The 51,738-nt window shown below is 65.5% G+C and carries 52 protein-coding genes and 2 pseudogenes; 44 read left to right on the top strand and 10 right to left on the bottom strand.

Annotated features, from left to right (window positions below; translation table 11 throughout):
* Positions 1-363: 363 nt before the first annotated feature.
* The 10 genes from secY (at position 364) to rplQ (ending at position 7,641) form a co-directional block, all read left to right on the top strand.
* Complete coding sequence (gene secY / locus HMPREF0307_RS02290) at positions 364-1,689, top strand: preprotein translocase subunit SecY (RefSeq protein ID WP_066486322.1); 1,326 nt, start codon at positions 364-366, stop codon at positions 1,687-1,689.
* Positions 1,689-2,234, top strand: a complete 546-nt coding sequence (locus tag HMPREF0307_RS02285; protein WP_066486318.1) for an adenylate kinase — start codon at positions 1,689-1,691, stop codon at positions 2,232-2,234. The genes secY and HMPREF0307_RS02285 overlap by 1 nt, the downstream gene beginning before the upstream one ends.
* An 84-nt stretch (positions 2,235-2,318) precedes the next feature.
* Positions 2,319-3,107 carry a type I methionyl aminopeptidase gene (gene map, locus HMPREF0307_RS02280; RefSeq protein WP_066486315.1) on the top strand — a complete coding sequence of 263 codons (789 nt, stop codon included), beginning with the start codon at positions 2,319-2,321 and terminating at the stop codon, positions 3,105-3,107.
* Positions 3,108-3,224: 117 nt separating this feature from the next.
* A complete protein-coding gene (locus HMPREF0307_RS02275) occupies positions 3,225-4,016 on the top strand; it encodes a L,D-transpeptidase (protein ID WP_066486305.1) in 792 nt (263 codons plus the stop codon).
* A gap of 198 nt (positions 4,017-4,214) precedes the next feature.
* Positions 4,215-4,433 carry a translation initiation factor IF-1 gene (gene infA / locus HMPREF0307_RS02270; protein WP_004566852.1) on the top strand — a complete coding sequence of 73 codons (219 nt, stop codon included), beginning with the start codon at positions 4,215-4,217 and terminating at the stop codon, positions 4,431-4,433.
* A gap of 211 nt (positions 4,434-4,644) precedes the next feature.
* Positions 4,645-5,013 (top strand): 30S ribosomal protein S13, encoded by a 369-nt coding sequence (gene rpsM, locus HMPREF0307_RS02265; protein WP_066486295.1) that lies wholly within the window; start codon positions 4,645-4,647, stop codon positions 5,011-5,013.
* Between the two features lie 3 nt (positions 5,014-5,016).
* Positions 5,017-5,421 carry a 30S ribosomal protein S11 gene (gene rpsK / locus HMPREF0307_RS02260; protein WP_066486287.1) on the top strand — a complete coding sequence of 135 codons (405 nt, stop codon included), beginning with the start codon at positions 5,017-5,019 and terminating at the stop codon, positions 5,419-5,421.
* 29 nt (positions 5,422-5,450) lie between these two features.
* Positions 5,451-6,056: a 30S ribosomal protein S4 gene (gene rpsD / locus HMPREF0307_RS02255; protein WP_066486284.1), complete on the top strand. Its 606-nt coding sequence runs from the start codon at positions 5,451-5,453 to the stop codon at positions 6,054-6,056.
* 69 nt (positions 6,057-6,125) lie between these two features.
* Positions 6,126-7,136, top strand: a complete 1,011-nt coding sequence (locus tag HMPREF0307_RS02250; protein ID WP_066486281.1) for a DNA-directed RNA polymerase subunit alpha — start codon at positions 6,126-6,128, stop codon at positions 7,134-7,136.
* 49 nt (positions 7,137-7,185) lie between these two features.
* On the top strand, positions 7,186-7,641 hold the full coding sequence (gene rplQ, locus HMPREF0307_RS02245; protein WP_066486273.1) for a 50S ribosomal protein L17: 456 nt from the start codon (positions 7,186-7,188) through the stop codon (positions 7,639-7,641).
* 113 nt (positions 7,642-7,754) lie between these two features.
* Here rplQ and HMPREF0307_RS02240 read toward each other — a convergent pair whose 3' ends face one another.
* Positions 7,755-8,102 carry a hypothetical protein gene (locus tag HMPREF0307_RS02240; protein ID WP_066486268.1) on the bottom strand — a complete coding sequence of 116 codons (348 nt, stop codon included), beginning with the start codon at positions 8,100-8,102 and terminating at the stop codon, positions 7,755-7,757.
* A 189-nt stretch (positions 8,103-8,291) separates the two neighbouring features.
* On the opposite strand from HMPREF0307_RS02240, the gene truA reads away from it, so the two are divergent.
* Positions 8,292-9,149 carry a tRNA pseudouridine(38-40) synthase TruA gene (truA, locus tag HMPREF0307_RS02235; protein ID WP_141759231.1) on the top strand — a complete coding sequence of 286 codons (858 nt, stop codon included), beginning with the start codon at positions 8,292-8,294 and terminating at the stop codon, positions 9,147-9,149.
* 62 nt (positions 9,150-9,211) lie between these two features.
* Positions 9,212-10,510 carry a type VII secretion protein EccB gene (gene eccB / locus HMPREF0307_RS02230; RefSeq protein WP_066486262.1) on the top strand — a complete coding sequence of 433 codons (1,299 nt, stop codon included), beginning with the start codon at positions 9,212-9,214 and terminating at the stop codon, positions 10,508-10,510.
* A gap of 213 nt (positions 10,511-10,723) precedes the next feature.
* On the opposite strand, the gene HMPREF0307_RS02225 is transcribed toward eccB, so the two are convergent.
* A complete protein-coding gene (locus HMPREF0307_RS02225; protein ID WP_082723183.1) occupies positions 10,724-11,926 on the bottom strand; it encodes a S8 family serine peptidase in 1,203 nt (400 codons plus the stop codon).
* Positions 11,927-11,928: 2 nt separating this feature from the next.
* Entirely contained in the window at positions 11,929-13,323 is a 1,395-nt protein-coding gene (eccD, locus tag HMPREF0307_RS02220) for a type VII secretion integral membrane protein EccD (protein WP_066486259.1), read from the bottom strand.
* Positions 13,324-13,543: 220 nt separating this feature from the next.
* Here eccD and eccCa point away from each other — a divergent pair, with 220 nt between their 5' ends.
* From eccCa to HMPREF0307_RS02170, 10 genes are all read left to right on the top strand, one after another.
* Positions 13,544-17,224: a type VII secretion protein EccCa gene (eccCa, locus tag HMPREF0307_RS02215; protein ID WP_066486359.1), complete on the top strand. Its 3,681-nt coding sequence runs from the start codon at positions 13,544-13,546 to the stop codon at positions 17,222-17,224.
* A 1-nt stretch (position 17,225) separates the two neighbouring features.
* Positions 17,226-18,263, top strand: coding sequence for a type VII secretion-associated protein (locus tag HMPREF0307_RS02210; RefSeq protein ID WP_066486255.1), 1,038 nt, complete (start codon positions 17,226-17,228; stop codon positions 18,261-18,263).
* A 189-nt stretch (positions 18,264-18,452) separates the two neighbouring features.
* Positions 18,453-18,770 (top strand): WXG100 family type VII secretion target, encoded by a 318-nt coding sequence (locus HMPREF0307_RS02205; protein ID WP_066486252.1) that lies wholly within the window; start codon positions 18,453-18,455, stop codon positions 18,768-18,770.
* Between the two features lie 94 nt (positions 18,771-18,864).
* Positions 18,865-19,152 carry a WXG100 family type VII secretion target gene (locus tag HMPREF0307_RS02200; protein ID WP_066486245.1) on the top strand — a complete coding sequence of 96 codons (288 nt, stop codon included), beginning with the start codon at positions 18,865-18,867 and terminating at the stop codon, positions 19,150-19,152.
* Between the two features lie 440 nt (positions 19,153-19,592).
* The gene (gene rplM / locus HMPREF0307_RS02195; protein ID WP_066486240.1) at positions 19,593-20,036 is read left to right on the top strand and encodes a 50S ribosomal protein L13; all 444 of its coding nucleotides are present in this window, start codon (positions 19,593-19,595) and stop codon (positions 20,034-20,036) included.
* Positions 20,036-20,569: a 30S ribosomal protein S9 gene (rpsI, locus tag HMPREF0307_RS02190; protein ID WP_066486232.1), complete on the top strand. Its 534-nt coding sequence runs from the start codon at positions 20,036-20,038 to the stop codon at positions 20,567-20,569. Before rplM ends, rpsI begins: the two co-directional genes overlap by 1 nt.
* Positions 20,570-21,202: 633 nt before the next feature.
* Entirely contained in the window at positions 21,203-22,546 is a 1,344-nt protein-coding gene (glmM, locus tag HMPREF0307_RS02185) for a phosphoglucosamine mutase (protein ID WP_066486221.1), read from the top strand.
* A 200-nt stretch (positions 22,547-22,746) separates the two neighbouring features.
* Entirely contained in the window at positions 22,747-23,055 is a 309-nt protein-coding gene (locus HMPREF0307_RS02180; RefSeq protein ID WP_066486210.1) for a hypothetical protein, read from the top strand.
* Complete coding sequence (locus HMPREF0307_RS02175) at positions 23,052-24,818, top strand: hypothetical protein (RefSeq protein WP_066486203.1); 1,767 nt, start codon at positions 23,052-23,054, stop codon at positions 24,816-24,818. Before HMPREF0307_RS02180 ends, HMPREF0307_RS02175 begins: the two co-directional genes overlap by 4 nt.
* Positions 24,818-25,093, top strand: a complete 276-nt coding sequence (locus HMPREF0307_RS02170) for a hypothetical protein (RefSeq protein WP_066486200.1) — start codon at positions 24,818-24,820, stop codon at positions 25,091-25,093. The genes HMPREF0307_RS02175 and HMPREF0307_RS02170 overlap by 1 nt, the downstream gene beginning before the upstream one ends.
* A gap of 105 nt (positions 25,094-25,198) precedes the next feature.
* On the opposite strand, the gene HMPREF0307_RS02165 is transcribed toward HMPREF0307_RS02170, so the two are convergent.
* Entirely contained in the window at positions 25,199-26,026 is an 828-nt protein-coding gene (locus HMPREF0307_RS02165) for a poly(ethylene terephthalate) hydrolase family protein (protein ID WP_066486345.1), read from the bottom strand.
* A gap of 161 nt (positions 26,027-26,187) precedes the next feature.
* Here HMPREF0307_RS02165 and glmS point away from each other — a divergent pair, with 161 nt between their 5' ends.
* The 12 genes and pseudogenes from glmS to HMPREF0307_RS02105 all read left to right on the top strand — a co-directional run.
* Complete coding sequence (gene glmS / locus HMPREF0307_RS02160; protein ID WP_066486196.1) at positions 26,188-28,059, top strand: glutamine--fructose-6-phosphate transaminase (isomerizing); 1,872 nt, start codon at positions 26,188-26,190, stop codon at positions 28,057-28,059.
* A gap of 129 nt (positions 28,060-28,188) precedes the next feature.
* On the top strand, positions 28,189-29,301 hold the full coding sequence (gene alr / locus HMPREF0307_RS02155; RefSeq protein ID WP_066486194.1) for an alanine racemase: 1,113 nt from the start codon (positions 28,189-28,191) through the stop codon (positions 29,299-29,301).
* Positions 29,294-29,797, top strand: a complete 504-nt coding sequence (gene tsaE, locus HMPREF0307_RS02150; protein ID WP_066486192.1) for a tRNA (adenosine(37)-N6)-threonylcarbamoyltransferase complex ATPase subunit type 1 TsaE — start codon at positions 29,294-29,296, stop codon at positions 29,795-29,797. The genes alr and tsaE overlap by 8 nt, the downstream gene beginning before the upstream one ends.
* 99 nt (positions 29,798-29,896) lie before the next feature.
* Positions 29,897-31,486 (top strand): aspartate:alanine exchanger family transporter, encoded by a 1,590-nt coding sequence (locus HMPREF0307_RS02145; protein ID WP_066486341.1) that lies wholly within the window; start codon positions 29,897-29,899, stop codon positions 31,484-31,486.
* Positions 31,487-31,617: 131 nt separating this feature from the next.
* Complete coding sequence (locus HMPREF0307_RS02140; RefSeq protein WP_066486190.1) at positions 31,618-32,088, top strand: hypothetical protein; 471 nt, start codon at positions 31,618-31,620, stop codon at positions 32,086-32,088.
* Positions 32,088-32,840 (top strand): tRNA (adenosine(37)-N6)-threonylcarbamoyltransferase complex dimerization subunit type 1 TsaB, encoded by a 753-nt coding sequence (tsaB, locus tag HMPREF0307_RS02135; protein ID WP_066486183.1) that lies wholly within the window; start codon positions 32,088-32,090, stop codon positions 32,838-32,840. Before HMPREF0307_RS02140 ends, tsaB begins: the two co-directional genes overlap by 1 nt.
* Complete coding sequence (rimI, locus tag HMPREF0307_RS02130; RefSeq protein WP_066486181.1) at positions 32,841-33,344, top strand: ribosomal protein S18-alanine N-acetyltransferase; 504 nt, start codon at positions 32,841-32,843, stop codon at positions 33,342-33,344. It begins immediately after the preceding gene.
* A 2-nt stretch (positions 33,345-33,346) separates the two neighbouring features.
* Positions 33,347-34,399 (top strand): tRNA (adenosine(37)-N6)-threonylcarbamoyltransferase complex transferase subunit TsaD, encoded by a 1,053-nt coding sequence (gene tsaD, locus HMPREF0307_RS02125; RefSeq protein WP_066486174.1) that lies wholly within the window; start codon positions 33,347-33,349, stop codon positions 34,397-34,399.
* 322 nt (positions 34,400-34,721) lie between these two features.
* Positions 34,722-35,150 (top strand): hypothetical protein, encoded by a 429-nt coding sequence (locus HMPREF0307_RS02120; protein WP_066486172.1) that lies wholly within the window; start codon positions 34,722-34,724, stop codon positions 35,148-35,150.
* A gap of 239 nt (positions 35,151-35,389) precedes the next feature.
* A complete protein-coding gene (groES, locus tag HMPREF0307_RS02115) occupies positions 35,390-35,689 on the top strand; it encodes a co-chaperone GroES (protein ID WP_181734627.1) in 300 nt (99 codons plus the stop codon).
* A 6-nt stretch (positions 35,690-35,695) separates the two neighbouring features.
* A complete protein-coding gene (gene groL, locus HMPREF0307_RS02110; RefSeq protein WP_066486163.1) occupies positions 35,696-37,309 on the top strand; it encodes a chaperonin GroEL in 1,614 nt (537 codons plus the stop codon).
* A 78-nt stretch (positions 37,310-37,387) separates the two neighbouring features.
* Positions 37,388-38,332 (top strand): annotated as a pseudogene (locus HMPREF0307_RS02105) (excinuclease ABC subunit UvrA); the annotation flags it as partial.
* Here the strand turns inward: HMPREF0307_RS02105 and HMPREF0307_RS02100 are convergent.
* Complete coding sequence (locus tag HMPREF0307_RS02100; protein ID WP_066486158.1) at positions 38,329-38,628, bottom strand: WhiB family transcriptional regulator; 300 nt, start codon at positions 38,626-38,628, stop codon at positions 38,329-38,331. The pseudogene HMPREF0307_RS02105 and the gene HMPREF0307_RS02100 overlap by 4 nt on opposite strands.
* Before the next feature lie 287 nt (positions 38,629-38,915).
* Between HMPREF0307_RS02100 and HMPREF0307_RS02095 the strand changes: the two genes are divergently transcribed.
* Both HMPREF0307_RS02095 and HMPREF0307_RS02090 read left to right on the top strand, forming a co-directional pair.
* Positions 38,916-39,488: a sigma-70 family RNA polymerase sigma factor gene (locus tag HMPREF0307_RS02095; RefSeq protein WP_066486156.1), complete on the top strand. Its 573-nt coding sequence runs from the start codon at positions 38,916-38,918 to the stop codon at positions 39,486-39,488.
* Between the two features lie 39 nt (positions 39,489-39,527).
* Positions 39,528-40,430, top strand: a complete 903-nt coding sequence (locus HMPREF0307_RS02090) for a hypothetical protein (protein WP_070539389.1) — start codon at positions 39,528-39,530, stop codon at positions 40,428-40,430.
* A gap of 93 nt (positions 40,431-40,523) precedes the next feature.
* Here the strand turns inward: HMPREF0307_RS02090 and HMPREF0307_RS02085 are convergent, their stop codons facing one another.
* Positions 40,524-40,895 (bottom strand): DUF5319 domain-containing protein, encoded by a 372-nt coding sequence (locus HMPREF0307_RS02085; RefSeq protein ID WP_066486154.1) that lies wholly within the window; start codon positions 40,893-40,895, stop codon positions 40,524-40,526.
* 119 nt (positions 40,896-41,014) lie between these two features.
* Here HMPREF0307_RS02085 and guaB point away from each other — a divergent pair, with 119 nt between their 5' ends.
* From guaB to HMPREF0307_RS02070, 3 genes are read left to right on the top strand one after another with little or no spacing between them, the layout of a single operon-like run.
* Entirely contained in the window at positions 41,015-42,535 is a 1,521-nt protein-coding gene (gene guaB / locus HMPREF0307_RS02080; RefSeq protein WP_066486152.1) for an IMP dehydrogenase, read from the top strand.
* Between the two features lie 9 nt (positions 42,536-42,544).
* A complete protein-coding gene (locus HMPREF0307_RS02075) occupies positions 42,545-43,681 on the top strand; it encodes a GuaB3 family IMP dehydrogenase-related protein (RefSeq protein ID WP_066486149.1) in 1,137 nt (378 codons plus the stop codon).
* Positions 43,682-43,712: 31 nt separating this feature from the next.
* Positions 43,713-44,186: a phosphatase PAP2 family protein gene (locus HMPREF0307_RS02070; RefSeq protein ID WP_066486146.1), complete on the top strand. Its 474-nt coding sequence runs from the start codon at positions 43,713-43,715 to the stop codon at positions 44,184-44,186.
* Here HMPREF0307_RS02070 and HMPREF0307_RS02065 read toward each other — a convergent pair.
* Positions 44,183-45,055: pseudogene (locus HMPREF0307_RS02065) on the bottom strand (DMT family transporter). The gene HMPREF0307_RS02070 and the pseudogene HMPREF0307_RS02065 sit on opposite strands and share 4 nt — an antisense overlap.
* Before the next feature lie 82 nt (positions 45,056-45,137).
* Between HMPREF0307_RS02065 and HMPREF0307_RS02060 the strand changes: the two are divergent.
* Entirely contained in the window at positions 45,138-46,019 is an 882-nt protein-coding gene (locus HMPREF0307_RS02060) for a LysR family transcriptional regulator (RefSeq protein ID WP_066486122.1), read from the top strand.
* Here the strand turns inward: HMPREF0307_RS02060 and HMPREF0307_RS02055 are convergent.
* Entirely contained in the window at positions 46,016-46,345 is a 330-nt protein-coding gene (locus HMPREF0307_RS02055; RefSeq protein ID WP_066486120.1) for a hypothetical protein, read from the bottom strand. The genes HMPREF0307_RS02060 and HMPREF0307_RS02055 overlap by 4 nt on opposite strands.
* Positions 46,346-46,362: 17 nt before the next feature.
* Between HMPREF0307_RS02055 and guaA the strand changes: the two genes are divergently transcribed.
* Positions 46,363-47,931, top strand: coding sequence for a glutamine-hydrolyzing GMP synthase (guaA, locus tag HMPREF0307_RS02050; RefSeq protein WP_066486117.1), 1,569 nt, complete (start codon positions 46,363-46,365; stop codon positions 47,929-47,931).
* A gap of 65 nt (positions 47,932-47,996) precedes the next feature.
* The gene (locus tag HMPREF0307_RS13090; RefSeq protein ID WP_082723182.1) at positions 47,997-48,839 is read left to right on the top strand and encodes a GNAT family N-acetyltransferase; all 843 of its coding nucleotides are present in this window, start codon (positions 47,997-47,999) and stop codon (positions 48,837-48,839) included.
* Here the strand turns inward: HMPREF0307_RS13090 and HMPREF0307_RS02040 are convergent.
* Positions 48,829-49,626: a LysR family transcriptional regulator gene (locus HMPREF0307_RS02040; RefSeq protein WP_066486110.1), complete on the bottom strand. Its 798-nt coding sequence runs from the start codon at positions 49,624-49,626 to the stop codon at positions 48,829-48,831. The genes HMPREF0307_RS13090 and HMPREF0307_RS02040 overlap by 11 nt on opposite strands.
* A gap of 73 nt (positions 49,627-49,699) precedes the next feature.
* Between HMPREF0307_RS02040 and HMPREF0307_RS02035 the strand changes: the two genes are divergently transcribed.
* Both HMPREF0307_RS02035 and HMPREF0307_RS02030 read left to right on the top strand, forming a co-directional pair.
* Complete coding sequence (locus tag HMPREF0307_RS02035) at positions 49,700-50,545, top strand: aldo/keto reductase (RefSeq protein WP_066486107.1); 846 nt, start codon at positions 49,700-49,702, stop codon at positions 50,543-50,545.
* Positions 50,479-51,486, top strand: a complete 1,008-nt coding sequence (locus HMPREF0307_RS02030) for an aldo/keto reductase (RefSeq protein WP_197418366.1) — start codon at positions 50,479-50,481, stop codon at positions 51,484-51,486. Before HMPREF0307_RS02035 ends, HMPREF0307_RS02030 begins: the two co-directional genes overlap by 67 nt.
* 52 nt (positions 51,487-51,538) lie before the next feature.
* Here HMPREF0307_RS02030 and HMPREF0307_RS02025 read toward each other — a convergent pair.
* On the bottom strand, positions 51,539-51,738 hold a 200-nt coding region (locus HMPREF0307_RS02025), incomplete at its 5' end, for an HNH endonuclease (RefSeq protein ID WP_148139471.1).

Here is a 51,738-nt window from a genome sequence, read left to right as displayed (position 1 = left end):
AAACTGCCCGAAATCGCCAACTATAGTGTGCAACCGACAAAGTTCTCCACAGGCACGTTCGCGCCGGTCTTGACTATCGCACCGGCGGGCCACTATTGTGGCGCACCCTGATCGTGGCGGGGGAATTCGACGGGATCGCCGTGGACATGGCGCCGTGAGATATGCGGTTATTGTGGCGGTTGCGCGCGATGCTGGTAGGGTAGTGAGGTCATAAGTTTCAACCGTCCCTAAGGATTCGCTGAATCGTCGCGCGGTGCGCGGCGTGGGCAGGGTCCGCTGGGGTAGATGAGTTCCCCCTCTCAGGTCTCCGCGCCGTCCATGAGCGTGCGGCGCGACTGCCGAGAGGGCAGGAGGATAAAAGTAGTGTCCGCCATTTTCCAGGCCTTCAAGGACGCCGACCTGCGTAAGAAGATCATCTTCACTCTCGTGATGATCATCCTCTACCGTGTCGGCGCGCAGATTCCGTCCCCGGGCGTCGACTACGCGTCGATCGCCGGTCGACTGCGTACCTTAACTGAGGAGCAGGGCAACCTGTACTCGGTCATCAACCTCTTCTCGGGCGGTGCGCTATTGCAGCTGTCCATCTTCGCCATCGGCATCATGCCGTACATTACGGCGTCGATTATTGTGCAGCTGCTTACCGTGGTTATTCCGCGCTTCGAGCAGCTCAAGAAGGAAGGCCAGTCCGGACAAGCGAAGATGACGCAGTACACGCGTTACCTCACGGTCGCTCTGGCGCTGCTGCAGTCCTCCGGCATCGTGGCGCTCGCTGACCGTCAGCAGCTGCTGGGCCAGGGCGTTGAGGTCCTTACCGCGGACCGCAACATCTTTACGCTCATCATGCTCGTTATCACCATGACCTCGGGCGCCGTGCTCGTCATGTGGATGGGCGAGCTCATCACGGAGAAGGGCATTGGCAACGGTATGTCGCTGCTCATCTTCGCGGGTATCGCGACCCGCCTGCCTACCGATGGCATTAACATCCTCCAGAACAATGGTGGCCTCGTCTTCGCGATGATTGCCGTCGGCCTCATCGTTCTCGTTGTGGGCATCACCTTCATCGAGCAGGGCCAGCGCCGCATTCCCGTGCAGTACGCCAAGCGTATGGTCGGCCGTCGCCAGTACGGTGGTTCCTCCACTTACTTGCCGCTCAAGGTCAACCAGGCCGGCGTTATCCCGGTCATCTTCGCGTCCTCGCTCATTTACATGCCGGTGCTCATCACGCAGATCGTCAACTCGGGTTCCGCAACGGTGCCGGATAACTGGTGGCAGCGCAATGTCATCGCGCACCTGCAGGCGCCGAGCTCCTGGCAGTACATCGTGGCGTACTTCGTGCTTACCATCTTCTTCTCGTACTTCTACGTTTCTGTGCAGTACGACCCGAACGAGCAAGCAGACAACATGAAGCGCTACGGTGGCTTCATTCCGGGCATCCGCCCGGGCCGCCCCACCGCGGAATACCTTGGCTTTGTCATGAACCGCCTGCTGTTCGTCGGCTCGCTGTACCTGGCCATCATCGCCATCCTGCCGAACATCCTGCTCGACCTTGGTGTTGGCCACAATTCCGCAAACGGCATGTCCGCGTTCGGTGGTACGGCTATCCTGATTATGGTCTCGGTTGCTCTGACCACCGTCAAGCAGATCGAGTCCCAGCTTCTGCAATCTAACTACGAAGGACTTCTCAAGTAATGCGTTACGTACTCCTCGGCCCTCCCGGTGCTGGCAAGGGCACCCAGGCAGCTATCCTCAGCGAGAAGCTGAATATCCCGCACATCTCGACCGGCGACCTGTTCCGCGCCAACATTGGCGAGGGCACCCCGCTGGGCGTCGAGGCGAAGTCCTACATTGATGCCGGCAAGCTGGTCCCCACGGACGTCACCGCCCGCATGGTCGAGGATCGCCTTAACCAGGACGACGCCGCGGGCGGCTTCCTCCTCGATGGCTTCCCGCGCACCGTGGAGCAGGCCGAGATCCTCACCAAGCTGCTCGCCGACAAGGGCCTCGAGCTCGACGGCGTTATCAACTACGAGGTGTCTGAGGACGTCGTCGTCGAGCGCATGCTCGCCCGCGGCCGCGCCGATGACAACGAGGAGACCATCCGCACCCGTCTCGGCGTCTACCGCGACCAGACCTTCCCGCTCATCGAGCACTACGGTGATCAGATCATCACCGTCAAGGCAGAGGGCACCGTTGAGGACATCAACGCTCGCACCCTCGCTGCCATCGGCAAGTAAGCCGTCCAAGCAGCAGTCAAGCGCCAGGGAGATATACCCTGGCGCTTGCGCAGTTTTCACCCCTCCCAGAAAGGACCCCACATCATGGCACGTCGCCACAAAAAGATGGTCGCCCGCACCCCGGGCGAGCTGGATGCCATGCAGGCAGCCGGAGAGATCGTCGGCCGCACTCTCCAAGCGGTCAGGGCCGCCGCGAAGGCTGGTATGTCGACGCTGGAGCTCGATGAGCTTGCCGAAGCCACCATTCGCGACGCCGGCGCTATCCCGACGTTCAAGGGCTACGGCGGATTCCCCGGGTCCATCTGTGCCTCCGTCAACGATGTTGTCGTCCACGGCATCCCCTCGGCCGACGTGGTGCTCGAAGACGGCGATCTCATCTCGATTGATTGCGGGGCCACGTTGGACGGGTGGGTAGGAGACAGCGCCTGGACATTCGGCATCGGAAAGCTTGGCCCCCGCGCCGACGCCCTGAATAGGGCGACGGAATGGGTGCTCATGGAAGGACTCAAGGCCATGGTGCCGGGCAACCGGCTCACGGACGTCTCGCACGCGCTGGAGCAGGCAACGTATGCTGCTGAGCTGAAGTTCGAGACCGAGCTGTTTATCGTGGATGGCTACGGCGGACACGGCATTGGCCGTGAAATGCACGAGGACCCGTATCTCGCGAACGAGGGGCGTGGCGGTCGCGGCCCGTTCATTATGGAGGGCTCCGTCCTAGCCATTGAGCCCATGCTCACGCTGGGCACGGAGGACAACGAAGTGCTGGACGACGACTGGACCGTGGTCACCCTCGACGGCTCATGGGCGTCGCACTGGGAGCACACCGTTGCAGCGACGGCGGAGGGCCCCCGTATCCTTACCCCGCGCTATTGAGGTCAGTCGCGCCGACTTCAGCTATGAACTGGGCTTCAAGCAGCCGGTCTTAAAAAGTCCGAGCGAAAACTAAGTCCTCGGCTATGTCACGGCTAGGTTTCGGTCTATACTGCCAGCATGTCGAAAAACAACCTGACGAAGGTCGCCGCGCCGCTCGCGGCCGTGGCCGTCTCCCTATCCCTCCTGGCGACCCCCGTCGCCGGCGCTCAGACTCTTCCTTCCGCTCCGTCCGTGGAGCAGATGTCCTCGCAGATTCAGATTGGCAAGTTCCTGGGCCTGAGCGAAGAACAGGCATGGGCGCAGCGCAACGATCTCATCAAGCAGATCAAGACCATCAACAATCCGCAGGTTATTCCGGTCCTCGAGCAGGCCGTCGATAACACGGTCAACGCCGTCTTCCCGGGTCTTGTCGCCCGCAAGAACGCGGAGATTCGCGCAGAGCAGGAGCGCCTCGAGCGCGAGCACGCCGCACAGGTTGCGCGCGAGCAGGCCGCCGCTCAGGAAGCCGCCCGCATTGCCGAGGAGCAGCGCAAACGCAACGAGTTCGACCGCGGCCCCTGCCCGCGTGACGCTGACGCATGCGTCGATATCGATCGCAACCGTTCCTGGCTGCAGGACGACAACGGCAACGTCACCCATGTTGCCGAGTGGATTTCCTCCGGCGCCCGCACCCCGGGGCTCGCCACGCCGCGCGGCGCCTTCAATGTCCAGTACAAGGTCAAGGACGAAGTCTCCCGCGAGTTCGGCAACGCGCCGATGCCGTACGCGATCTACTTCACCAACACTGGCCACGCCTTCCACGAAGGCTCCCCGGCGTATGATTCCCACGGCTGCATCCACCTGCAGCACCAGGACGCCGTGGCGTACTGGAACGACCTGCAGGTTGGCGACAAGGTCTTCATCTTCTAGTCTTTGTCACTCCGCGGCGTGAGCTGCGAACGCCTAGCGCCTCGTGCGCTGGGCGTTTATTTGGTTTTCGTGTCGTTCATGCGTATTATTGAACGTTGGTGTATGCGCGCGTGCTTGCACGCGGGTTGATGCACCACCGCAGTAGATACAAACATGCAGGCCACGGCGTACTTGTCCGGGCCTAGAAAAGTAGAGGTTATGGCTAAGGAAGGCGCAATCGAGGTCGAGGGTCGAATCATCGAACCCCTGCCGAATGCAATGTTCCGTGTCGAGCTCGACAACGGACACAAGGTTCTTGCTCACATCTCGGGCAAGATGCGTCAGCACTACATCCGCATCCTTCCTGAGGATCGCGTGGTCGTGGAGCTGTCCCCTTATGACCTGACCCGCGGACGCATTGTCTACCGCTACAAGTAAACACAGAAATTAAGCCTCCTTACCCAAGGCGACCATCACTGCGCGCGAGCGTGAGCTCGCGCGTTGGTCGTCCGTGCACCTCAGGCCGCGGTGGCCAGAGCCCGCACAGTAGCGTTTACCCACAGTTTCCGGCACGGTCCGGGCGAAGCGTGAACGGTGTGTGGGACGGATAGGGAGAAAACCACCGTAACAACCCGAAAGGACACGCCACATGGCACGTCTCGCTGGTGTTGACCTCCCGCGTAACAAGCGTATGGAGATCGCACTGACCTACATTTACGGCATCGGTCCGGCTCGCGCCGCCGAGCTGCTGGAGAAGACTGGTATCTCTCCGGACCTGCGTACCGACAACCTGACCGATGATCAGGTTGCCGCTCTGCGTGACGTCATCGAAGCTACCTGGAAGGTCGAGGGTGACCTCCGCCGCCAGGTTCAGGCTGACATCCGTCGCAAGATTGAAATTGGTTGCTACCAGGGCATTCGCCACCGTCGTGGCCTCCCGGTCCGCGGTCAGCGCACCAAGACCAACGCTCGTACCCGCAAGGGCCCGAAGAAGACGATCGCAGGAAAGAAGAAGTAATACATGCCTCCGAAGACTCGTTCCGGCGCGCGTCGTACTGGCCGTCGCGTCGTAAAGAAGAATGTGGCCCAGGGCCACGCATACATCAAGTCCACCTTCAACAACACCATCGTGTCCATCACGGACCCGTCCGGTGCTGTCATCTCCTGGGCGTCCTCCGGCCACGTCGGCTTCAAGGGCTCCCGTAAGTCCACGCCGTTCGCAGCTCAGATGGCTGCTGAGTCCGCTGCCCGCAAGGCCATGGACCACGGCATGAAGAAGGTTGACGTTTTCGTCAAGGGTCCGGGCTCCGGCCGCGAGACCGCCATCCGTTCCCTGCAGGCTGCAGGCCTCGAGGTTTCCTCGATCACGGATGCCACCCCCCAGCCGCACAACGGCTGCCGTCCGACCAAGCGCCGCAAGGTCTAAGCAGACAGAAAGGATAGAGGTAAAAACTCATGGCTCGTTATACCGGCCCAGCAACTCGTAAGTCCCGCCGTCTGCGCGTCGACCTCGTCGGCGGAGATATGGCGTTTGAGCGCCGCCCGTACCCCCCGGGACAGGCAGGCCGCAACCGCATCAAGGAATCTGAGTACCTGCTGCAGCTCCAGGAGAAGCAGAAGGCAAAGTACACCTACGGTGTGCTGGAGCGTCAGTTCCGTCGCTACTACGCAGAGGCCAACCGTCGTCCGGGCAAGACCGGTGACAACCTGGTCATCCTGCTCGAGTCTCGTCTCGACAACGTGGTCTACCGTGCAGGTCTGGCCAACACCCGTCGCCAGGCTCGCCAGCTTGTCTCCCACGGTCACTTCACCGTGAACGGCAAGAAGATCAACGTTCCGTCCTTCCAGGTCACCCAGTACGACATCATCGATGTCCGTGATCGCTCCAAGAAGATGGAATGGTTCGAAGACGCTCAGGATCGCCTTGTTGATGCCGTCGTTCCGGCATGGCTGCAGGTCGTTCCCGACACCCTGCGCATCCTCGTGCACCAGCTGCCCGAGCGCGCTCAGATCGACATCCCGCTGCAGGAGCAGCTCATCGTCGAGCTTTACTCGAAGTAACCCTTCGTCTAACCCACATATTCACCCTCTACCGACGTCAAATAGCGGGCGTCGACAAGGAGAAGTTCCATGCTCATTTCCCAGCGTCCTCAGCTCACCGAGGAAGTTATCGACTCGGCTCGTTCCAAGTTCACCATCGAACCGCTCGAGCCGGGTTTCGGTTACACCCTCGGCAACTCGCTGCGTCGTACGCTGCTGTCGTCCATCCCGGGCGCGGCAGTGACCTCGATCAAGATTGACGGTGTGCTCCACGAGTTCACCACGATCTCCGGTGTCAAGGAAGACGTTGCCGAGATCATCCTCAACATCAAGGGCCTCGTGCTCTCCTCCGACTCTGATGAGCCGGTCGTGATGTACTTGAGCAAAGAAGGTGCCGGCGAGGTCACTGCAGGCGACATTCAGCCGCCGGCAGGCGTGGAGATCCACAACCCGGATCTGCACATCGCCACCCTCAACGACACCGCTCGACTGGAGATGGAGCTCGTTGTCGAGCGCGGTCGCGGCTACGTCCCGGCTGCCCCGACGTCCGGTGAGATCGGCCGCATTCCGGTCGACCAGATTTACTCGCCGGTCCTCAAGGTCTCGTACAAGGTCGAAGCTACTCGTGTCGAGCAGCGCACCGACTTTGACAAGCTCATCATCGACGTCGAGACCAAGAACTCGATCACCGCACGTGACGCTCTGGCTTCGGCCGGCGGCACCCTGGTCGAGCTCTTCGGTCTGGCGCGCGAGCTCAACACGGCTGCCGAGGGCATCGAGATCGGCCCCTCCCCGCAGGAGACCGAGTACATCGCTGCTTACTCCATGCCGATTGAGGACCTGAACTTCTCTGTTCGCTCCTACAACTGCCTGAAGCGCCAGGAAATCCACACCGTCGGTGAGCTCGCTGAGTGCACCGAGTCGGACCTGCTGGATATCCGCAACTTCGGTCAGAAGTCGATCAACGAGGTGAAGATCAAGCTGAACAGCTTGGGCCTTGCCCTCAAGGACACCCCTGAGGACTTTGACCCGACCCAGCTTGAGGGTTATGACGCAGAAACCGGTGACTTCAAGGATCCGTCCGCGGGCGAATCCGAGTAAATAGTCACTAAACGCGCTTAACACTTAAAAAGCACACGAGGAGTACACAATGCCTACCCCGAAGAAGGGCGCCCGTCTCGGCGGCTCCGCTGCGCAGCAGGCTCACCTATTGAGCAACCTGGCAGCCAGCCTCATCGAGCACGGCGCGATCAAGACCACCGATGCCAAGGCGAAGATGCTTCGCCCGTACGTCGAGAAGATCATTACCAAGGCGAAGGGCGGCTCCATTGCCGACCGTCGCGAGGTTCTCAAGCTCATCCCGCACAAGGATGTTGTTGCTCACCTCTTCGATGATCTCGCACCGCAGTTCGCAAACCGCGAGGGCGGCTACACCCGCACCATCAAGCTGGACAACCGTCGTGGCGACAACGCCCCGATGTCCCAGATTGCCCTGGTGCTGGAGGAGACCGTTTCCTCCGAGGCCACCCGCGCAACCCGCGCTGCTGCTTCCAAGGCCGCTGAGGCTGAGGAGGCCACCGAGGCCGAGGCTACCGAGGAGAACTAATCTCCCCGGGGCCTAAAGCCCGCATACGCAAAGACCGCAACCCTGCATAAGGGTTGCGGTCTTTGTCGTCTGCGGAGATGTCGTCGCGCGCAGCTGGAACCTCCGGTGAAGAATTACATCTTCGGCAGGAACTGCTGGATCTGCGGCCAAAGAGCGGCGCCCAGAGCCAGGATGCCGGCGGTGATGCCCACACCGAGCAGAGCCTGCTCCTCAGTGGAGGAGGATTCCGGCTTCTCACCGTCCTTGGAGCTCAGGGTCGGGAACTTCTTGGCCAGCTCTTCGTCGCTGGAGCCGTTGCCTTCCTTGCCGTCTGCGTTCGAAGAACCGTCCTGCTTACCGGACGCGGAGGAGCCGGTCTGGTCGCCGTTGTCTGCGGCCACAGCGTTCGGTGCGGCAACGGTGAGTGCGCCGGCAAGCGCGATGGCGGACACAGAGGCACCAAACTTCTTGAACTTCGTCATCGTGTTTCCTTTCGATTGGGAAATATTGTCGGTCGTACGCCCCGTGAGCGTGCTCACGTGAGGCATGGCACATAGTATGACATACTTTTGCTGGCAATAGTATAGGAATCTGCCCGCAATTGTCAGCCGCAACACAGAATGCCTACTCAGCCGCGGTACAGCCACACCGAATTGGTAGTATCCCGGAGTATGACTGCCCCCTCGCCTGATACCGTCCGCCTGCGTTTCGACCTCGCCTATGACGGCACGGACTTCCACGGTTGGGCCAAGCAGAAAGGCGGGCTGCGCACCGTCGAAGGCGTCCTCGCTGAGAAACTCTCGCTCATCGCGCAGACCGAGATCGAGCTCACCGTCGCCGGCCGCACCGACGCTGGCGTGCATTCCGCGCATCAGGTCGCCCACGCGGACGTGCCCCGCGCACTGCTCGAGTCGCGCAGCATCCACGGCGATCCGTCCACCCTCGTGCGGCGCCTGACCAAACTCCTGCCCGACGATATCCGCGTCCACGACGTGACGTTCGCACCTGAGGGTTTCGATGCGCGCTTCTCCGCTCTCGCCCGTCGCTACGTCTACCGCGTCACCACGTTCCCCGCGGGCTCGCTGCCCACCCGCGCGCGCGACACGGCCATGTGGCCCCACGCCGTGGACATCGACGCCATGCAAGAAGCCGCCACTGTGCTCGTCGGCCTCCACGACTTCGCGGCCTTCTGCCGGCCCAAGCCGCACGCGACGACGATCCGCGATCTGCAGTCCTTCACCTGGCACGATGTCTCAACGCCGCACGAGCCGGAGCTCTATGAGGCCCACCTCACCGCAGACGCTTTCTGCTGGAATATGGTCCGTTCCCTCGTCGGCTGTTGCCTGGCGGTGGGGGAGGGCCGCCGCGACGTCGATTTCGCTGCGGCGCTCCTCGGCGAGACGCAACGCTCGGACACATGCCCGGTCGCGCCTGCCAAAGGCCTGTCACTCACCGGCGTCGATTACCCGGCGTCGGAGGATCTCGCCGCCCGCGCCGAGACGGCCCGCAATCGCCGCTCGCTCGAGTAGCGGGCCAGCGCGCTCCGGGTTAGGATGAGCGCACATCGCATTGCTACTCGGGGGAGTTCACCATGGCGCGTCTGCGACCGACCACCAAAGCCCAAATTTCTGGTCACCGTTTCCTGCAACGACGGCTTGAGCACGGCCTCGTCCTCGGCGATATTCGCATGATTCACGATCCCCTCGCGCGCCGCAGCCGCGCCGCCTGGATCTCCGTGGGCCTGTCAGTCCTTATCGCCGCGGGTGCTGGCCTCATCGCCTGGCTCCAGCCCAACCCGGATCCGGGTGCGCAACCCATCGTCCGCACTGCGCAGGGCCAGGTCCTCGCTAATATCGACGGCACCTTCCACCCCGTCCCCAACCTCGTCTCGGCCCGTCTACTCCCCGGTGCGCCTGCCGATGCCGCCCCCATCGGTCCCGATATCCTCGCCGCAGCATCGCTCGGTGTGCCCGCCGGGCTTGCCGATGCCCCCGGCTTCCTCAATTCTTCACCCTCCAGCACCCCCTGGGCGCTGTGCCAGGAGCCTACGCCCGAGGACACCGTCGCCTTCGTGACCTCCATTGACGCCGCCGGCGAGCCGACCGGCCGCACCATCGTTCACGCCCAGCGCCCCGTGCGTCTCCTCGGCCCCGAGGACGCTGCCCTCGTCGTGGCGGAACGACGCACGTGGCTCATCACCGAGGACGGCCGGCGCCCGCTAGATGAAGACGAGCTTGCGACAACCATCGCCCGCGTCGTCGGCATCGAGCCGGACGCCCCGCGCCGCGCGGTGCCGCCGGAGTTCCTCAATGCCGTTTCGGAGCTGCCAGCCTTCGCGCTGCCCGCTGACCTCCCGGAGGTCTGGGATTCCGGCCACGGCTTGTGGGCGCACACGGACGACGGCGTCGCACCGCTCACCGCCGCGCAAGCCGAAGTCCTCGTCGCGTCCGGCGCGCGCCTGCGCGACGTCCCCGCGGATGACGTCGCCGCGCAGCCCGATGCGGAGCTTTCACTTAACCTGCCCACGCGTCCGCTGCGCATCGCGCCCGCCGACGACCGCTGGCTGTGCGCGACGGGCAATGGCGTCGGCTTCGCGTGGCCGACCGGCGGCCTCGTGCCGCTAGCCGGTGAGGCCGTCGCCACGCACTTCGGTGGTCTCGACGCGGGCGGCGTCGCCGTGGACACGGGCCACGGCCGTCTCGTTGTTTCCGCGACCGGCACCCGCCACACCGTCCCCTCGCAGGCCGAATGGGAGGCACTCGGCTTGAACGCCGCGGCCAGCGCGCCGTGGGACATTGTGCGCCTGTTGCCGGAAGGCTCGGAGCTATCCCGCGTCGCTGCCCTCGCGGGTGATACAGGTGCCGTTTCTCAAGGAGAATCGAGCAAGTAGCGACTCTGTAAAAGGTAGACCCACCCTTGCTACAGCGTATTAGTGGGGTTGTATTGCCACCGTTCATAATTCTTACCGCTCACGGTGACCTGCGCCAGGTGTCCTCGTAGCGGATAGTTACAGTCTGTACGCCGAGCTGATTGCGTTGCGCTGAGTGGCACAAGGTCTCTCCAACCCTTTTCTACTCTGGATGTGAGAAACCGGAGATAGTACTCATGTTACGTGGCGGGCGTTGAAGCAATCCTCCTCACGAATTCGTCGCGGGCGTAACGCCGCTGCACACGCGATGGCGAGAGCAAGGAAGGCGAGCGACCCTGCTAGCCACGCCAAACGCCGCGCGGGCTCCGCGTCTCGCTGTGCGGGGTGCGCCACGAATGCAGGACGCACGACGCGGCTCTGGGAGAAAGTTGTAGCGCTCACGGCAGCGAGCGGATCGACGAACCCAGAGCCCGGATGTGCCGTTGCGTGCAGGCGTTCGCGCAGCTGCGCCGGGGTGGCGTCGGGGAAGCGCTCGCGTAGAAGGGCCGCGGTGCCTGCGATGACGGGCGCGGCGAAGGACGTGCCGGTGAGCGGTTGCACTTCGTCGGCCGCAAGCGCCAGGGGAGAGGCTGCGTCGCCGCGCGCCCATCCGCCGGTGGGCGACAGCCCCAACGGCACGGTCCCTGGCGCCGCGAGGCGCCCGGGCAGGGAGTAGTCCGCGTGGTCACGGGGTTCCTCCACGGCCGCGACGGAGAGCACCGTGGGGCCGTGGGCGGGGTAGACGACGTCGCCGGGCGAGCAGCCAGAGCCGCTGCCGCCGGTGTTGCCCGCGGCGGCAACGATGAGGGCACCGGAGTCCTCGGCGAGGCGCAGGGCGTCATCGAGCGGGCGCGTGTTGAGCTTGGCGGCGATGGCTGGAGCGACGCAGGAGACGACGGAGACGTTAATGACGTCGGCGTCTGCGTCGACGGCGGCGGTGATGGCGCGCGCCAGTGATTCGAGGTCGCCGGCGCCGCGGGCCTCGGCGTCGCGCGCGTCCGAACGATAATGGGCGCTCGACTGGCGAATGGAGAGGATAGTAGCCGACGGTGCGATTCCAGTGTCACGGGCGGCGATGACCCCGGCAACGACGGTGCCGTGCATGTCGCAGTCGAGATGCGGGTCCGGGGAATCCGGCGCGACGAGGTCCGGCCCGGACTCCAGGCGGGCGAGCTGATCATGGCGTGCGACGCCGGTGTCGATGACGGCGACGCGCACGCCGCGACCTGTCGCCAAGGCGTGGAGCCGGGCACGGTAGTCGGCTTGTTGCGCGGTGGGCGCGGGCGAGCCCTCCCCGGGCACCGGGACCATGCAGGCAGTCGCGGGTTCTTGGGCCAAGGCAGGAGGGACAAGTGCACACGCTGCGGCAATGCCCGCGACGAGAACAAGGCGGCGCATGGCTAGCCCAGCCCGCGAATCAGGACGAAGACGCCGGCGATATGCAGCGCCAACGGCACGATGGCGGTGAGAGCCAAAGCCTCGGCGCGTTCGAACCACACGAGCGTGGTCGGCTCGAGACGCGCGACGCGCGGTGCCCAGAGGCAGGCCGTCGCAGCTGTTGCAGCAATGAGGACGGCGGCGATGAGCAGGACCCACGTGCCAGTGGCAAACCCGGCACTCACGGCGATAACGGCAAGCGCGCAGAGGGCGATAACTCCGCCGGCGGCCCCCACCATGAGTAGCCACGTCCCGCGTGCCGAGGCGTGACGAGCGGCGTGGAGAAGAAAGACGCCGCTCATCGCCGCGGCGAGTCCCGCGACCCAGCCACCGGGCAGACCCGCTGCGACGCCACGCACGAGGAATCCCAGTGCGGGCACGCAGGCGAGGGCACACGCGAGGAGAGCACCCTCGTAGAGCTCGCGGGCGCGCCGGGCACGGGAGTCAGCGAGAGGATCGAGGATATCCCCGAGCTCGTCCTCGGTGGGCTCCTCGCCGGCGGTGGGGAGCTGGGGTACGCGCAACCCCGCCGCGCGCGTGGCGAGCGAGGGACCGGCGAGGATGATGGCGACGCACGTGGCGAGGCTAAGCGCGGCTGCGGCGCTGGCGTGCCCGGGGGCATCGGCAAGCGAGAGGGCGGCGCGGGGACCGGACAGACCGGGCAGCAGGCCGCCGAGCCCGGCGACGCAGGCGAGCAGCGCGCCCGTGAGCGTAGCGCCGGCGAGCAACGCGGTACCCCGGTGCAGGACGTGGAGGAGACCCACCATCGTCGTCGCGGCGAGCGCGGCCGCGAGGAGTCCCAAGCGGGGCGTGCCCACCGCGAGACCCGCGGAGACCGCTGCGAAGGCGACGCTCGCGGTGCCGAGCGCGCGTGCCCCGGGTGCCCAGGCGTGGAGCACGAGCGCACAGGCTGCGGCCGTTGCGCAGGACGTGCCCCCGGCGAGGTGAAGCGGGAGGACGAGGCGCAGTGCGCCCGTGCCGAGCGCGGCCGCGAGCAGAAGACCGAGCACGGACCACGTCGCGGCGAGCGCGCGGGCCGGGGCGCCGGTGCCGACCGCGGCGAGGGCCTCCGCCGCGTCCCGGATGACGGGAGCGGCGGTGGGCGTGTGCGGGCGCAGGAGAATGAGTGCGCCATCGGAGAGCGGGGTCTCGCGCAGCGGCACGGTGTGATCGAGCGCGCGGCCGGCTGGTGTGACGGCGCGCCACGGCGTGGACAGCAGCGGCGCGCCGAGAAGATCGGTGACTTCGCCTAAGACCTCGTCGAGGCTGGCCTCGACGGGCAATGACACGTCGATTTGTTTGTGGAAGCGGCCGGCGTGCGCGCGGACGGTGACGCGCACGCTCGTAGCGGTCATCATGGCGGAATTTTCCCCCGGTATTTTTCGTGGTGGCACCCCAGAAATGTTCTGGGATGGCTGGGCGTCCCCCTTGCCCAATGGCTCACATTGTGGCTTACTTGTAGGCGCATGTCCACCGCTACGGCGGCGGACGGGCCGTGAGCAGGGGGCTTACGGCTGGGGGATGCCGGTTGTGGGGTGGCCCCAGTACCTGGACCAGTTCTACGAGGGGGATTATTCCATGCCCGTGACCACCATTCCGCGCGCGCCGCGCGACCCGGCACCGCCGCTGCCCAGCGGCTCTTTACAGGCCGAGGCTGTGCCGGACGCCGCGAAGCCCAAGCCCGTGCCGCTCGTGCGTCTGTTGTTGCCCGTCGTCATGATCGTGGCCATGCTCGGCATGGTCGCGCTCATGGTGCTCGGCGGTGGCGGGCGCGAGCTCAACCCGATGATGCTCATGTTCCCGCTCATGATGCTTGCCTCCGTCGCGACGATGTTTGCGCCGCAGGGCTCCGCCGATGATCCGAACGAGCGGCGCCGGACCTACCTGCGGCACCTCAAGGCGTTGCGCGGCAAGGCGGAGGAGCATGCCGCTGCCCAACGCGCGCATGCGGTCCACCACCATCCGCGGCATGACCAGCTGGTCGCGTGGGTGGGCTCCAACCGCCTGTGGGAGCGCGACGCGCAGGATGACGATGCGCTCGCGGTGCGCGTGGGCGAGGGTGCGGTGGCACTGTGCACGCCGATTACCTTCCCTGATATCGACGCGCCCGAGGACGTCGATCCAGTGTGCACGGTAAGCCTGCGCCAGCTCGTCCATTCCGCGGGGCAGCTGCCGGGAATGCCCATCGTCATTCAGCTGCGTGCGTTTCGCTTCCTGGGTATCGGCGGTCCAAAGGCACGGGAGCTTGCTCGAGCGATGGTCATGGAACTCGCCGCAGCGCACGGCCCGGAGACGGTGGGCATCTCGGCGCTGGGGGAGGGCTGGGAGTGGCTCAAGTGGCTGCCCCACACGCGCGAGCCCCGGGCGGCGCGATATCACGTGCTGCTCGTCGACTCGGTGACGACAACGGGCCTGGAGGACTTCTTCCACGACGAGACGCTCACGACCATCATCGACGTGGGCGCCCGCCCGTCCACGGCGTTGGGCTTGCGCGCGGAGCAGGAGGGACTCTTCCTCGTCACGGATGTGACCGGGGCCTTGCGCGTTGTTACTGAGGCCGGCGATGAGGAGCTCGGGCTTGCCGATGCCGCCCCGGAGGCCGCTGCCTTGCACCTCGCCCGTCAGCTGGCGCCGTGCCGGCGCCCCGAGGGTGCGGTGTCCACCGCACGCGTCACGGACGGGGACTTGCTGCGGTTGCTGGGGCACCGGGACATCGGCGAGCTTGCCGCGCGTTTGTGGCCGGGGCGTGCGGGACGAGAAAGACTCAATGTGCCCTTGGGCGTGGACACGGACGGGGTGCCGGTATACCTCGACATCAAGGAGGCCGCGCATGGGGGCGCGGGCCCGCACGGTCTGTGCATCGGCGCGACGGGTAGTGGAAAGTCCGAGCTCCTGCGCACGTTCGTCACGGCTCTCGCGGCGACGCATAGCCCGGACGAGCTCAACCTCGTGCTCGTCGATTTCAAGGGCGGCGCGACGTTCTTGGGCTGTGATACCTTGCCGCACACGGCGGCGGTGATTACCAACCTGGAGGAGGAATCCATCCTCGTTGACCGCATGTTTGACGCGATTTCAGGCGAGCTCAACCGCCGCCAGGAACTGTTGCGCGCGGCGGGCAACTTTGCGAACGTGGGCGACTTCAACGCCTCTGAGGATGCCGTCGCCCGGTACGGGCCGCTGCCTGCGCTCGTCATCATCGTCGACGAGTTCTCGGAGCTGCTTGGGCAACATCCGGACTTCGCGGACCTTTTCGTGGCGGTGGGCCGTCTGGGCCGTTCGCTCCACGTCCACCTGCTGCTCGCCTCGCAACGGCTGGAGGAAGGCCGGTTGCGCGGGCTCGATTCGCACCTGTCGTACCGCGTGGGTCTCAAGACTTTCTCCGCAGCTGAGTCGCGCCAGGTGCTGGGCATTACGGACGCCTATGCGCTGCCCACTAAGCCGGGCGCGGGCTACCTCAAGACGGGCGCGGAGGAACCCGCGCGCATGCAGGCCGCGTATGTCTCGGGTCCGCTTGCGCGCCGAGTCCTCGCCGCGGCGGACGGGCCAGTGCGCGGCAGGGTGACGCTCTTCCATAGCTGGGACGCGACAGGTGAGGCCTCTCCGCATGCGGCGGAGGAAGAGACGCAGCTCGACCACTCGACGACTTTGCTCGATGCCGTCGTCGACGTGGCGCGTGCCGAGGCCACCGCGCGGGGCCAGGCGGCGCACCGCATCTGGTTGCCGCCGTTGCCGCCTGTCATCGAGCTGCCGGAGGTTGTCGCGGGAGCCGAACCCGGTTCTGGGGCGGGCCTGGCCGTGGCGCTGGGCATCGTGGACCGGCCGTACCACCAGCGTCAAGATCCGCTCGTGGTGGACTTGGCTGCGGCGGGCGGGCACCTCGCCGTGTGCGGTGGCCCGCAGTCGGGGAAGTCGACGATGCTGCGCACCGTGGTCGCCGCGTTGGCCGCGGGCCGGTCACCGTCTGCGGTGCGCTTCTACGTCATCGACTGCGGCGGCGGGCAGCTCGCGACGCTCGAGCGCCTGCCGCACGTCTCCGGCGTGGCGACGAAGCACGAGCCGGAGAAGCTCCGCCGGATCGTCGACGAGGTGACACAGCTGGTGGCGGACGCCGCGGCTGACGCGACCGCGACTCGCTCGGGCGACGTCTTTCTCCTCGTCGACGGCTGGCACCACGTGGGAACTGCAGGTGCGGACTTTGAAGACGTCGGCGAGCGGCTCACTCAACTCGCCGCGGACGGGCCCTCTGCGGGGGTGCACCTCGTCGTTTCCACTCCGCGCTGGACGACCATGCGCCCGGCCGTGCGCGACCTCATCGCGCACCGCCTCGAGCTGCGTTTGGGCGAGCCCATGGATTCGCTCATCGACCGCAAGGCGCAGGCGGCATTGCCCGTCGCGCCCGGACGCGGGCTCACCCAGGACGGCGAGCCCATGCTCATCGCCCGCAGCAGCAACCAAGACCTGGCGCATATCGCAGACGTGTGGGCCGCAGTGGAGCCGGCGCCGCGTGTGCGACTTCTGCCGGAGGAGATTCTGCTTGCCGACCTCACCTGCGACGCGGCAGGAAATGCAGTGGGGATTCCGGTGGGCATCGGCGGGCCCCGCCTGGAACCGATGGCCTGGGACGATGCGGCGACAGGCCACCTGGTGTGCGTGGGCGCGCCGGGTTCGGGCAAGTCCCAGCTGCTGCGCACTGTCATTGCGGGAATCGCCGCGCGGGGCCGCGACGCTGCGCGTATTGTGCTCATCGACCATCGGCGCGCACACCTCGGCGCCGTCGAGGAGTCGTTGCTCGCGGCCTATTCCGCGCAGTCACTCGCCACCGAGGAAGCGCTGCGCGCGACGGCGACAACGCTACGCGAACGTCTGCCGGGGTCGGAGGTCACCGCCTCCCAGCTCGCGCGCCGCGACTGGTGGGAAGGGCCAGATATTTACGTGGTCATCGACGATCTTGACTTGGTTTCCGACGTCGCACTGCGGCCTCTCGTGGAGTTGTTGCCGCACGCCCAAGACATCGGCCTGCACGTCGTGGCCGCACGCAAGTCCGGCGGCATCGGCCGTGCGCTCTATGGCGGATTCCTGGCAGCACTGCGCGACCAGCTGCCCTGCGCGCTGGTACTCGACGCGGACAAGGATGAAGGCCCCATCTTTGGCATCAAACCGCGGCCCCAGCCTGCCGGCCGCGGCCAGTGGGTGGTGCGCAATGAAGACCACGGCCTTATCCAGGTAGCGCTTGCTACCGCCCCTGAGGAAGGAGCCTGACATGGCTGATCTCACTCTCACGGTGCTCGATACCGCCACCATCTACGAAGCGCATGAATCCATTTTCCGCTATGACCTCCCCGGCACTGGCGTCGTGGAAGGCTGGGCTTTGGCCGGTGTGGTCGAACAGGCCGCCAAGCTCGTGGGCCCCGCCTGGCCTTCCGTCGAGGTCATGGTGTGCGCCGACCCCTCGGCCTCAGCCGTGGGGCGCGAGGCCGTGGAGATCATCACTCGGCATATTCGCCTGGAGGGGGTGCGCATTATTGAGGACACTCCGAAGCCGTCGGTCGCGACGCCCTCTCGACCACGGACCACCCCGCCGGCGCCTGATGCGGGCGCGGCGCAGGAACCTCCGCGTTCTGTACGTGGCCGTCGGCGAAAGAGCGATACAAAGAAAACTGCGCGGAGTGGTCTGCGTGCACTCGGGATAGAACCCCTCCACCTCGGCGTGTGCGCCGTTGCCCTCGTGCTGGGCGGCGGTGCTTTGTGGGGAATGTTGCGGGTCGATTCGGATGCGGCGCCGAAAGCGGTCCCTGCGTCAACCCCTGCGTCAACCCCAGCGTCACTCTCAGTCGTGTCGCCGCAGCCTTCTGTCCCGGAAAGCGCACGCATGCTCACGCCCACGAGCAGCGCCGTTTCAGCGGATGCCGGGGCGCCGGTGGAAGTAGCCGGCATGCGCCTTACCTTGCCGCGTGGCTTCGGGTGGACCGAGGATGCAGGGCTGGTCACGCTCAGCGGCCGTGATCCGCACCTGCGCGTGCTCATTGCCGCGGATCCGCTCTATTCCGTTCCGGGGCAGGCCATCCTCGATGAGGTCCGCGCACAGGTCGAGGCTGAGAAGGAGCTTTCGCAGCTTACGGAGACGAACGGCCGCGTGGCGTATGTCGAAGACCCCGGCGACGGGTCCATCGTGGCGTGGACGACGTGGATCGACGGCGACCATCAGCTCTCCGTTGGGTGCCACAGCAAGGAGACACCGACGGTCGCGCACAAGGCGGCGTGCCGGATTGCGACGGAGTCTTTAGAGAAACTGCCCTGAGCACAGGACCCTGTGGGCGCGCGGGAAAAGTTGTGCGCGGCAGGGAACCTTTTGCGCGGAAAGCCAGTCCAATACTCACGAGAAAGCACCCCGGGGGACAGAAACGCCGGGGGAGCGCTCATCTGGTCCGGCGGCGTGTTGCCCTGGGCCAAGCCCGCTACTTCTACTCCATGTCTCGAAAGGACAATCATGACTCAGCTCTTTAGGACTGAAGCCGACGTAATGGTCGCCACTGCCGGCCGCGTGGACTCCACCAACTCCGAGGTCCAGGGTGAGCTCACCCGCCTCCAGGGCGTTGTGGACTCCGTGCGTTCCAGCTGGGACGGCCGTGCGCAGGTCTCCTTTGACAACCTCATGCAGCGCTACAACACGGCAGCCCAGCAGCTGCGCGAGGCGCTCACCGCCATCAGCGACAATATCCGCACGAATGCCCGCCACTTCGACACCACTGAAGACGAGAACGCACAGGCGTTTAGCGCCGTGGGCGGCGCGGGCCTGGCGCTGTAGCCACGGCGCATCAGCTGCCGCGCAGCGCACGCCGCGTCATTTACGCGCGGGCGCCACATAGAACAGTCACTCTTTATCTCACAGAAGGAAACTCATGTCTGCCATTAAGTACGAATTCGGCGCCATCTCCGGTGCCGCTGCCGATATCCAGTCGACCTCTCAGCACATCAACTCGCTGCTCGATGACCTCAAGTCTGTCATCGCTCCCATGACGTCCACGTGGGAGGGCGACTCCGCTGCGGCGTATGCAGCCGCCCAGGACAAGTGGGACCGCGCCGCCGCAGAACTCAACACCGTGCTCGCCACCATCTCCACCACGGTGGCCGACAGCAACGACCGTATGTCCGACGTCAACCGTCGAGCAGCGGCGAGCTGGGGATAGGTCGCGGCCCGTGCAGGCGAAGCGTTCTCGGTGCACCGTTAGAGGGAATGGACAAACGAGGGCATGCGTGATGGGGACGCTGCCTTGGATACGAGACGCACGTTCGCACGGACCGGGCTGAAACAATCGGCTACTGCCTGAACAAACCTGAAAATTACGCTGTATTCTTTCGCTTTCCTGCGGCCGCTGGGGCGGCCGCGCGCGGGCGGCGGGCTTACCTGGGGAGGGGCCCTCCGTGCCGGATGGCGAAGCGGGGAATACGGCGTTTTGGGTTTTAGCCGCTGGTCGGGTTAGAATTTTTATCCTGTGTGTTCTTCGCGCGCGCTGTGATGTGCTGCGCGAGCTTCCTCCTACAGGTCTCCACCGGCCGCTGCAGTGGGGAAGTCAAGGTTCACAGCGATGGCCGGCAGCCTACTTAAGAGACTTTTAAAGGAGTCATCTTGTCTACTTTCCACCCGAAGAGCGGTGACATCACCCGCCAGTGGTACGTCATCGACGCTACCGATGTGGTGCTGGGCAAGCTTGCTTCCACCGCGGCAGATATGCTGCGTGGCAAGCACAAGCCGCAGTACGCACCCAACGTTGATTGCGGCGACCACATCGTCATCATCAACGCCGACAAGGTCCACGTGTCCTCCAACAAGCGTGAGCGCGAGATGCGTTACCGCCACTCTGGCTACCCGGGTGGTCTGAAGACCATGACCCTGGGCCAGTCCCTGGACACCAACCCGGTCCGCGTCATCGAAGAAGCTGTGCGTGGCATGATGCCGCACAACAAGCTCAATGACGCCGCCGTCAAGAAGCTCCACGTCTTCGCAGGCGAGGAGCACCCGTACGCCGGTCAGAAGCCGGAGACCTTCGAGTTTAAGCAGGTGGCACAGTAATGACCGAGCAGAACATCGACAACAACGTAGCCGACGCTGCTGACATCGCTGCAGCTACCGCCGCAACCGAGGAGTTCACCAACACCATCGGTGACCAGCTCGCACCGGCCGCTGAGGAGACCGAGGCTGCTGCCCCGGCGTACTACGAGGGCCCGATCCAGACCGTCGGTCGTCGTAAGCGCGCCGTCGCCCGCGTCCGCATGGTCGCTGGCTCTGGCGAGATCGTCGTCAACGGTCGTCCCTTCGACAACTACTTCCCGAACAAGCTGCACCAGCAGGACATCCTCCTTCCGCTGACGCTGCTTGAGCGTGAGGGTCAGTTCGACATCAAGGTCACCGTCAACGGTGGCGGCCCGACCGGCCAGGCTGGCGCACTGCGTCTGGCCATCGCCCGCGCACTCAACGTCTACAACCCGGGTGACCGCGCTGCCCTGAAGAAGGCCGGCCTGCTCACTCGTGACGCTCGTGCCGTGGAGCGCAAGAAGGCTGGTCTGCACAAGGCACGTCGTGCCCCGCAGTACTCCAAGCGTTAATCTTCGCTCTTACTGCGTGTCTGCCGCTGCTTCCCGCGTGGAAGCGGCGGCTTTCGCCGTTTTCCAGCTCGCCCCACGGGCCGCTGGGTAGCATGACAGGCAGGGAGCTCATTCTCAACGCCTATTCCACCGTGCGCGAGGAGGTCCCCTTTACAGGACGCGGACCTGGCGCGCGATGGGGGCATCGGCAGCCTTGCGGAGTGGGCGCGGGAGGCCAACACATCGCCCTCTTTCCGGACGGGACGCTGTGCAATGCCGGGGGTGAGCACGTGCTCGACCCCTCGCGGCTCACGGAACCTACCTTCCACGGCGTTCCCCCTCCCGCCGCCGTGCTCGTCGCAGGAGATGTGCGAGGCGTGGGAGCGCGCCTTCTCGCTGCGGCGCTCCCAGGGTGCGCCAATCCCGGATACGGCGCGTGAGCTTACTGGGTAGGAAGAAGGCATCCTGCTTGAGCGCCACCACGCCTGTACGTGGTTCATGGAATCCCTCCTGCCCAGCTACGACCGCGTAGACCGGTCGACCTTGTAGCAGCTCATCCAGGACCCGGCTCGCACGGCGTGCGAGGGGGCATGAGCAGGGGGTGACTCTGCCCTAACGTGGAGCAGGCTGCACCTACGGTGCATAATTGAACACATGACTCGACTCTTTGGTACCGACGGAGTTCGCGGCCTCGCGAACCAGAAGCTGACACCGATCCTGGCCTTGAAGCTGGGGCAGGCGGCCGCCGAGGTGTTCACGGGCGACCGCGAATCCTTCGAGCGCCGCCCGCTCGCCATCATCGGACGCGACCCGCGCGTCTCCGGCGAGATGCTCGACGCCGCCATCGCCTCGGGCCTCGCCTCCCGCGGTGTCGACGTGCTGCGCGTGGGCGTGCTGCCCACCCCGGCCGTCGCTTTTCTTACCGATGATTACGGCGCGGACTTCGGCGTCATGATTTCCGCCTCGCATAACCCCATGCCGGACAACGGCATCAAGTTCTTCTCCGCAGGCGGCCGCAAGCTCCCAGATTCTATTGAGGATCAGATTCAGGCCCAGATGGACACGCTCACCGAGGAAGGGCCCACGGGCACGAAGCTCGGCCGCGTCATCACGGAAGCCCCTGACGCCCGTGAGCGCTACTTGAAGCACCTCGCGGAGTCCGTCACGGTGGACCTCACCGGCATCAAGGTCGTTGTCGACGCCGCCAATGGTGCCGCCTCCAAGGTTGCCCCGCGTGCCTACGAGGCCGCCGGTGCCGAGGTCATCGCCATCCACAACAAGCCGAATGCCTTCAATATCAACGAGGACTGCGGCTCCACCCACATCGAAAAGACGCAGGAAGCTGTCCGCGAGCATGGTGCCGACCTGGGCCTGGCCCACGACGGTGACGCTGACCGCTGCCTCGCCGTCGATGCTGAGGGCAATGTCGTGGACGGCGACCAGATTATGGCGCTGCTCGCCGTAGGCATGAAGGAAGAAGGCCGCCTGCGTGATAGCACGCTCGTCGCCACGGTCATGTCTAACCTGGGCCTCAAGCTGGCCATGAAGGAACAGGGCATCACGATGATCGAGGCCAACGTGGGCGATCGCTACGTCCTCGAGGAACTCGGTAAGGGTGACTTCTCGCTCGGCGGCGAGCAGTCCGGCCACGTCGTGCTCCCGGCCAATGCCACCACCGGCGACGGCACGCTCACGGGTCTCAACATCATGGCCCGCATGGCGAAGACCGGCAAGTCCCTCGCGGAACTCGCTTCTGTCATGACTGTCCTGCCGCAGGTCCTCATCAACGTACCGGTCGCCGATAAGACGACCATCATGAGCAACTCTGAGGTCCAGTCCGCCATCGTCGAGGCCGAGTCTGAGCTCGACGGCACCGGCCGCGTCCTCTTGCGCCCTTCGGGCACCGAGGAGCTCTTCCGCGTCATGGTCGAGGCTGCCGATGCTGAGCAGGCCCGCAAGGTCGCCGGCCGTCTCGCCGCCGTCGTCGCCGCGGCTTAAGCCCCAGCTTTCCGATGCCGCCTCGCGTCCGCGCGAGGCGGCTTTCGGCGTTTCGGGCCATCGCGGCGCGCGTTCGGGTGCGTTGGAATGCTCTGTGCGGCGCTGACCATCAATCACGGCGGGCTGGGAACCTTTCGGGCGCTGTCACAGTCCAATAGGGGTGGATCAGAAAGACATACCGCTACCGCAGGAGGTTCCCAATGACTGATGTCTTCCTTGATGTGGGTGAGGACTCGCGCGCACTCCAGTCCGTGGCTGAGGGTGTTCGCGCAAGCCACACGCAGCACGCCGCGCTCACCCCACACTTTCCACCCCACGCGGCCGGCAAGGCCTTCGCCGGGCATGCCGCGCGCCTTCAGGCTGCCTTCATGACGGTGCACGAGCGCGGCGCCCTGCGTTTCGCTCACGCCGAGTCCGTCGCGCAGGCGGCCGTAGCCCAGTTCACCGCCGTCGGTGCGGCGGACGACGCTAACGCTGCGCAACTCCGTGGCGTGGGAGGAGCGTTATGAGCACTGCCGTCGCCTCGCGCCTGGGCGACTACGGACGCTCCATCGCCTTGTTCCAAGCCGCGACCGGCGGCGCCTACAGCGGCCCGTCCATGCCGTTGGGGCTGCTCCAGGAACTCGTGGGCTCTGCCGATGGCATTGATACCGGCGCGCTGGTCTCGTCAGTCGAGGCAGCCGTCGGCGTCCAACGCGCCGGCAAAGGCGGCAAGAGCGGTGCGGGCTCCTCGGGATCGTCTTCCGGCTCCGGCGCGTGGAGCTTGCTGCGTGACGTCATTCAAAAACTCGGCGTCGAACTCGCCGCGGGCTCCATCTTCGAATTCCTCGGCAACATCGAAGGCCTCGGCTCCGCTGACGCGCAACAGCGCGAGGAGCTCGTGGACCAGGCAGGGGAGTGTGCCTCCGCCATTGACGATGTCGTCCACGTGTCAGAAACCTCCATCGAGGAAATCCTCGGCGCCGCCATTCCTCTACTCGGCACGCTCACCTCGCTCGTCTCCAAGATTCATCCGCTGGCGCGCGCTCTCGTGCCCATTATCGCTTCCGCGGGCGATGAGATTATCGAGCACACCAACGGACTGATCGCGCAGACCTGTCGCGACCGCGATGACACCATCGAGCGCTGCTACGACGCCCTCGAACACTGCTGTGAGCAGGCCTGCTCCACCGAGCTGCCCACCCGTGTTCCCGACGCTGCAACCTGTACTCCGCCGCCCGCATGCCCGACCCTCGCGCCCGTATCCGCGCCGCCGGCCTGCCCCACGCAGGATTCCATTTCCGGCACGGCTCCGGCTTCGGCACCCGCATCTGCGCCGGCTCCTGCGCCGCCCGCGCCGGTGACCCCGCCCTCTCCGGCAGCGCCGCCACCCGTCACCACACCCGCGAGCACCGCACCAGCATGCCCGCCGCCTGCGCCTTCCCAGCCTGCGCCTGCCGTTCCGACCCCGCCCTCTCCGGCAGCGCCGCCACCCGCGGAGTGTGCACCGCCTGCGCCGAATCAGCCACGTACGACGCCGAGCTCGACGCCGCCCACGCCACGTCCTGCCGTGGAACCCCAATGCACTCCGCCAGCGCCTCATGAGTGCGAGTGCCCAGAGCCTGCGGAGGCCCATGATGACTGCGTCGACCGCCCCGCAACGCCAAGGCCAGGAGAGACGAAGCCTCCTGCCGATTGTGACACGGTGCCGGCGCAGGAGCCCGTGGTTGTCGAAGAGTGCCTTAAGGACGAACCAGTCGCGCCCGAGCCTGCCGTCGAGTGCGAGGTCGAAACGCAAAGCGACTGCGAGGAGACCGGTGTCGACATCGGCGCCCTGTGCTCTGGATTCCTTGGTGGCTTCGGCGTAGGTGTGGCCATCATCGGAACTGGCTTGCTCATCGCCGCGGCCGTGGACTTTGTCTCTCACCTCGAATTGCCTGATCTCGCTCCGGAACCCGCACCCGAGCCGGCCCCTGAGCCCGCGCCGCAGCCTGAGCGCGCACCAGAGCCGCCCGCTCCTGCCTCAGTGAAGAAGGAGGACGGTGTTTATACGCCGCCGGCTGAGCTAGACGACGTGCAAGAGCCTGCACCGCCGCCCAAGAAGCTGGCGCATATGGCAGGCACTACCGGTGCTGCGCAGGCAGGGGTGCCGGTCGCAGACACGCCCGCCCCTGCGGCGCCCGCGCAGTCCGATGCTTCACCCGCAGCTCCGTCCTCCGCACCAGCGCCCGCTGCGCCGGTGCCTCCTCCTGGAGGTTCGTCCTCTCGTGCTCGAAAGGCAGGTCAGTGGTAATGACTACGAACTTTGATGAATTCGCACGCGCCTTCCGCGAGCGGACTGCTCGCCGGCTTTTGGAATTTGAAAAGACGCTGGCGAAGGCACAAGACGATATTGAGAAGGCCGTGCACGACGCCCGCGATGAAGTGCGCCAGCGCCCGCCCAGCCACGCGAACGGTCCTGTGGAAGCACCCGCGGAGACTCGGCATGCAGCCGGTGCACGTCCGTATGCGGCGCATCAGACCCGTGGCACTCAAGGTCGCGTGAAATCGGTGTTGCGCCGGCAGTAGTGTTATGTCCGTAGAGATAAGTCGAACCCCGCGTCCCTCGCATCGTTGTGATGCCAGGAACGTGGGGTTCGGCGTTGTCGCGGAAGTGCCGCGAAGCACAAGGGCCTAGTGGTACTGATCGGCCTTCTCTGCGAGCTCCTCACCCAGCAGGGAGTGCACACCCTTGGCCGTAGCGTCTGCCTCGGCGAAGTCGGAGTACTTCTTCTCATTGCCCAGCGTGGCGAGGAGGAAGCCGACGAGCAGCGCGCGGGCGGTCTCACGCGGACCGGACTGGAAGATGCCGGTACCGAACGCCAGCTTTTGCATGGTGTTTTCTGCGAAGCCCGGTTGTGTGCCCTTGTCGAGCTCGCGGTAGACGGCCGTGCCGCCCCAGCTCTGTGCGAGCTTGGCCGGGTTGCCCGCGGAGAGGAAGTCATCCAACTTGGAGCCGATGACGAGTCCCGGTGCCTGCACCGAGCGGGCAGCGGTTGTCGCGGAAGGCGAGACCGTGGCGGGGTAGAGGGCGCCCACGGCACGCACCTTTTCGTTATTGGCTGCTGCGAGCACTGCGGCACCGCCGCCCATGCCGTGGCCCACCATGCCCAAGCGGCCCGGGGAGACGGTGATATTGCCCTGACCCAGCTTCACGCCCGCGGCAATCTGCAGTGCGGATTCCATGTCGGCGACGAGGCCGCGGACGTTGGGCACCAAGCCATTTTCGGTGTCCGGTGCAACGACCACAATGCCCCAACTGGCCAGGTGGCGCAGCGTGGAGTGGTAATGCTTGATATTCGTGCGCCAGTCGTGACCAAAGGCCACGGCAGGCAGTGCTTTCCCCTCAGCAGGGGTGTACACCTTGCCTTCAAGGCCGGCGTAGGAAAGATCGCCAGTAAGAACGCGGTACGGGCCACGCTTGGACAGGGTCGCTAGATGCTTCTTCAAATTCGCAGACACGCTACCCAGGATAGAGGAAGAAGTGTAGGCATTGGGCGCAAAGAGCGATAGAAGCGATTTTTGCATCGAGTCAGCACAAGGGCGGGCACGTAGAGGGGTGATTTTCGTTCCCCAAGTGCCTACTCCTCTATATAGGGGATTATCAGGTAACATCTGCAACTATGTGTGGAATTGTTGGATACGTCGGTCACTACTCTGATGACCGCGAATACTTTGCCCTTGACGTTATTCTCGAGGGATTGCGTCGACTCGAATACCGCGGCTATGACTCTGCTGGTATCGCAGTCTTCGCGGATGGAGAAATCGGGTGGCGCAAGAAGGCCGGTAAGGTCGCTGCTCTCGAGCAGGAGATCGCGGCACGCCCGCTCAAGGACTCCGTCTTGGGTATCGGCCACACCCGCTGGGCAACCCACGGTGGTCCAACGGATCTCAACGCGCACCCGCACGTTGTCGATGGCGGCAAGCTGGCCGTCGTCCACAACGGCATCATCGAGAACTTCGCCGAGCTCAAGTCCGAGCTCACGGCGAAGGGCCACAACTTCGTGTCGGAGACCGACACCGAGGTCGCTGCGACGCTGCTGGGAGACATCTTCCACAACGAGGCCAACGGTGACCTCACCCGCGCTATGCAGCTCACCGGCCAGCGCCTCGAGGGTGCGTTCACCCTCTTGGCCGTTCATACCGAGCAGGCAGACCGCATCGTCGCTGCCCGCCGCGACTCGCCGCTGGTTATCGGCCTGGGCGAGGGCGAGAACTTCCTGGGCTCGGACGTCTCCGGCTTCATCGACTACACCAAGTCCGCCGTCGAGATGGCCAACGACCAGGTCGTGACCATCACGGCCGACGAGGTCACCATCACCGACTACAACGGCAACCCGGCCGAGGGCAAGCCGTTCGAAATCAAGTGGGATGCCGCCGCTGCCAAGAAAGATGGCTTCAGCTCCTTCATGGAGAAGGAAATCCATGACCAGCCGGCCGCCGTGCGCGACACGCTTCTCGGCCGCTTTGACGAGCAGGGCAAGCTCACGCTCGACGAGGTGCACATCGACGAGTCGATCCTTAAGTCCATCGACAAGATCATCGTCATCGCCTGCGGTACCGCCGCCTACGCTGGCCACGTGGCCCGCTACGCCATCGAGCACTGGTGCCGTATTCCTACCGAGGTCGAGCTCGCTCACGAGTTCCGTTACCGCGACCCGATCGTCAACGAGAAGACCCTCGTTGTCGCGCTGTCCCAGTCGGGTGAGACCATGGATACCCTCATGGCCGTGCGCCACGCACGCCAGCAGGGTGCGAAGGTCATCGCCATCTGTAACACGCAGGGTTCCTCCATCCCGCGCGAGGCAGACGCTGCGCTCTACACCCACGCTGGCCCGGAGATTGCCGTTGCGTCCACGAAGGCGTTCCTGGCGCAGATCACCGCGACCTACCTGCTCGGCCTCTACCTGGCGCAGCTGCGCGGCAACATGTTCGCCGATGAGGTCCAGAACGTCATCTCTGAACTGCATGCCATGCCGGACAAGGTTCAGAAGGTCATCGACCAGGAAGACCAGGTCTACGCGCTGTCCAGGTCCATGTCGGATGCAGACTCCGTGCTCTTCCTTGGCCGCCACGTGGGCTTCCCGGTCGCGCTCGAGGGCGCGCTCAAGCTCAAGGAGATCGCGTACCTGCACGCTGAGGGCTTCGCCGCCGGCGAGCTCAAGCACGGCCCGATCGCTCTTATCGAGGAAGGCCAGCCGGTCTTCGTTATCGTGCCGTCCCCGCGCGGCCGCGACTCGCTGCACTCTAAGGTCGTCTCCAACATCCAGGAGATCCGTGCCCGCGGCGCGATTACCATCGTCATCGCCGAAGAGGGCGACGAGGCAGTGGAGGCCTACGCCAACCACATCATCCGCATCCCGGAGGCACCCACGCTCATGCAGCCGCTGCTCGCCACCGTGCCCCTGCAGATCTTCGCGTGCGGCGTCGCCACCGCGAAGGGCTACGACGTGGACCAGCCGCGTAACCTGGCCAAGTCCGTGACGGTCGAGTAATCGCGCACGAGCGCTCGCAACTCGTATGAGTCGCGTGGAAATTCACGATTTTCGCGCAACTCATACGAGTTTTGTGTTTTCGCGGTCCAGCAGTCCGTGCTCGCGGGTAACAGTGGCACAATAGACGCCATGTCACAGTCCACTGTTCAGCCCCCACTTCGCACCCGCGTCGACTTGGGCGCGATTGCGCACAACGTTTCCACCATCAAGGACATGGTGGGGCCGGACGTCAACCTCATGGCCGTCGTCAAGGCGGATGCCTACGGCCATGGCGCGTTGGAGGTTGCGCGCGCCGCCGAGCGCGCGGACGCCTTTGGCGTAGCGACGGTGGCGGAGGCGCTGGAGTTGCGCGAAGGGGGCATCGGCAAGCCCATTTGCGCGTGGATCTGGAATCCGGAGGACGATGTGTCCACCCCGTTGGCCGCGCGCGTTGACCTGGCTATTCCGAGCCTGCGGCACCTGGGGGTGCTCATCGAGGCGCAGGTGCCGGCACGCGTGTACCTCAAGATCGAGACGGGCTTGCACCGCGCGGGCCTGGATCCGGCTGAGTGGGAGGAGGCCTTCGCGCTCGCCCGCGACGCAGAGCACCTCGAGGTGCTCGGGCTCATGTCGCACCTGGCGTGCGCAGACGAGCCGGAGAATGACTACACAGATTTCCAGGCCGCGAATTTTGCCCGGGCCCTCGAGCAGGCGCGCGCGGCGGGCCTGGAGTGCCCCGTTAACCACCTGTGTAATACGCCGGGCACGTTCACGCGGCCTGACCTGCGCTACGAGCAGGTGCGCGTCGGCCTGGGCATCTACGGCTTGGAGCCCATCCCCGGCCAGGACCATGGCTTGATTCCCGCCATGATGTGGGCGGCGACCACGATGGCCGTCAAGCCCATCGCGGCGGGGGAGGGCACCTGCTACACCATGACGTGGCATGCGGAGCGCGATGGCTACCTCGCCAACGTGCCGGTGGGCTACGCAGACGGCCTGCCGCGCGCGTTCCAGGGCAAGCTCCAGGTGGGCATTGGCGGACACCTCTATCCGCAGGTGGGTCGCGTGTGCATGGACCAGATTGCCGTTGACCTCGGCGACAACCCGCACGGCGTGCGCCCCGGCGACGAGGCCATTATCTTCGGAGGGGGCGGCATGTCCGCCACGGAGCTTGCCGATGCCGCCGGCACCATCAACTACGAAGTCATTTGCCGCCCCACGGGGCGCACCGTCCGCCAGTACGTGGGAGGAACACATGCGTAGCAGTTTTCCGCAGGAGGGCCGCCGCCAGTTCGCGACGGCGGCTGACACCCAGGCCTTCGGCGAGGAGCTCGGAGCGGCATTGGAGGCGGGCGACCTAGTCATCCTCGACGGGCCGCTGGGCGCGGGGAAGACGACGCTGACACAAGGCATCGCGCGCGGCATGGGTGTCAAGGGGCGCGTGACGTCCCCGACCTTCGTCATCGCCCGCGAGCATCGGTCGCTGGGGGAGGGACCGGCGCTCGTCCACGTCGACGCGTACCGTCTCCTCGACGATTTCGGGGCGGGCTCCGGCGACCCGCTGGGAGACCTCGACGCGCTCGACCTGGACACGGAGCTTGAGGACGCTGTCGTCGTCGCAGAATGGGGTGGCGGATTGTTAGCCCAACTGTCAGACGCGTACCTCTTTGTGGGGCTGGATCGTGAACCTGAGAATCGGACAGAAACGGGCGCAGATACACGCGAAATCACGTGGCGCTGGGTAAACGCGGGAAATTAAGCTATCAAGTACAGGCGTCCTGTAGGCGACCTATATAAGTGATAAGTATCCCATAGTCCCAGGTTGACGCGGGATTATTGATTAAGTCAAACTGGGATGGTGTTAAATTTCCTCGCATCCAATCCGCTCTTCGCGCTGTTTCTCATCATGGCGGTCGGCCTGGTGATCGGAAAAGTAAAGGTATTCGGAATCTCCCTCGGCGCCGCAGCCGCCATGTTTGTTGCGTTGGGTTTGTCTACGGCAAACCCCGACATCCAGATTCCGGCCTTTGTCTACCAATTTGGTCTCGCCATCTTCGTCTACGCCATTGGTTTGGGATTCGGCCCGTCCTTCGTCCGCGACTTTAGGAAGCGCGGCTGGAAGCTGACGGTCTTTATGATCGGCATGCTCATCGCGCTCGTTGCCGTGGGCTACCTCCTCATCACTGTCTTCCACCTCAAGGTCCCCGTCGCCGTGGGTATGTTCGCCGGCTCCCTGTCGTCCACGCCTGGTATGGCTGCTGTTGTCGACATGCTCGGCAACTCCGAGCCCGTCGTCGGCTACTCGCTGGCGTACCCGGGCGCGGTCATCGGCGCGATCATCGTCGCTGCCGCGGGCGCCATTATCCTCAAGGTCGACCACGAAAAAGATGCGCGCGATGAGGGCATGGTTCCTTCGCCGCTCATCTGGAAGGCGGTTAAGCTCACGCGCGACTTCCCGGACACCGCGGGCCACATCGACCGCGTCACCGGACAGACGGTCGTCGCCACCCGTTTCATCCCAGACGCTGACCACCACCGTCTCGCCATCCCGGAAATGCCGCTCGAAAAGGGCGCGGTCTTTATGATCAACGGCACCGAAGAGGCCGTCAACGCCGCCATCGAGGTCCTGGGCGTGGAAGAAGACGTCGAGCTCACCGAGGACGCTGGCCTGCTCTACACCCGCGTCACGGTCTCCAACCCGGAGATTGCCGGTAAGCGTATTCGCGACATCAAGGCGCTGGACCATGGCTTCATCATCGCGCGCGTGCGCCAAGGCGATATCGACATCGTCCCGCACGCGGATACCGTCCTTAACTACTCGGACCGCGTCCGCGTCGTCACCGCTCCGGAGCGCCTTCCCGCCGTCAAGAGCTATCTCGGTAACTCCGAGTCCGCACTGGGCAACGCTGACCTGCTGTCCATGTCCATCGGCCTGACCCTCGGTATGCTGCTTGGCCTTATCCCGATTCCGATCCCCGGCGGTACGACGCTGCAGCTCGGCTTCGGTGGCGGCCCCATCGTCATGGGTCTCTTCCTCGGTTACTTGAACCGCACCGGTTCCATCAACTGGCAGATGCCGTTCCACACGCGCCAGGCCCTGTCGACCCTCGGCCTCACCTTGTTCCTCGCGGGCGTCGGTACCTCCGCAGGCGCCTCCTTCCGCGCGGCGCTGACGGACCCGGCATCGCTCAAGGTCATGGGCGTCGGCCTCATCATCACCCTCATCTCTGCCATCGGCATTGGGCTTATCGGCATGCTCGTCTTCCGCCTCAAGTGGGACGAGGCCATGGGTTGTGCTGCCGGCATGACCACCAACCCCGCGGTGTTCAGTTACCTGCAGGGCCAGACGAAGACGGACCTCGCCAACCGCGGCTGGGCCACGGTCTATCCCACGACGATTATCGGCAAGATTATCGCCTCGCAGGTGCTCCTCGTCCTTCTCATGTAAAACCAATCGCTTATGACCCCGTCGCGTCCCCGTTACGCGGCGGGGTTTCGACATGCTTGTGGCCTGGCGAGTACCATTTAGGGAAGTTTGCACCCCCATGTACTCGCATTTATTAAGGAGCGCACCCCTTTATGAATAAGGTCGGCCAAGCCATTACCACCCTTGTCATTGGTCTTTTCGCCATCGCCCTCGTGGGCATGATTGCGATGAGCGCCACGCGCCCGGCCCAGCCGGTCGACCGTACCTTCGCCGAGGCCGTCGAGACCATCGACGACGCGAACCTCAATGCCACTGCGCTCGCCGTCGCCGACGTGTATGGCGAACAGTGGGTCCAGTTCCTCAACCTGTGCCCGGGCACCACCCCGGACGATATCCGCAACGGTCTTCAGGTCAACCCGGAGGACCTCGGCATTACCGAGACCGTCCCGGCAGGCACCAACTACATCGTGGCGATGAACACGGACCAGCAGTTCTACGCGGAGAAGATCTCCATGGACAAGGTCGACATCTGCACCACCGTGGGCCAGCTGCCCATGTCCAACGCCGCGTCCATGCTGCCGCTCGCCAAGACGCCTGAGGGCCAGTGGGTGTTCGCGGGCTAATGCGCGTTCTCGCTCTCGACACCGCCACGACCGATCTGGTCACCGGCCTCGTCGATCCTTCTGATCCCGCCGCCCCCCGCGAGCGGATCGTCACCGACACCCGCGCGCATAATGAGCAGCTCGTGCCCACCGTCGAGGCCTTGCTTGCCGATGCCTCCTTGACCTACGCCGACCTCGACGCCCTCGCCGTCGGCTGTGGTCCCGGCCCCTTTACCGGTCTGCGCGTGGGCATGGCGACCGCTCAGGCCTTTGGCCAGGCCCTCGGCATTCCTGTGGTGGGCGTGTGCTCCCACGACGCCATCGCGCACCAGCTCGCCGCCCTCGGCGAGTCCGGCACGTGGCTCATCGCCACCGATGCCCGCCGCAAGGAGGTCTATTGGGCGACCTATGAGCTCGCGGGGGACGGAGTCCACCGCCTCACCGAGCCCTCCGTCTCCAAGCCGGAAGCGCTCGCTGAGGAGCTCGGCGACATCACCGTCGACCACATCGTGATCCCCGAGGCCATCGCCCCGCGCTTGCCCGAGGCGCTCGCCGCGCTCCCGCGCGAATGGGACACCCCGCGCCCCGCAGGGCTCGTCGCCGCCGCAGCTGCCGATGCCGCCTCCCGCGGCCAGTCGCTCACCACACCCGCCGCCGACGTCCCGCCGCTCGTGCCGCTCTACCTGCGCCGCCCCGACGCCGTGCCGCCGAAGCCCAAGCCGCGCTCGGCAGCCCTCCCGCCGCTGCCGCAGGATTCTTCTGAGGCGAAGTAGATGTTCCTGCGCGAACTCACCGACGCTGACGCCCCGCGCTGCGCCGAGCTCGAAGTCCAGCTCTTTCCGGGGGAGACCCCGTGGAGCACCGAGGTCTTCCTCGCCGACTTCGCTCAGCCGCACACGTTTTACTTCGGCGTCCAAGACGGCGAGCCCGACGGGGACGGCGTGCTTCTCGGCTACGCCGGGCTCGCCATGATGGGACCCGTCGCCACCCCGGAATTCGAAATACTGACCATCGGCACCGCGCCCGAGGCCCAGCGCCGCGGCGTCGGCCGGCTCATGATGGAAAATATCTGCCACATCGCGGACCTCAAGGACGCGCCTGTATTCCTCGAAGTCCGCGTGGGCAATGACCCCGCCATTCGTATGTACGAGGCCTTCGGCTTCGAGCTGATGGGTCTGCGCCGCAATTACTACCAGCCGTCCGGCGCCGACGCCCACACCATGAAGCGCGCAGCGTGCGCCGCTGGTGCGTCGCACGATAACACTGAAAAGGAATAAACATGTTGGTCCTGGGAATTGAATCCTCCTGCGACGAGACCGGCGTAGGCATCGTCGAGCTCGACGGCGACGGGTACATGGATATCCGCGCCGACCAGGTCGCCTCGTCCATGCAGCAGCACGCCCGCTTCGGCGGCGTCGTGCCCGAGATCGCCTCGCGTGCGCACCTCGAGGCCATGCCGCAGGTCATGCGTGCCGCGCTCGACGAGGCCGGTATCGACAAGCCCGACGCCGTCGCCGCGACCGTGGGACCGGGACTGGCTGGCGCGTTGTTGGTGGGGGCATCGGCAGCCAAGGCGTACGCCGCAGCCTGGGGCGTGCCCTTCTACGGCGTCAACCACCTCGGCGGTCATGTTGCCGTCGCTAACCTCCAGGGGCAGAAGCTGCCGCACTCCATCGCGCTGCTCGTCTCCGGCGGCCACACGCAGATTCTCGAGGTCGACGCCGTGGGAAAGCCCATGCGCGAGCTCGGCACGACCCTCGATGACGCCGCCGGCGAGGCCTACGACAAGGTCTCGCGCCTGCTCGGCCTGGGCTACCCGGGCGGCCCGGTCATCGACAAGCTAGCGGCCCAAGGCGAAGCGAATATCAACTTCCCGCGCGGTCTTTCCCGTGCCGAGGACCTGCGCGGTGAACACCGATACGACTTCTCGTTCTCCGGCCTGAAGACCTCCGTCGCCCGCTACGTGGAGAAGGCCGAGCGCGAGGGCCGCGTCGTCTCCGTCGAGGACATATGCGCGTCCTTCCAGGAGGCCGTCGCGGACGTACTCACGCACAAAGCGATGCTCGCCCTTGAAGACACCGGCGCGAAGGTCATGCTGCTCGGTGGCGGCGTCGCGGCGAACTCTCGCCTGCGTTCGCTCGCGGCGCAACGCTGCGCGGCCGCCGGCGTCGAGCTGCGCGTCCCGCCGTTCCGCCTGTGCACGGACAATGGCGTGATGATCGCCGCCGTCGCCGCCCAGCTCATCCACGAGGGTGCGCAGCCTTCGGGTCTGGCCTGCGGTACGGACACGGCGCTCGAGGTCGAAACGCCGCTCGTCCTGCCGGTGGGGTAGCGGCCGACGCTGTGTTCCTTACACAGCGTTTGTACTCGATAGTGTCGACGTAACACTTCGAGGCCAGTCGTAGTAAACGACATCCGTGACTGCCACTTTCGCGCGCCTCGTTGAGGGTTTTCTTCCTTCCACAAGTCTGAGGACGTGTCCGTGACCACCCCGGTGGAAGGATAAAGCTCGGCCATGGGCGGCTCTTCGTTTTCGGGGAACGGCGGAGCGCGGCGTTGTACATGTATGTGAGAATGAATGTTCTCGGCGCGCGAAATTGCTCTCTGGGCGGTACGGTTTACATGATCCCGCCCCTTTCGCAAGGAGACATACTATGACCACCGGCTACCTCGTTAACCCGGACCTCACCCGCCGCCAGATCGACTTCGAGCTTGAGCACGCCCAGCAGTTCCTGGGCGGTGCTACGGAAGACCGCGTGGCCGTGGCTTTCCAGGATGACGGCTCGACGTACGCGGCACTGTTCAACCCGAATGCAAAGGCGGAGGGCGCCGAGCCGAACCCGGTGGCCTCGCTCGCGCGCAACGCCGCGGCGACGGGCAACTCGGCCTTCCTCCAGGATCCCATCCGTGCCATCTGCGGCCCGGTGATCTTCGTCGACGCCGAGGGGCAGGACGAGCCTATCGATGTCGTCATTGCCGCCGTGGAAAACGGCGTGCGCGCGGTGAAGAACTACCGCGAAGACCAGCCGGAGGAATACCAGCTGTGGCGCGCTGCGGTCATGAACTCCGACAAGCAGCTCTAACTCGTCCGGCGAGAATGCTCGCCCCCACAATCGGCCCGTCGCCCGCGTGATAAGCGCAGGTGGCGGGCCGTTCGCGCAGGGCGAACTTCCTGGCACTCGTTTGTGTTGAGAGCTAGCAGTCACGGGGGTAGAGTGCTAGGAAGGTTGTTTGACTCACAGTTGTTCACCCGCGACGACGGCTGTGCTGGCAGAAAAGAATGCAACCGGCACATACAACTACACTGATTCATTTCGAAAGGATCATCATGGCAAACATCAAGCCGCTGGAAGACAAGGTCCTCGTCCAGATCGTCGAAGCTGAGACCACCACCGCCTCTGGCCTGGTTATCCCGGACTCCGCCAAGGAGAAGCCGCAGGAGGCTACCGTCGTGGCCGTCGGCCCGGGCCGCACCAACGACAAGGGCGAGGTCATCCCGGTCGGCGTCAAGGAGGGCGACGTGGTCGTGTTCTCCAAGTACGGCGGAACCGAGCTGAAGTACGACGGCCAGGAGTACCTGCTGCTGTCGGCTCGCGACCTGCTCGCCGTCGTCGAAAAGTAGGCCCGTATGCCCAAACTTATTGCATTCGATCAGGAGGCTCGCGCGGGCATTCAGCGCGGCGTGGACACGCTTGCCGATGCCGTCAAGGTCACCCTCGGCCCCCGCGGCCGCAACGTTGTCTTGTCGAAGGCTTTTGGCGGCCCGACCGTCACCAATGACGGTGTGACCATCGCCCGCGACATCGATCTGGACGATCCGTTTGAGAATCTCGGTGCCCAGCTCGTGAAGTCCGTGGCTGTGAAGACCAACGACATCGCCGGTGACGGCACCACGACGGCGACGCTGCTCGCCCAGGCGCTCGTCTACGAGGGCCTGCGCAACGTGGCCGCCGGCGCCAACCCGGTCGAGCTCAACCGCGGTATTCAGGCCGCGGCGGAGAAGGCCGTGGAAGAGCTGAAGAAGCGCGCCACGCCGGTCGCGTCCTCGCGCGATATCGCGCAGGTCGCCACCGTCTCCTCCCGCGACTCGGAGGTCGGCGAGATGGTCGCCGGCGCCATGGATAAGGTGGGCAAGGACGGCGTCGTTACCGTCGAGGAGTCCCAGTCCATGGAGTCCACGGTCGACGTGACCGAGGGTATTTCTTTCGACAAGGGCTACCTCTCCCCGTACTTCGCGACGGAAGAGGAGACCTACAACGCGGTCCTCGACAACGCCGCAATCCTGCTGGTGCGCAACAAGATCTCCTCGCTGCCGGACTTCCTGCCGCTGCTCGAGAAGATCGCTGAGTCCTCCCGCCCGACGCTCATCATTGCCGAGGATATCGAGGGCGAGCCGCTTCAGGCACTCGTCGTCAACTCCATCCGCAAGACCCTTAAGGTCGCCGCCGTCAAGGCGCCGTACTTCGGCGAGCGCCGCAAGGGCTTCATGGATGACCTGGCTGTCGTCACCGGCGCCACCGTCGTCGACCCGGAGGTGGGCATCAACCTCAACGAGGTCGGTCTCGAGGTGCTGGGTTCTGCACGCCGCGTCACCGTCTCCAAGGAAGACACCGTCATCGTCGACGGTGCTGGCACCAAGGAGGCCGTCGAGGAGCGCCGCGAGCAGCTGCGCCGCGAGATTGAGCGCACGGACTCCACGTGGGACCGTGAGAAGCTCGAGGAGCGCTTGGCCAAGCTGTCCGGCGGTGTCGCGGTCATCCGCGTCGGCGCTGCAACCGAGACCGAGGTCAACGAGCGCAAGCTCCGCGTCGAGGACGCCATCAACGCGGCCCGCGCAGCTGTCGAGGAAGGCGTCATCGCTGGCGGCGGCTCCGCACTCGTCCAGATTTCCGCTGAGCTCGACAAATTCGCCGAGGACTTCGAGGGCGAGGCCAAGATCGGCGTGCTCTCCGTGGCCCGCGCGCTCACGCGCCCGGCCTACTGGATTGCCCAGAACGCCGGCCTGGACGGCTCCGTCGCCGTCGCGCACGTCGCTGACCTTGCCAATGGCGAGGGCCTCAACGCCGCGACGCTCGAGTACGGCAACCTCATCGAGCAGGGCATCATCGACCCGGTGAAGGTGACGCACTCCGCCGTCGTCAACGCGACGTCCGTCGCACGCATGATTCTCACGACCGAAGCCTCGGTCGTGGAGAAGCCTGCCGAGGAGACCCCGGCCCCCGCCGCCGGTCACCACCACTAATTAATCGGCTCGCCGCCAGCCCCGTCCACCCGTGGACGGGGTTGCACGCGTTTTATGATGATGCACGTGCATGATTTCATCCGTGTGACCGGCGCGCGCGATAACAACCTGCGCGACGTCGACGTCGACATCCCGCGCGGCGTCTTCACGTGCATCGCGGGCTCCGGCAAGTCCTCACTCATGGACTGCCTGCCGGGTTCGTTCCTGCTCGTGGACCAGAAACCCATCAAGGGCTCGCGCCGCTCCAATCCCGCGACGTACACCGGCGCGCTCGATTCCATCCGCAGCGCCTTTGCCAAGGCCAATGGCGTCAAACCCGCGCTCTTCTCCGCGAACTCTGAGGGCGCGTGCCCGAACTGCAACGGCGCCGGCACGGTCTTCGTCGAACTCGGCTTCATGTCCGGCGTCGACGTGCCCTGCGAAGTCTGCGAAGGCCGACGCTTCGCCGACGCCGTCCTCGACTTCCGGCTCACCGCCGGCGAGGAGTCACTCACTATCGCAGACGTCCTCGAGCTGCCCGCCGCCCGCGCCGCCGAGTTCCTCCGCGCCGCGAAGGTCACCGCCGCCGCGCGCATCTGCGACGACCTCGTCGCCGTGGGGCTTAGCTACCTCACGCTCGGACAGTCGCTCACCACGCTCTCGGGCGGCGAGCGTCAGCGCCTCAAGCTCGCGGTCCACCTCGGCGAACTCGCCACAGCGCGCCGCGCGAAGAAGGCGCCCGCCGATCCCGTCGACGTCATCGTCCTCGACGAGCCGACTACCGGCCTCCATCTCGCGGACATCGACACGCTCGTGCGGCTCATCGACCGCTTCGTCGATGAGGGCATGACCGTCATCGCGGTCGAACACCACCTCGCCGTCGTCGCGCGCGCCGACCACGTCATCGATCTCGGGACCAGCGCAGGCAGCGCCGGCGGCCGCGTTATCGCGCAGGCAAGCCCCCGCGCACTCGCCGCCGACCCCGGCGACAGTCTCACCGGAAAGTATCTGGCGACGTATGTCGAGGGGGCATCGGCAAGCTAGACGGTGACCTTGGCGCGGTTGCGGCGGGAACGCAGCGCAATGGTGCGCTCGGTCTCGCTCATGCCGCCCCACACGCCGTAAGGCTCAGCCGAGGCGAGCGCATGCTCGCGGCACAGCTCAATGACGGGGCAGCCGCTGCAAATCGCCTTGGCACGGTTCTCGCGCTGGGCACGCGCGCGGCCGCGCTCGCCGTCCGGATGGTAGAAAACGTCCGAGTTCTCGCCACGGCACGCGCCGTGCAATTGCCACTCCCACAGCTCGGAAGTAGGTCCCGGCAGGAATTGAGGCTGAGCCACGTTCCTTCTGTCTCCTTGTGTTAGACCTTCACGCATCGCGGCGTGTCGTACGAGATAGGAAGTGTCTACCCGCGACATGAACGGTTGTTGAACCGTGGGTTGCCTTCGCATGGCGTGCGGTGTGCGGCGCCGCGCCGGAGGGGGTCTACCTGCGAAGATAAGAAAGGTTAAAGATTGGTGAATTTTCCTCCTTCTTTAAAACCCACGCGGCTGTCTGTGTTTCTTTCACGAGATTGTGCCAATATGTTAAAAGCTGGGAACGACTTTCGCGTGAGGGATGGTGACAAGTGAGCGACACCGACTCTGAGCTCGACGGCCTGGTGCCGTTGGCCGTTGACGGTAATAAACGTGCGCTGCAGAAGCTTCTCGCGATTATTTATCCGCAGGTGCTGCGCTATTGCCGTGCGCGCATTGGCGGCGGGCGTCAGCCCACGGCCGAAGACGTGACGCAGGAAATCTGCCTCGCCGTCTCCACCGCCATTTCTGGCTACGAAGACAAAGGACGCCCGTTTATGGCGTTCGTCTACGGCATCGCGTTTAACAAGGTGACAGATGCGCACCGAGCGATGGGTCGTGACCATTCCCTGCCCACCGAGGACGTCCCGGATTCCACTGCGACGGAGAACACTCCCGAGGAAGCGGCTTTAGAAGCCGACGGAAGTAACAAGGTGCGCGCGTTGCTCGATACATTAAGCGACAAGGCCCGCGACATCGTTATTCTCCGCGTCTTCGTCGGTCTCTCCGCAGAAGAGACGGCGGAGATCGTCGGTTCAACTCCAGGCGCGGTCCGTGTTGCGCAGCATCGTGCGCTATCCCAACTGCGTAAAGCCGTTTCCTCTCAGCAGGCTGAGCGCGCGTGATTTCATTAATATTTTATAGCCAGGAAAGGAGTGAGCTGAATGGCTAAGCACAATGATGCGGAGACCCAAGACATCGCCGCACAGCTCCAGCCGCTCGTCGATGACGACGCATTCCTCACCGAACTTTCCTTGGGCAACGATCCCTCAGCGGGCGACGACCCGCTGGCAGCGCTGTTCCTCGAACTGCGTGACGAAGTCGAGGCTCCCATGCCGCCAGCACCCGTTGTTGAGGGCGCGGACCAAGAGCCCGAAGTAATCTCTCTTGCTGCCGCGCGGCGTCGCCGTCGCGTCAGCCCCTGGGCCTCCGGTCTCATCGGGGCTGCCGCTGCGACCGTGCTTCTCGCGGGGTCTGGCGCTGTGATCTATAACGCCGGTCCCGGCTCGCCGCTTCATGGTCTCAACGAGTCCGTCTTTGGCAAGTCGCAGGACGCTGCAGAGGTGGAGCTCGCCTCCTCGCTCGAGGAGATGCAGGACAAGGTTGCCCAAGGCGATATCGAGGGCGCGCGTGCCGTACTGTCCGATACGCGCAAGAAGCTCAAGGATCCGTCTCCTGAGGTCGTGGCCAAGCTGGAGGCCGCTGAAAAGCGTCTCGAGCAGCAGCGCAGCCAGAAAATCACGGTGACGGTTACCGTGACGCCCCCGGCTTCCGATGCCCCCTCGTCCACCGCCGAGCCCGGCACCGTCACGCAGACCCTCGTCCAGACGGAAACCGTCCAGGCTCCGAGCCAAGGCGAGGAAGGCATCGGTTCGACTGAGCCGTCCGCGGACGGAGGTACGTCGGCGACGCAGGCCCCGGAACCGCTGCAGACGGAGACCGCCGTGGCCGATGATCCGAACATGGGCGTCTCCAACGGCGGTAACTCCGGTAACGCGGGCAATTCTGCTGCCGATGCCGTCCGTGACGCCAACGGCGACCGCGTCGGCGCCGCAGACGACATCTAGGCCGACGACACCGACAGCGAAGAACCCGGCGACCACATGGTCGCCGGGTTTGTCGTGTTGCACGCTGCGTGTGGCGCGTGCGTTGCGGCGGGGCTAGCGGCCCTCGAGTCCGTCGAGGTAGCCCAGCGCGTAGTCCCACGGGACGTAGCGCGACGGGTCGGGCTGGGCGCCGGGCTCATGGACGGGCGCGAGCTCGTTGCCCAGCGTCGAGCGCATGTTGGCGGCCATGATGTCCCACTCGTAGAAGTGGTCTTCGCCGCAGTCTTCGCAGAAGAAGAACACGCCGTCGACGCCGCGGGGGCCGAGGACGCGGGCGAATTCCTGGACGAGCTTTAGGTCGTGTTCGACCGCGGCGCGTTCCTCAGGGCTCAACGGCTCGACGGTGTCCTCTTCTTCCAAGAAGGACGCGGGGTCGTTGGGATCATCCGCGAAGGGATCGCGGGGCATATTCGCGAAAAAGTTCACCCGATCGAGCCTAGGGGGCCGTGCGCTATTGCGCAATTCCCCCTTGAGAGTCGAAAAGACTACAGTAAAAGGCACTATCAGCCTTGTTTGATGCCGCATATGTTAGGAGACTGCTTCGCATGACCGATTCTCGTATTCACACCGGTGGGGACGACCCGAATAAGGTTGCTCTCTACGGCTTGACCTTTGACGATGTCCTTCTGCTTCCGGCCGAATCCAACATCGTTCCTTCCGAGGTAGAGACGTCGGCTCAATTCACGCGCAATATTCGCCTGGGCGTCCCACTGGTATCGGCCGCGATGGACACCGTTACCGAGGCGCGGATGGCTATTGCGATGGCCCGCCAGGGCGGCATCGGCGTGCTCCACCGCAACCTGTCCACGGAGGATCAAGCACAGCAGGTAGAGATTGTGAAGCGCTCCGAATCGGGCATGGTCACGGATCCGGTCACCGCGACGCCGGATATGACCATCCAGGAAGTCGACGACCTCTGCGCCCGCTTCCGCATCTCCGGCCTGCCGGTAGTCGACGCGGATGGCATCCTGTTGGGTATCTGCACCAACCGCGACATGCGCTTCGAGCCGGACTACTCGCGCAAGGTCTCTGAGATTATGACGCCCATGCCGCTCGTCGTCGCCAAGGAAGGTGTGACGAAGGACGAGGCGCTGGCGTTGCTTTCCACCAATAAGGTTGAAAAACTGCCCATCGTCGACGCGAACAACAAGCTCGTCGGCCTTATCACCGTCAAGGACTTCGTCAAGACCGAGCAGTTCCCCAACGCTTCGAAGGACGACTCCGGCCGCCTGCTCGTTGCCGCGGGCATCGGCACCGGCGAGGACGCGTACAACCGCGCCGGCGCACTCGTCGACGCGAGCGTCGACGTCCTCGTCGTCGACTCCGCCCACGCGCACAACAACCGCGTGCTCGAGATGGTCTCCCGCGTGCAGAAGGACTTCGGTGCGAAGATCGACGTCGTGGGCGGCAACCTCGCCACCCGCGAGGCGGCGCGCGACATGATCGCCGCTGGCGCGGACGCCATCAAGGTCGGCATCGGCCCGGGCTCCATCTGCACCACCCGCGTGGTCGCTGGCGTCGGCGCGCCGCAGATTACCGCCATCATGGAAGCCGCCGCGGTCGCGGGCCCGGCGGGCATCCCGATCATCGGCGACGGCGGCATGCAGTACTCTGGCGACATCGCCAAGGCACTCGCGGCCGGTGCTGACACCGTCATGCTCGGCTCCATGTTCGCTGGCACCACCGAGGCCCCCGGCGACATCGTCGTCGTGAACGGCAAGCAGTACAAGCGCTACCGCGGCATGGGCTCCATGGGCGCCATGCAGGGCCGCGGCCTGTCCGGCGAGAAGCGTTCCTTCTCCAAGGACCGCTACTTCCAGGCAGACGTCAAGAGCGAGGACAAGCTCGTGCCGGAAGGCGTGGAGGGACGCGTGCCGTTCCGCGGCGACATGGATGCCATCGTTCACCAGGTCATCGGCGGCCTGCGTGCCTCGATGGGCTACACCGGTTCCGCGAACCTCGAGGAGCTCAAGACCAAGCGCTTCGTGCAGATTACCGCCGCGGGTCTTAAGGAATCCCACCCGCACCACCTGCAGCAGATCATCGAAGCCCCGAACTACCGCTAAGGATTATCCATGCGCGACTACGTTGAAATTGGCATCGGCCGCGAGGCTCGCCGCACCTACGACCTAGCGCAGGTCTCGCTCGTCCCGACCCGCCGCACTCGTTCCTCGAAAGACGTCGACACCACCTGGCACATCGACGCCTACACCTTCGACACCCCGCTCGTCTCGCACCCCACGGATGCGCTGGCGACGCCGGAGTTCATCATCGAGATGGGCAAGCAAGGCGGCCTAGGCGTCATCAACGCCGAGGGCCTGTGGGGACGCCACGAGGACCTCGAGGGTGCGCTGGCCCGCGTCGCCGAGAACTCCACCGACCTGTCGGTACTCCAAGAGCTCCACGCGGCTCCGCTTAACGAGGAGCTGCTCGCCGAGCGCATCGCGCAGGTTCGTGATGCCGGTGTGACCGTGGCCGTGCGCGTCTCGCCGCAGCGTGCTCGTGAGCTCGCTCCCGTCGTCATCAAGGCGGGCGCGGAGATCCTGTTTATCCAGGGCACGCTCATTTCCGCTGAGCACGTCCAGCAGGGCGGGGAGCCGCTCAACCTCAAGGAGTTCATCGGCTCCATCGATACCCCGGTTATCGCGGGCGGCGTGGCGGATTACACCACCGCCCTGCACCTCATGCGCGCGGGCGCGGCGGGCATCATCGTCGGCTCCGGCGTGAACACCAACGCGGAGACCGTGGGTATCGACGTGCCCATGGCCACCACCATCGCAGACGTTGCTGCCGCGCGCCGCGACTATCTTGACGAGACCGGTGGCCGCTACGTCCACATCCTCGCTGATGGAGACATCTTCACCTCCGCGGACATCGCCAAGGCCATTGCTTGCGGTGCCGATGCCGTCGTGCTCGGCCCCGTCCTCGCCCGCGCGGCCGAGGCTGGCGGCCAGGGCTTCTACTGGCCGTCGACGGCGGGCCACCCGCGCTTCCCGCGCGGCGTCATCGAGTCCTCGGATCTCTACTCGCTCGAGGTGCTTCCCGATGCCTCCGTGGCGGCCGATCGCCCCAGCCTCGAGGTCGTCCTTCACGGCCCGTCCAACGAGCCGCATGGCTTGCTCAACCTGGTCGGCGGCTTGAAGCGCGCCATGGCCAAGTGTGGGTACACCGATCTGAAGGCTTTCCAGAAGGTCGGTCTCGCCGTCCGTTAACGCGGCGTCTTTCCCGCGTGCGCATCTCACTATGGATCAAGCAGTATTAGATTTCGTTTACAACCATCGCATCGAGTGGCTTAACGATCCCACCGTCATCTTCAGCCACCTGTTGACACCGCGTTGGCTCTTCCTCGCGGTGTTGGCGTGGGGGCTGTATTCGCGACGCTGGAGTCCGGCCTTCGCAGTGGGACTGGGCGAGGTCACCGCGTTGGTTCTCAAATGGATCATCGACCGGCCGCGTCCGCCGGAGTTCTACCAGCTGACCCAGGTCGTGGATTCCGGCATGCCCTCGGCGCACACGGTCGCCATCTTTGCGCTGGCGATGGTCATTCGCAAGCCGTGGGCGTGGGCATTCGCCGTAGCTAGCGCGCTGGCTCGTATGTATGTGGGCGTGCACTGGCTCACCGATATTTTGGTCGGCGTGGTCATCGGCGTGGCGGTGGGGGCGTTTGTCTCCTGGGGCTCGCGTCCACGCAGCGGCGTCAAAGTCGCCGACCTCTAACAGCTAACAGGCTCCAGGGACGCGGGTTTCTTCGGTCGCCGGCGGCTCGTCGTCAGGGTCTGGAGAATTGACGCGGCAACGACCAGGCACACCGCTGCTCCCTTGAGCACCGTGACCGGCTGGGCGAGTAACAGCCACCCGAAGAACGCGGCGAAGACGGGCTCGAGCGCGATAAGCACGGAGAAGGCATTAGGCGTCAAGCCGCGCAAGGCCGCGAGCTCGAGCGAGTAGGGCATGAGCGAGGCAAGCAGCCCCGTGCCCGCTGCGAGCAGCAACAGCGACGGGTCGGTGGTAATGGTCGCGGCTCCCGGTGCCCCCAGGGGCACCAGCACCACCCCACCCAGAAGCAGCGCTACGGCGAGTCCGCCTTGGCCTGGAACGAGCCTGCCCGCGCGTTGGGAAGCGAGGATGTAACAGACTCAAAACCCTCCAGCGATGAGCGCAAAGACGGCGCCTACCGGATCGAGCGCGGAACCCGTGAGCGAGTCCAACCCGAGCAAAGCTATGCCGCAGAGAGCGAGGAGGACGCAGAGGGCATCGGCAAGCGAACGCGAGAGCACCGCGGCAAGCAGGAGAGGGCCGAGGAACTCGATGGTTATGGCTGTGCCCAGCGGGATGCGGCCGATGGCCGCGTAGAAGAAGCCATTCATGAGTCCGAGCGACGCGCCAAACAGCACGACAGCGCCCCATTGCGTGCGTGTCCAGCGGCTAACGCGCGGGCGCACCAGCGCGCATAGCAGCATCCCAGCGGTGACGAGGCGCACGATAGCGGTTCCCCACGTGCTGGCAACAGGAAACAGCTGGACGGCGAGGGCGGCGCCGAGCTGGAGCGAGATACACGAGCCGATGATGCACAGGATTTCCTTCATGCGTCTAGTGTGACGGATAGCAAACCGTCGGACTAGCTAAACTTTACGCAGATTAACTGTTAGAGATGCTAACCTTTTGGGCATGTTGGATCTCCGTCGCCTGCGTATCCTCGCCGAGCTGCGACGGCTTGGGACCGTCACCGCTGTGGCGGACTCGCTGCACTACACGCATTCGGCGGTCTCGCAGCAGCTCGCGGCGTGCGAACGCGACGCGGGAGCGCGGCTGACGGAGCGCGTGGGCCGGCGCCTGCGGCTCACGGAGCAGGGCGAGGTGCTCGCAGACTACGCCGAACGCATGCTCGCGCTGGCCGATGAGGCCGCGTCCGCCGTCGCCGCGTCGACGTCACAGGTGCACGGGACGATCCGGGTGACGAGTTTTCAAACGGTTCTCTCCTCCCTCTTGCCCGCGGCCCTGACCCAGCTGGCCGTCGAGTTCCCTGAACTAACAGTCGAGGTCATCCAACACGATATGTACACCGCCGCGGAGCTGCTCGTGCGCCGTGAGGTCGACCTCATTCTCGGCGAGGATTATCCGGGCGACGTCCCGCCGACGGACGGAAACATGCACCGCGAGACGCTCACGCGCGACCCGATGTACCTCATCACGCCGGAGACCGGCCCTTGGTCGGGCTTGGAGCTGCCGGAGCTGGAGGGCGTGCCCTTTGCCATCGACCCTCCGGATCAGGCCGTCGGGCATTTTGCTCGAGCGCTGTGCCGCCGGCATGGGTTCGAGCCGAATTTCGCCTTTCAGACGCCAGATCCGTTTCTGCACGCCCATCTCGTGCGGGGCGGCCACGCGGTATCGATCGTGCCGGAGTTGCTGCTGCCCAACATCTTTGGCGTCCGCGTCGTTGAGCTTCCCGGGCGACCCGCGCGCACGCTGTACACCGCAGTTTCTGTCGGCCGCGAGCATCACCCCGCGCTGGTGGCGTTCCGCGCGGCGCTCGCGGCGGCCGCGCGTTAGTCGTCGAGGAAAATCCAGCGGCCCTCGTTATCGAAAGTGAGCTTCGTCGACATGGGGGAGCGCGCGATGTCGCGGTCACCGAACGTCACCATGCCGTCGTTCATTGGGACGTGTTCCGCGATTCCGTCGCGCCACAGCGTCACCTCGTCGTCGCGGACCGCGAACGCGTCCCACTCGTGGCCGAAGAGCTCTTCCGCCGTGACCGTGACGGGCGGGATGCCCGCCTCGTCGAGCACGCCCGTGAGCCCGGCGGTCGTCGGCGCAGCGTGGCATCCGGCGAGCGCGCACACCAACGCGACGGCTGGGGGAAGAAGACAGGGGCGCATGCGTTAGACTGTAGCGCGTGACTACTACTCATCCACGCCCCGTCCTCGTCGTGGACTTTGGCGCCCAGTACGCGCAGCTTATTGCTCGCCGCGTGCGCGAGGCCAACATCTACTCCGAGGTCGTCCCGAATTCCGCATCTGTAGAAGAAATCAAGGCCAAGAACCCGGCCGCGCTCGTCCTCTCCGGCGGTCCTTCGTCGGTCTACGAGGATGGCGCCCCGGTGCTCAAGCCGGAGCTGCTCGAGCTGGGCATCCCGGTCTTTGGCATCTGCTATGGCTTCCAGGCCATGACGCAGGCACTCGGCGGCACCGTCGCTGCGACCGGCGCCCGCGAGTACGGCCGCACCGAGATCACCGTCTCCGGCGGCGTCCTGCACGAGGGTCTCGAAGAAAAGCACAACGCTTGGATGTCCCACGGTGACTCCGTGACGAAGGCCCCGGAGGGCTTCGAGGTCACTGCGACCTCTGCCGGTGCCCCAGTCGCCGCGTTCGAGTGCCTGACCAAGCACATGGCCGGCGTCCAGTACCACCCGGAGGTCATGCACTCCGACCATGGTCAGAAGGTGCTTACCCGCTTCCTCACCGAGGTCGCTGGCCTCGAACAGAACTGGACCGCGGACAACATCGCTGATCAGCTCATCGAGCAGGTCCGCGAGCAGGTCGGCCCGGACGGCCGCGCGATTTGCGGCTTGTCGGGCGGCGTGGATTCCGCCGTGGCTGCTGCCCTCGTGCAGCGCGCCATCGGCGACCGCCTCACCTGCGTTTTCGTCGACCACGGCCTGCTGCGTGCGGGCGAGCGCGAGCAGGTCGAGCACGACTTCGTCGAGTCGACGGGCGCGAAGCTCGTCACTGTCGACGAGCGCGAGGCTTTCCTCAACAAGCTCGCCGGCGTCACGGAGCCGGAGGCCAAGCGCAAGGCCATCGGCGCGGAGTTCATCCGCTCCTTCGAGCGCGCCGTCGCAGGCGTGCTTGCCGATGCCCCCGCTAACTCCACCGTCGATTTCCTCGTCCAGGGCACCTTGTACCCGGACGTCGTGGAGTCCGGCGGCGGCGACGGCACCGCGAATATCAAGAGCCACCACAACGTGGGCGGTCTGCCGGACGACGTCGAGTTCACCCTTGTCGAGCCGCTGCGCCTGCTGTTCAAAGACGAGGTCCGCGCCGTGGGCCGCGAGCTCGGACTGCCGGACGAGATCGTCGGCCGCCAGCCGTTCCCGGGCCCGGGCCTGGGCATCCGCATTATCGGCGAGGTCACCGCAGACCGTTTGGAGACGCTGCGCCAGGCCGACCTTATTGCGCGCACGGAGCTTACCGCTGCTGGCCTCGATAACGAGATCTGGCAGTGCCCGGTCGTGCTGCTCGCCGACGTCCGCTCCGTGGGCGTCCAGGGCGACGGCCGCACCTACGGCCACCCGATCGTCCTGCGTCCGGTGTCTTCTGAGGACGCCATGACCGCGGACTGGACCCGCCTGCCGTACGACGTGCTGGAGAAGATCTCCACGCGCATCACGAACGAAGTGAAAGACGTCAACCGCGTCGTGCTGGACTGCACGTCCAAGCCGCCGGGAACCATCGAGTGGGAATAATCCCGCCTGCCACGCAGCGCCTCGCCGAACTTCGGCGGGGCGCTGCGCGCGTTTAGACTGTTGCCATGACCGAATTCAACGGCTTCACCCTGGGCGAGTACGGCCTGCCCGGCCCGCTGCGCGACGAGCTCGTCGCTGCCATCCTTGCTGGCGCAAAGACCGCAACGTCCTCTCTCCACGCCGCGTACGGCGACGAGCCTCTGCCACGCGTGGGCGAGGGCGAGATCCTCCTCGACTCCGCGGGTGCGCCCGTCGCGGTCCTGCGCACCACCGACGTCGAGCTGCGCGCATTTGGCGACATCGACGCTGACTTCGCCCGCGCCGAGGGCGAGGGCTTTACCGATGTCGCCGCCTGGCGCGCCGCCCACGCGGACTTCTGGCGCGAGCACCCGCTTTCCGATGCCTCCCTCGTCGTCACCCAGCGCATCGCCCTCGTCGCGGTCCTCGGCCAGCCCATCACACGCGCTCATCCCGCGGATGCCGCGGTGCTCGCCCGGCTCGAGGCCGCGCCACCCGCCCAGGTCGCCGCGCGCGTGGCCGCATTCCCGGAATGCCACTGGGTCCTGCGCGACGACGCGGGAATCGTTGCCGCCGTGAGCGGCTTCGCGACGAATCGCCGCGACCTTACCGACGACATGTACGCCGACGCCGCCGCGCACGAGCCCGACGGCGCGTGGCAGATGATCTTCTCTGTCATCACGGACCCCGCCCGCCGCGGCAAGGGCTTAGCCACGCGCGTGCTCGAACGCGCCATCGCGGACTCCCGCGCACGCGGCCGCGCGGGGCTCGTGCTCACGTGCAAGGACGAGCTCGTCGGGTTCTACGCGCGGCTCGGCTTCGTCGACGAGGGCACGAGTGCCTCGACCCACGGCGGCGTGGCGTGGCATCAGATGCGACTTAGCTTCTAGCGATTGCCTCGTAGAGCTTGCGCGCGGGCGCCGCGGCGTGCGGGCCGGGGGAGAGGAAGAACGTGGCGTGGGCGGGGGCATCGGCAAGCGGGATGGACGTGCGGCCGGGGCGGGGCCGGGTGGCCTGGGTGCTAAACGCCAGCAGGGGCGAGTGGGTGAGGAGCTGCTCGAAGACGGTCGCGTCGCGCTGGACGAGCAGCTCGCTGTCCGGCAGGTGCTCGCGCACGACGTCCATCCAAAAACCGATGTCCGCGAGCACGAGGAAGGGCTCGCCGTTGAGGTCCGCGAACCGCACGTGGCGCCGGCCCGCCAGCCGATGCGCCGCGGGCACGTTGGCGTAGAGGTCCTCCGTCATGAGCTGGTGGCCGGGCGGGCGCAGCGTGATGCGCAGGTCTGCGTCGACGCGCTCTGGATTCGCCGCGAGCTCCGGGTCGAGGATGAGCCCCGGCATGAGCTGCGTGGCAAGCTCCGCGAGCCGCCAGCTCGGCGCCGGTGCTGCCGATGCCACCGTCACCGTCCGCTGCTTCCTACTCAGCGCTGTCAGGTCTCGGCGCAGCGTCTCCGCGCGCGCCGTGAGTTCCGTGGCTGCGGCCAGCGCGAGCTCGCCAGCTTCGTTGAATTCGACGTGGTTCTTCGTCCGGCGGAACAGTTCGGTTCCGAGTTCGCGTTCGAGCCGTTGGATGGACCGGGAGAGTGCGGGCTGGGTGAGGTGGAGGGCATCGGCAGCCGCGGAAATCGTGCCTTCCTCCGCGACAGCCTGAAGCTGGCGTAGCTGTTCAAGCTCCATGTATGCCTCCAGTGCATGGTGGTCTGTTGAAAAGCATTGTACGCATGCGCAGCCGGCATGTCTTAGTGGGTTCATGGAATTCACAACACTTGCAAACGGACTGCAGATGCCGAAGCTGGGCTACGGCGTCTTCCAGATTGACGACGACACCACAGAGCGCACCGTGGCCCAGGCGCTCGACACGGGCTACCGCATGATTGACACGGCGCAGGCGTATTTCAACGAGCGCGGCGTCGGTGCGGGCATCAAGGACTCCGGCGTGGCGCGCGAGGATATCTTCCTCGTGACGAAGGTGTGGGTCACCAACTACGGCCGCGCCTACGATTCGCTGCAGGAATCGCTCGAACGCCTGGGCACCGACCACGTGGACCTCGTGCTGCTACACCAGGCCTACAACGACTACTACGGCGCGTGGCGTGACCTCGAGCGTGCGTACTCCGACGGCCTCGCCTCCGCCAGCGGCGTGTCCAACTTCAACCCCAACCGCATGCTCGACATCGCGGCGTTCTCCGATGTCACGCCGATGGTCAACCAGATTGAGAGCCACGTCTTCCGTCCCGCGCGTGAGGACCATGCCGTGATGGACGACCTCGGCGTGGCGCACATGTCCTGGGGCCCGTTCGCCGAGGGCATGAACAACATTTTCGCAAACCCCGTCCTGAACGAAATCGCCTCCGCTCACGGCGTAACCGCCGGCCAGGTCGCGCTGCGCTACTTGCTCGACCTCGACGTCATTGTCATTCCGAAGACCGTGCGCCCGGAGCGCATGGCGGAGAACCTCGACGTCTTCGACTTCTCGCTTACCGAGTCCGACCACGCCGCGCTCGCTTCACTCGAGGAGCCTGGTTTTAGCTGCTTCGATCACACCAACGTGGAAACGGTCCGCGGGCTGTTGGGTTACATCAAGGAGAATATGTAAATGCTGCCCCGCATTGGCTACGGCGCGATGGGCTTGTCCCACGCGTACTGAGCCCCGCTTGCCGATGCCCCTCCAGCCTCACCGCCGCCTTCGACGCCGGCTATCGCTTCTTCGACACGGCGGAGATCTACGGGCCCTTCGAGGACCCGCACCTCAACGAACGCGTCGTCGGCGAGGCGCTCGCGGGCGTGCGCGACGAGGTGCAGATCCTCACTAAGTTCGGCATCCGCTTCGCGCCCTCAGACGGTACGGGCACGCACCCTATCGTGCCAGACGCCCGGCCTGCGGGAATCCGCGCCTCCGTGGAAGGCTCTCTGCGGCGGCTGCGTACGGACCACATCGACGTTTACCTGCAGCACCGTCAAGATCCGGCGGTGCCCGTAGAAGAGGTCGCAGGCGTCATGGGCGAGCTCATCGCAGAGGGCAAAATCCTTGGGTGGGGCCTGTCCGAGGTTGACGAGTCCACGCTGCGCCGCGCGCAGACGGTGACCCCAGTGGCCGCCATCGAGAACCGCCTGTCCATGATGGCGCGGTGGCACGAGCCGTTGCTGCCCGTCGTCGAGGAGCTCGGCGCGCAGTTCATCGCGTTTAGTCCGCTGGCCAATGGCCTGCTCACCGATACCGTGGGTGCCAACGCCTCCTTCGGCGACGGCGACTACCGCGCCGTGATGCCGCAGTTCCGCGACTACGGCGCGAACGCGGAGCTGCTCGCGCTCGTCCGCCGGCTGGCTGCGGTGCATGACGCGACGCCTGCGCAGCTCTCGCTGGCCTGGGTCATGGCCAAGGGCGCGGTGCCTATCCCCGGCAGCCGCAAGCCTGAGCGTCTGCGTGAGAATCTCGCCGCGACCGACATTGTTCTCACAGCTGACGAGGTCGCCGACATCGACGCAGCCCTCGACGTCACCGCCGTGCCCGAGGTCTTCGGTGGCACCAAGAGCTAAAACGGCACGCCGAATCGCCCGCCCCTCGGGGGCGGGTTTGCGTTTGTGGGGGTTAGTCCACCGTGCAGAGTAGGCGCTTGCCATACGGCGTGACGTACCAGTAATTGCCCTCGGCATCACGGGTATACGAATCACCGTCGCCCTTGCGTCCGTTATGGAACCGGCACAGCGGCACAAGGTTCGCGACGTTCGTGTCGCCGCCCTTGTTCCGCGGAATGAAGTGGTCACGCTCGCACAACAAAGCCGGCGTCA

Origin of the sequence: Corynebacterium sp. DNF00584 (assembly GCF_001552965.1) — a bacterium.
Lineage (GTDB): Bacteria > Actinomycetota > Actinomycetes > Mycobacteriales > Mycobacteriaceae > Corynebacterium > Corynebacterium phoceense.
The sequence above is the reverse complement of the archived record's forward strand: the minus strand, read 5'-3'. Positions and strand labels throughout refer to the sequence as shown.

What these genes read in the sequence shown, in the direction of transcription:
- tsaE (WP_066486192.1), top strand. Translation starts at nt 29,294, where the DNA reads ATGCGTAGCAGTTTTCCGCAGGAGGGCCGCCGCCAGTTCGCGACGGCG.
- HMPREF0307_RS02250 (WP_066486281.1), top strand. Translation starts at nt 6,126, where the DNA reads ATGCTCATTTCCCAGCGTCCTCAGCTCACCGAGGAAGTTATCGACTCG.
- HMPREF0307_RS02140 (WP_066486190.1), top strand. Translation starts at nt 31,618, where the DNA reads ATGAATAAGGTCGGCCAAGCCATTACCACCCTTGTCATTGGTCTTTTC.
- HMPREF0307_RS02060 (WP_066486122.1), top strand. Translation starts at nt 45,138, where the DNA reads ATGTTGGATCTCCGTCGCCTGCGTATCCTCGCCGAGCTGCGACGGCTT.
- HMPREF0307_RS13090 (WP_082723182.1), top strand. Translation starts at nt 47,997, where the DNA reads ATGACCGAATTCAACGGCTTCACCCTGGGCGAGTACGGCCTGCCCGGC.
- HMPREF0307_RS02090 (WP_070539389.1), top strand. Translation starts at nt 39,528, where the DNA reads ATGGCTAAGCACAATGATGCGGAGACCCAAGACATCGCCGCACAGCTC.
- HMPREF0307_RS02075 (WP_066486149.1), top strand. Translation starts at nt 42,545, where the DNA reads ATGCGCGACTACGTTGAAATTGGCATCGGCCGCGAGGCTCGCCGCACC.
- rpsK (WP_066486287.1), top strand. Translation starts at nt 5,017, where the DNA reads ATGCCTCCGAAGACTCGTTCCGGCGCGCGTCGTACTGGCCGTCGCGTC.
- glmS (WP_066486196.1), top strand. Translation starts at nt 26,188, where the DNA reads ATGTGTGGAATTGTTGGATACGTCGGTCACTACTCTGATGACCGCGAA.
- HMPREF0307_RS02200 (WP_066486245.1), top strand. Translation starts at nt 18,865, where the DNA reads ATGTCTGCCATTAAGTACGAATTCGGCGCCATCTCCGGTGCCGCTGCC.
- HMPREF0307_RS02175 (WP_066486203.1), top strand. Translation starts at nt 23,052, where the DNA reads ATGAGCACTGCCGTCGCCTCGCGCCTGGGCGACTACGGACGCTCCATC.
- HMPREF0307_RS02205 (WP_066486252.1), top strand. Translation starts at nt 18,453, where the DNA reads ATGACTCAGCTCTTTAGGACTGAAGCCGACGTAATGGTCGCCACTGCC.
- rimI (WP_066486181.1), top strand. Translation starts at nt 32,841, where the DNA reads ATGTTCCTGCGCGAACTCACCGACGCTGACGCCCCGCGCTGCGCCGAG.
- eccB (WP_066486262.1), top strand. Translation starts at nt 9,212, where the DNA reads ATGGCGCGTCTGCGACCGACCACCAAAGCCCAAATTTCTGGTCACCGT.
- rpsI (WP_066486232.1), top strand. Translation starts at nt 20,036, where the DNA reads ATGACCGAGCAGAACATCGACAACAACGTAGCCGACGCTGCTGACATC.
- alr (WP_066486194.1), top strand. Translation starts at nt 28,189, where the DNA reads ATGTCACAGTCCACTGTTCAGCCCCCACTTCGCACCCGCGTCGACTTG.
- HMPREF0307_RS02275 (WP_066486305.1), top strand. Translation starts at nt 3,225, where the DNA reads ATGTCGAAAAACAACCTGACGAAGGTCGCCGCGCCGCTCGCGGCCGTG.
- HMPREF0307_RS02210 (WP_066486255.1), top strand. Translation starts at nt 17,226, where the DNA reads ATGGCTGATCTCACTCTCACGGTGCTCGATACCGCCACCATCTACGAA.
- groL (WP_066486163.1), top strand. Translation starts at nt 35,696, where the DNA reads ATGCCCAAACTTATTGCATTCGATCAGGAGGCTCGCGCGGGCATTCAG.
- HMPREF0307_RS02180 (WP_066486210.1), top strand. Translation starts at nt 22,747, where the DNA reads ATGACTGATGTCTTCCTTGATGTGGGTGAGGACTCGCGCGCACTCCAG.
- HMPREF0307_RS02055 (WP_066486120.1), bottom strand. Translation starts at nt 46,345, where the DNA reads ATGCGCCCCTGTCTTCTTCCCCCAGCCGTCGCGTTGGTGTGCGCGCTC.
- map (WP_066486315.1), top strand. Translation starts at nt 2,319, where the DNA reads ATGGCACGTCGCCACAAAAAGATGGTCGCCCGCACCCCGGGCGAGCTG.
- glmM (WP_066486221.1), top strand. Translation starts at nt 21,203, where the DNA reads ATGACTCGACTCTTTGGTACCGACGGAGTTCGCGGCCTCGCGAACCAG.
- HMPREF0307_RS02035 (WP_066486107.1), top strand. Translation starts at nt 49,700, where the DNA reads ATGGAATTCACAACACTTGCAAACGGACTGCAGATGCCGAAGCTGGGC.
- guaB (WP_066486152.1), top strand. Translation starts at nt 41,015, where the DNA reads ATGACCGATTCTCGTATTCACACCGGTGGGGACGACCCGAATAAGGTT.
- rpsM (WP_066486295.1), top strand. Translation starts at nt 4,645, where the DNA reads ATGGCACGTCTCGCTGGTGTTGACCTCCCGCGTAACAAGCGTATGGAG.
- HMPREF0307_RS02170 (WP_066486200.1), top strand. Translation starts at nt 24,818, where the DNA reads ATGACTACGAACTTTGATGAATTCGCACGCGCCTTCCGCGAGCGGACT.
- HMPREF0307_RS02070 (WP_066486146.1), top strand. Translation starts at nt 43,713, where the DNA reads ATGGATCAAGCAGTATTAGATTTCGTTTACAACCATCGCATCGAGTGG.
- tsaB (WP_066486183.1), top strand. Translation starts at nt 32,088, where the DNA reads ATGCGCGTTCTCGCTCTCGACACCGCCACGACCGATCTGGTCACCGGC.
- infA (WP_004566852.1), top strand. Translation starts at nt 4,215, where the DNA reads ATGGCTAAGGAAGGCGCAATCGAGGTCGAGGGTCGAATCATCGAACCC.
- HMPREF0307_RS02225 (WP_082723183.1), bottom strand. Translation starts at nt 11,926, where the DNA reads ATGCGCCGCCTTGTTCTCGTCGCGGGCATTGCCGCAGCGTGTGCACTT.
- tsaD (WP_066486174.1), top strand. Translation starts at nt 33,347, where the DNA reads ATGTTGGTCCTGGGAATTGAATCCTCCTGCGACGAGACCGGCGTAGGC.
- HMPREF0307_RS02240 (WP_066486268.1), bottom strand. Translation starts at nt 8,102, where the DNA reads ATGACGAAGTTCAAGAAGTTTGGTGCCTCTGTGTCCGCCATCGCGCTT.
- eccD (WP_066486259.1), bottom strand. Translation starts at nt 13,323, where the DNA reads ATGATGACCGCTACGAGCGTGCGCGTCACCGTCCGCGCGCACGCCGGC.
- eccCa (WP_066486359.1), top strand. Translation starts at nt 13,544, where the DNA reads ATGCCCGTGACCACCATTCCGCGCGCGCCGCGCGACCCGGCACCGCCG.
- rpsD (WP_066486284.1), top strand. Translation starts at nt 5,451, where the DNA reads ATGGCTCGTTATACCGGCCCAGCAACTCGTAAGTCCCGCCGTCTGCGC.
- rplQ (WP_066486273.1), top strand. Translation starts at nt 7,186, where the DNA reads ATGCCTACCCCGAAGAAGGGCGCCCGTCTCGGCGGCTCCGCTGCGCAG.
- HMPREF0307_RS02120 (WP_066486172.1), top strand. Translation starts at nt 34,722, where the DNA reads ATGACCACCGGCTACCTCGTTAACCCGGACCTCACCCGCCGCCAGATC.
- HMPREF0307_RS02285 (WP_066486318.1), top strand. Translation starts at nt 1,689, where the DNA reads ATGCGTTACGTACTCCTCGGCCCTCCCGGTGCTGGCAAGGGCACCCAG.
- HMPREF0307_RS02040 (WP_066486110.1), bottom strand. Translation starts at nt 49,626, where the DNA reads ATGGAGCTTGAACAGCTACGCCAGCTTCAGGCTGTCGCGGAGGAAGGC.
- truA (WP_141759231.1), top strand. Translation starts at nt 8,292, where the DNA reads ATGACTGCCCCCTCGCCTGATACCGTCCGCCTGCGTTTCGACCTCGCC.